53 protein-coding genes and 1 pseudogene (2 of these 54 running past the window's edge) are annotated in these 57,671 nt (G+C 48.8%); 31 read left to right on the top strand and 23 right to left on the bottom strand.

Annotated elements, in window-relative coordinates; genetic code table 11:
* Positions 1 to 408 carry the beginning of a hypothetical protein gene (locus B5M13_RS23005; protein WP_080057901.1) on the bottom strand. The gene continues 1,098 nt to the left of window position 1, outside the view, so the window shows 408 of its 1,506 coding nt (coding positions 1-408); the start codon lies at positions 406 to 408; its stop codon lies off the left edge, out of view.
* Between the two features lie 350 nt (positions 409 to 758).
* On the opposite strand from B5M13_RS23005, the gene B5M13_RS23000 reads away from it, so the two are divergent.
* The 3 genes from B5M13_RS23000 to B5M13_RS22990 all read left to right on the top strand — a co-directional run bounded on the left by B5M13_RS23000 (position 759) and on the right by B5M13_RS22990 (position 4,731).
* Positions 759 to 2,432 (top strand): Ig-like domain-containing domain, encoded by a 1,674-nt coding sequence (locus tag B5M13_RS23000; RefSeq protein ID WP_394334301.1) that lies wholly within the window; start codon positions 759 to 761, stop codon positions 2,430 to 2,432.
* A gap of 149 nt (positions 2,433 to 2,581) precedes the next feature.
* Entirely contained in the window at positions 2,582 to 3,355 is a 774-nt protein-coding gene (locus B5M13_RS22995) for a pentapeptide repeat-containing protein (protein ID WP_080057900.1), read from the top strand.
* Between the two features lie 164 nt (positions 3,356 to 3,519).
* Positions 3,520 to 4,731 carry a DUF748 domain-containing protein gene (locus B5M13_RS22990; protein ID WP_080057899.1) on the top strand — a complete coding sequence of 404 codons (1,212 nt, stop codon included), beginning with the start codon at positions 3,520 to 3,522 and terminating at the stop codon, positions 4,729 to 4,731.
* A 10-nt stretch (positions 4,732 to 4,741) separates the two neighbouring features.
* Here B5M13_RS22990 and B5M13_RS22985 read toward each other — a convergent pair whose 3' ends face one another.
* Positions 4,742 to 5,005 carry a hypothetical protein gene (locus tag B5M13_RS22985; RefSeq protein ID WP_080057898.1) on the bottom strand — a complete coding sequence of 88 codons (264 nt, stop codon included), beginning with the start codon at positions 5,003 to 5,005 and terminating at the stop codon, positions 4,742 to 4,744.
* Between the two features lie 102 nt (positions 5,006 to 5,107).
* On the opposite strand from B5M13_RS22985, the gene B5M13_RS22980 reads away from it, so the two are divergent.
* From B5M13_RS22980 to B5M13_RS22950, 7 genes are all read left to right on the top strand, one after another.
* Positions 5,108 to 5,713, top strand: coding sequence for an RNA polymerase sigma factor (locus B5M13_RS22980; protein ID WP_080057897.1), 606 nt, complete (start codon positions 5,108 to 5,110; stop codon positions 5,711 to 5,713).
* A gap of 59 nt (positions 5,714 to 5,772) precedes the next feature.
* Positions 5,773 to 6,216 (top strand): anti-sigma factor, encoded by a 444-nt coding sequence (locus B5M13_RS22975; protein WP_080057896.1) that lies wholly within the window; start codon positions 5,773 to 5,775, stop codon positions 6,214 to 6,216.
* A 217-nt stretch (positions 6,217 to 6,433) separates the two neighbouring features.
* Positions 6,434 to 7,120, top strand: coding sequence for a porin family protein (locus B5M13_RS22970; protein WP_080057895.1), 687 nt, complete (start codon positions 6,434 to 6,436; stop codon positions 7,118 to 7,120).
* Between the two features lie 125 nt (positions 7,121 to 7,245).
* Complete coding sequence (locus B5M13_RS22965; protein WP_080057894.1) at positions 7,246 to 10,251, top strand: glycoside hydrolase family 3 N-terminal domain-containing protein; 3,006 nt, start codon at positions 7,246 to 7,248, stop codon at positions 10,249 to 10,251.
* Positions 10,248 to 10,709 carry a DinB family protein gene (locus tag B5M13_RS22960; protein WP_080057893.1) on the top strand — a complete coding sequence of 154 codons (462 nt, stop codon included), beginning with the start codon at positions 10,248 to 10,250 and terminating at the stop codon, positions 10,707 to 10,709. Before B5M13_RS22965 ends, B5M13_RS22960 begins: the two co-directional genes overlap by 4 nt.
* A gap of 186 nt (positions 10,710 to 10,895) precedes the next feature.
* Positions 10,896 to 14,777, top strand: coding sequence for a hypothetical protein (locus tag B5M13_RS22955; RefSeq protein WP_080057892.1), 3,882 nt, complete (start codon positions 10,896 to 10,898; stop codon positions 14,775 to 14,777).
* Positions 14,778 to 14,800: 23 nt separating this feature from the next.
* On the top strand, positions 14,801 to 15,340 hold the full coding sequence (locus B5M13_RS22950) for a DUF4468 domain-containing protein (protein ID WP_080057891.1): 540 nt from the start codon (positions 14,801 to 14,803) through the stop codon (positions 15,338 to 15,340).
* Between the two features lie 68 nt (positions 15,341 to 15,408).
* Here B5M13_RS22950 and B5M13_RS22945 read toward each other — a convergent pair whose 3' ends face one another.
* Together B5M13_RS22945 and B5M13_RS22940 are read right to left on the bottom strand one after the other, a co-directional pair.
* A complete protein-coding gene (locus B5M13_RS22945) occupies positions 15,409 to 16,071 on the bottom strand; it encodes an endonuclease III domain-containing protein (protein WP_080057890.1) in 663 nt (220 codons plus the stop codon).
* Positions 16,072 to 16,166: 95 nt separating this feature from the next.
* Positions 16,167 to 17,447 (bottom strand): OmpA family protein, encoded by a 1,281-nt coding sequence (locus tag B5M13_RS22940; protein WP_080057889.1) that lies wholly within the window; start codon positions 17,445 to 17,447, stop codon positions 16,167 to 16,169.
* Positions 17,448 to 17,945: 498 nt separating this feature from the next.
* Here B5M13_RS22940 and B5M13_RS22935 point away from each other — a divergent pair, with 498 nt between their 5' ends.
* The gene (locus B5M13_RS22935) at positions 17,946 to 21,017 is read left to right on the top strand and encodes a SusC/RagA family TonB-linked outer membrane protein (RefSeq protein WP_080057888.1); all 3,072 of its coding nucleotides are present in this window, start codon (positions 17,946 to 17,948) and stop codon (positions 21,015 to 21,017) included.
* Between the two features lie 38 nt (positions 21,018 to 21,055).
* Entirely contained in the window at positions 21,056 to 22,405 is a 1,350-nt protein-coding gene (locus B5M13_RS22930) for a RagB/SusD family nutrient uptake outer membrane protein (RefSeq protein ID WP_170061176.1), read from the top strand.
* A gap of 195 nt (positions 22,406 to 22,600) precedes the next feature.
* Here B5M13_RS22930 and B5M13_RS22925 read toward each other — a convergent pair whose 3' ends face one another.
* Positions 22,601 to 23,980, bottom strand: coding sequence for a TlpA disulfide reductase family protein (locus B5M13_RS22925; protein ID WP_080057886.1), 1,380 nt, complete (start codon positions 23,978 to 23,980; stop codon positions 22,601 to 22,603).
* Positions 23,981 to 24,153: 173 nt separating this feature from the next.
* On the opposite strand from B5M13_RS22925, the gene rsmA reads away from it, so the two are divergent.
* The 6 genes from rsmA to B5M13_RS22895 all read left to right on the top strand — a co-directional run bounded on the left by rsmA (position 24,154) and on the right by B5M13_RS22895 (position 28,657).
* Positions 24,154 to 24,954 (top strand): 16S rRNA (adenine(1518)-N(6)/adenine(1519)-N(6))-dimethyltransferase RsmA, encoded by an 801-nt coding sequence (gene rsmA / locus B5M13_RS22920; protein WP_080057885.1) that lies wholly within the window; start codon positions 24,154 to 24,156, stop codon positions 24,952 to 24,954.
* A gap of 60 nt (positions 24,955 to 25,014) precedes the next feature.
* Complete coding sequence (mgtE, locus tag B5M13_RS22915; protein ID WP_080057884.1) at positions 25,015 to 26,367, top strand: magnesium transporter; 1,353 nt, start codon at positions 25,015 to 25,017, stop codon at positions 26,365 to 26,367.
* A 178-nt stretch (positions 26,368 to 26,545) separates the two neighbouring features.
* Positions 26,546 to 26,824, top strand: a complete 279-nt coding sequence (locus tag B5M13_RS22910) for a DUF4160 domain-containing protein (protein WP_170061175.1) — start codon at positions 26,546 to 26,548, stop codon at positions 26,822 to 26,824.
* A gap of 1 nt (position 26,825) precedes the next feature.
* Entirely contained in the window at positions 26,826 to 27,104 is a 279-nt protein-coding gene (locus B5M13_RS22905) for a DUF2442 domain-containing protein (protein WP_080057882.1), read from the top strand.
* A 9-nt stretch (positions 27,105 to 27,113) separates the two neighbouring features.
* Complete coding sequence (locus tag B5M13_RS22900; RefSeq protein WP_080057881.1) at positions 27,114 to 27,662, top strand: arsinothricin resistance N-acetyltransferase ArsN1 family B; 549 nt, start codon at positions 27,114 to 27,116, stop codon at positions 27,660 to 27,662.
* A gap of 209 nt (positions 27,663 to 27,871) precedes the next feature.
* On the top strand, positions 27,872 to 28,657 hold the full coding sequence (locus B5M13_RS22895) for a DUF2490 domain-containing protein (RefSeq protein ID WP_080057880.1): 786 nt from the start codon (positions 27,872 to 27,874) through the stop codon (positions 28,655 to 28,657).
* 21 nt (positions 28,658 to 28,678) lie between these two features.
* Here the strand turns inward: B5M13_RS22895 and B5M13_RS22890 are convergent, their stop codons facing one another.
* The 4 genes from B5M13_RS22890 to B5M13_RS22875 all read right to left on the bottom strand — a co-directional run bounded on the left by B5M13_RS22890 (position 28,679) and on the right by B5M13_RS22875 (position 34,167).
* On the bottom strand, positions 28,679 to 29,941 hold the full coding sequence (locus B5M13_RS22890) for a sensor histidine kinase (protein ID WP_080057879.1): 1,263 nt from the start codon (positions 29,939 to 29,941) through the stop codon (positions 28,679 to 28,681).
* A complete protein-coding gene (locus B5M13_RS22885) occupies positions 29,938 to 30,615 on the bottom strand; it encodes a response regulator transcription factor (RefSeq protein ID WP_080057878.1) in 678 nt (225 codons plus the stop codon). Before B5M13_RS22885 ends, B5M13_RS22890 begins: the two co-directional genes overlap by 4 nt.
* Before the next feature lie 144 nt (positions 30,616 to 30,759).
* Entirely contained in the window at positions 30,760 to 32,529 is a 1,770-nt protein-coding gene (aspS, locus tag B5M13_RS22880; RefSeq protein WP_080057877.1) for an aspartate--tRNA ligase, read from the bottom strand.
* A gap of 171 nt (positions 32,530 to 32,700) precedes the next feature.
* Positions 32,701 to 34,167, bottom strand: coding sequence for an amidohydrolase (locus tag B5M13_RS22875; RefSeq protein WP_080057876.1), 1,467 nt, complete (start codon positions 34,165 to 34,167; stop codon positions 32,701 to 32,703).
* 126 nt (positions 34,168 to 34,293) lie between these two features.
* Between B5M13_RS22875 and B5M13_RS22870 the strand changes: the two genes are divergently transcribed.
* A complete protein-coding gene (locus tag B5M13_RS22870) occupies positions 34,294 to 35,256 on the top strand; it encodes an HNH endonuclease (protein ID WP_080057875.1) in 963 nt (320 codons plus the stop codon).
* 37 nt (positions 35,257 to 35,293) lie between these two features.
* Here the strand turns inward: B5M13_RS22870 and B5M13_RS22865 are convergent, their stop codons facing one another.
* Complete coding sequence (locus tag B5M13_RS22865) at positions 35,294 to 35,461, bottom strand: DUF2442 domain-containing protein (protein ID WP_080057874.1); 168 nt, start codon at positions 35,459 to 35,461, stop codon at positions 35,294 to 35,296.
* Positions 35,462 to 35,597: 136 nt separating this feature from the next.
* On the opposite strand from B5M13_RS22865, the gene B5M13_RS22860 reads away from it, so the two are divergent.
* From B5M13_RS22860 to B5M13_RS22845, 4 genes are all read left to right on the top strand, one after another.
* The gene (locus tag B5M13_RS22860; protein ID WP_080057873.1) at positions 35,598 to 35,846 is read left to right on the top strand and encodes a hypothetical protein; all 249 of its coding nucleotides are present in this window, start codon (positions 35,598 to 35,600) and stop codon (positions 35,844 to 35,846) included.
* Positions 35,843 to 36,262, top strand: a complete 420-nt coding sequence (locus tag B5M13_RS22855; RefSeq protein ID WP_080057872.1) for a type II toxin-antitoxin system VapC family toxin — start codon at positions 35,843 to 35,845, stop codon at positions 36,260 to 36,262. The genes B5M13_RS22860 and B5M13_RS22855 overlap by 4 nt, the downstream gene beginning before the upstream one ends.
* Positions 36,263 to 36,406: 144 nt before the next feature.
* Positions 36,407 to 36,604 carry a hypothetical protein gene (locus B5M13_RS22850; RefSeq protein WP_080057871.1) on the top strand — a complete coding sequence of 66 codons (198 nt, stop codon included), beginning with the start codon at positions 36,407 to 36,409 and terminating at the stop codon, positions 36,602 to 36,604.
* Positions 36,605 to 36,609: 5 nt separating this feature from the next.
* Positions 36,610 to 37,026, top strand: a complete 417-nt coding sequence (locus B5M13_RS22845) for a type II toxin-antitoxin system VapC family toxin (RefSeq protein WP_080057870.1) — start codon at positions 36,610 to 36,612, stop codon at positions 37,024 to 37,026.
* An 82-nt stretch (positions 37,027 to 37,108) separates the two neighbouring features.
* On the opposite strand, the gene B5M13_RS22840 is transcribed toward B5M13_RS22845, so the two are convergent.
* From B5M13_RS22840 to B5M13_RS22820, 5 genes and pseudogenes are all read right to left on the bottom strand, one after another.
* Positions 37,109 to 37,339 (bottom strand): hypothetical protein, encoded by a 231-nt coding sequence (locus B5M13_RS22840; RefSeq protein ID WP_080057869.1) that lies wholly within the window; start codon positions 37,337 to 37,339, stop codon positions 37,109 to 37,111.
* A gap of 35 nt (positions 37,340 to 37,374) precedes the next feature.
* A pseudogene (locus tag B5M13_RS22835) lies at positions 37,375 to 38,555 on the bottom strand (cysteine desulfurase family protein).
* A gap of 114 nt (positions 38,556 to 38,669) precedes the next feature.
* Entirely contained in the window at positions 38,670 to 39,752 is a 1,083-nt protein-coding gene (locus B5M13_RS22830; protein ID WP_317046939.1) for an ATP-binding protein, read from the bottom strand.
* Positions 39,753 to 40,071: 319 nt separating this feature from the next.
* The gene (locus tag B5M13_RS22825; RefSeq protein ID WP_080057868.1) at positions 40,072 to 40,629 is read right to left on the bottom strand and encodes a DUF4136 domain-containing protein; all 558 of its coding nucleotides are present in this window, start codon (positions 40,627 to 40,629) and stop codon (positions 40,072 to 40,074) included.
* Positions 40,630 to 40,840: 211 nt separating this feature from the next.
* On the bottom strand, positions 40,841 to 41,434 hold the full coding sequence (locus B5M13_RS22820) for a hypothetical protein (protein ID WP_080057867.1): 594 nt from the start codon (positions 41,432 to 41,434) through the stop codon (positions 40,841 to 40,843).
* A gap of 268 nt (positions 41,435 to 41,702) precedes the next feature.
* Here B5M13_RS22820 and B5M13_RS22815 point away from each other — a divergent pair, with 268 nt between their 5' ends.
* Positions 41,703 to 42,635: a polysaccharide deacetylase family protein gene (locus tag B5M13_RS22815; protein ID WP_080057866.1), complete on the top strand. Its 933-nt coding sequence runs from the start codon at positions 41,703 to 41,705 to the stop codon at positions 42,633 to 42,635.
* A 58-nt stretch (positions 42,636 to 42,693) separates the two neighbouring features.
* On the opposite strand, the gene rbsK is transcribed toward B5M13_RS22815, so the two are convergent.
* Positions 42,694 to 43,599, bottom strand: coding sequence for a ribokinase (gene rbsK, locus B5M13_RS22810; RefSeq protein WP_080057865.1), 906 nt, complete (start codon positions 43,597 to 43,599; stop codon positions 42,694 to 42,696).
* A 450-nt stretch (positions 43,600 to 44,049) separates the two neighbouring features.
* Between rbsK and B5M13_RS22805 the strand changes: the two genes are divergently transcribed.
* From B5M13_RS22805 to B5M13_RS22795, 3 genes are read left to right on the top strand one after another with little or no spacing between them, the layout of a single operon-like run.
* Positions 44,050 to 46,290 carry an ATP-binding protein gene (locus B5M13_RS22805; RefSeq protein ID WP_080057864.1) on the top strand — a complete coding sequence of 747 codons (2,241 nt, stop codon included), beginning with the start codon at positions 44,050 to 44,052 and terminating at the stop codon, positions 46,288 to 46,290.
* Positions 46,291 to 46,298: 8 nt separating this feature from the next.
* A complete protein-coding gene (locus B5M13_RS22800) occupies positions 46,299 to 46,730 on the top strand; it encodes a response regulator (protein WP_080057863.1) in 432 nt (143 codons plus the stop codon).
* Positions 46,727 to 47,326, top strand: coding sequence for a biliverdin-producing heme oxygenase (locus B5M13_RS22795; RefSeq protein ID WP_170061174.1), 600 nt, complete (start codon positions 46,727 to 46,729; stop codon positions 47,324 to 47,326). Before B5M13_RS22800 ends, B5M13_RS22795 begins: the two co-directional genes overlap by 4 nt.
* Before the next feature lie 9 nt (positions 47,327 to 47,335).
* On the opposite strand, the gene B5M13_RS22790 is transcribed toward B5M13_RS22795, so the two are convergent.
* The 7 genes from B5M13_RS22790 to B5M13_RS22760 form a co-directional block, all read right to left on the bottom strand.
* Positions 47,336 to 49,375 (bottom strand): PAS domain-containing sensor histidine kinase, encoded by a 2,040-nt coding sequence (locus B5M13_RS22790; protein ID WP_080057862.1) that lies wholly within the window; start codon positions 49,373 to 49,375, stop codon positions 47,336 to 47,338.
* 161 nt (positions 49,376 to 49,536) lie between these two features.
* Complete coding sequence (locus B5M13_RS22785; protein ID WP_080057861.1) at positions 49,537 to 50,091, bottom strand: low affinity iron permease family protein; 555 nt, start codon at positions 50,089 to 50,091, stop codon at positions 49,537 to 49,539.
* A 142-nt stretch (positions 50,092 to 50,233) separates the two neighbouring features.
* A complete protein-coding gene (locus tag B5M13_RS22780; protein WP_080057860.1) occupies positions 50,234 to 51,640 on the bottom strand; it encodes a tetratricopeptide repeat protein in 1,407 nt (468 codons plus the stop codon).
* Positions 51,641 to 51,656: 16 nt separating this feature from the next.
* Entirely contained in the window at positions 51,657 to 52,634 is a 978-nt protein-coding gene (locus B5M13_RS22775; RefSeq protein WP_080057859.1) for a helix-turn-helix transcriptional regulator, read from the bottom strand.
* Between the two features lie 142 nt (positions 52,635 to 52,776).
* The gene (locus tag B5M13_RS22770) at positions 52,777 to 53,124 is read right to left on the bottom strand and encodes a hypothetical protein (RefSeq protein ID WP_080057858.1); all 348 of its coding nucleotides are present in this window, start codon (positions 53,122 to 53,124) and stop codon (positions 52,777 to 52,779) included.
* A gap of 114 nt (positions 53,125 to 53,238) precedes the next feature.
* Positions 53,239 to 54,009 carry a PD-(D/E)XK nuclease-like domain-containing protein gene (locus B5M13_RS22765; RefSeq protein ID WP_080057857.1) on the bottom strand — a complete coding sequence of 257 codons (771 nt, stop codon included), beginning with the start codon at positions 54,007 to 54,009 and terminating at the stop codon, positions 53,239 to 53,241.
* Positions 54,010 to 54,120: 111 nt separating this feature from the next.
* Entirely contained in the window at positions 54,121 to 54,759 is a 639-nt protein-coding gene (locus tag B5M13_RS22760) for a hypothetical protein (protein WP_080057856.1), read from the bottom strand.
* A 270-nt stretch (positions 54,760 to 55,029) separates the two neighbouring features.
* Here B5M13_RS22760 and B5M13_RS22755 point away from each other — a divergent pair, with 270 nt between their 5' ends.
* The 4 genes from B5M13_RS22755 to galU form a co-directional block, all read left to right on the top strand.
* The gene (locus B5M13_RS22755; protein ID WP_080057855.1) at positions 55,030 to 55,398 is read left to right on the top strand and encodes a helix-turn-helix transcriptional regulator; all 369 of its coding nucleotides are present in this window, start codon (positions 55,030 to 55,032) and stop codon (positions 55,396 to 55,398) included.
* A 100-nt stretch (positions 55,399 to 55,498) separates the two neighbouring features.
* Positions 55,499 to 55,975, top strand: a complete 477-nt coding sequence (locus B5M13_RS22750) for a hypothetical protein (RefSeq protein ID WP_080057854.1) — start codon at positions 55,499 to 55,501, stop codon at positions 55,973 to 55,975.
* Between the two features lie 160 nt (positions 55,976 to 56,135).
* On the top strand, positions 56,136 to 57,131 hold the full coding sequence (locus B5M13_RS22745) for a mevalonate kinase family protein (RefSeq protein WP_080057853.1): 996 nt from the start codon (positions 56,136 to 56,138) through the stop codon (positions 57,129 to 57,131).
* Between the two features lie 85 nt (positions 57,132 to 57,216).
* Positions 57,217 to 57,671, top strand: partial view of a UTP--glucose-1-phosphate uridylyltransferase GalU gene (gene galU, locus B5M13_RS22740; protein WP_080057852.1) — the 5' portion only. 412 nt of this gene lie beyond the right edge of the window; the window shows 455 of its 867 coding nt (coding positions 1-455); it begins with the start codon at positions 57,217 to 57,219; the stop codon falls past the right edge of the window.

The raw sequence follows: 57,671 nt of genomic DNA, 5'->3' as shown, positions 1-57,671 counted from the left end.
GCCGCCCGGTGCATCGTAGGGGAACATACTGCCACTAGCCTCCAGATAAAGCTTCAGCCGCAACGGCTTTCCAGCTACCGCATCACCTGATAGGTTCAGGGTAGGGGTTTTACCATCTTTTACCAGTTTACGATAGGTACGATTTCGTTTAATGTAAGCCACCAGTGCCGACTCATTCAACTTTCCATCGGGTGTGATCAGAATACTGGTTTTTTTATCTTTCCCTAATACCTTACTCTCCTGACCGATAAAGACCCGCAGGGCATCAGCCTCTTCAACATCGAGGGTATTATCTTCCAGCGCATCGCTGATCTGGCTATCGAGCTGGTCGGTCGAGCTGGAACAGCCTGCCAATCCACCAAGCAAAGCAACAGCAAATAGCCATGCGCAAAAACGGGTGCAAATCATGAACAGTTGTTTAATAGTTAGCAACGAATAGGGGAGCCGCTATACGCCCAAATTTCACCCACATTCTCGTTCACGGAGCGCGCTACCTTTAAATTTTCTTAAAATTCTATACATCCTAACGAACAGACCATCCATTTTATGTCAATCGGTACGGTTAAACGATGAACGGACGTTTACCTTTGTAGGATAAAATAAAGAGTGAACGAGTGAAAGAGCGAAAGAGCGATTGTCGATTTTCATCCCTTGTGTTGAATCAGGTACTTGTGACCGATTTATACGATAGAATATTTCATTTCCTTGTTTTTACCCTTTTACTGGCTCTTCCATTTTTTCTGCAAAACTGCGCACAGGTGGCCCAACCGCCTGGTGGTAAGAAAGATACATTGGCGCCTAAGCTGGTCAGTAGTATCCCGTCAGCCCGTCAATTGAACTACGATGGTAAGTTTGTGGAACTGGAATTTGATGAGTATGTCAACAGCGAAAATCTGCAACAGAAAATTACGATCACTCCGCAGGATAGCAATACCTACGTGGTAAAATCGCTGCCCAAAGGTATTCGATTAAATTTTAACAAGCCTTTTCTGAAAAATACGACCTATACCATCGACTTTGCCGACGGGATAAAAGATGTTACTGAACGGAACATTGCCAAAAATACGAAAGTGGTATTCAGCACCGGGTCTATGATCGATTCGCTCTACCTGACGGGCAATGTGGTCGATGACGAAAGCCGACTGCCCCTGTTAAGCTTTGTCGTCGGACTGTTTGCGCCTACCGATACGCTACCGATCAATCGGAAACGGCCTCAGTATTTTGCCCGGACCGATAGTAATGGCAACTACCGCATCGAAAACGTGAAGGCAGGGCAGTATAAAGTGTATGGGTTCGACGATAAGGATTTGAACCTGGTCAACAACACACCGGGCGAACGGGTTGCTTTCCGCGATAGCGTGCTAAACCTGAACCGTAACTATACGGATGTGAACCTGGTCGCTTTTCGTGGGTACGGAAAGCCGCGTATCAGCCGACGTGAGCGCACTGATGAAACGCTGGGCCTGGAACTCAGCAGCGGTATTGCCAGCTATAAACTGCGCTATGGTCGCCCCACCTCCACGTCGGCCATAGCAACAACCGCACTATCCACAACGGCGGCTCCCGCGTCCGCTACATCGACAACGGCTACTTCTACTACAGCGTCCGGTTCTTCATCGGGCGATTCGTTGGTGTCGTTTCTGGAAAATCCGAAAATGATTCGGTTGTTTCGACCGGCCAACCGCGCTGCCGACGATACTATTCACGTAACGATTATGGCTGAAGACTCGGTCGGGAATGTAACGGAGTTACGAGAGCGGATTTACTTTTCTCCACTGAAAACCAGAGCTAAAAACCGGACTGGGCTAACTGTGCAGGTGTCTCCGCCGTCTGGCGAGCCAATCGACAATAATCTGGAGTTTACGCTGACCTTTAATAAGCCGATTCTCCGGTACAATACAAACCAGATTATTATTGGTCCCGATAGTACCAAACCGTTTCAACTGACTCCGGCTGATCTGGTGTGGAGTAATAATTTCTCCCGGCTGGTCATTGCCCGAAAAACCAACCTGCGCGACAGTGTGCTGTTTAGGTTGCAGAAGGGGGCGTTTATCAGTGTGCAGGGCGATACATTAGCCCGATACTCAGCCAAATACACCATTGCCGAAGAGGATAGCTACGGGTTGATTGCGGGTCGCGTGAGCCCCGCAACAGTAGGGTCGGCTGGTAATAACTTCATTATCGAGTTGCTCGACGACAAGTACAAGGTTGTCCGATCGGTGTACGGAACGCCTTCCTATAGTTTTGGGCGGCTCAAACCGGGTATGTACCGCGTTCGGCTGATTATCGATTCCAACGGAAACCGTAAGCGCGATATCGGTAATGTGCAGAAAGGCATCCAGCCCGAACGAATTGTGTATGCGCCCGGTACTGAAGAGAATGGCACCATCCGTGTCAAACAGAATTTTGAACTGACTGATATTGACTTTTAAGTGCATTAGTGTTTTAAAGCGTCTTTATCATTTGAGCAATATATCCGGGGCTTTTATCAGAATTGACGACTGTGTCCAGCCGCTTATTGTCGGATGCAACCTTCTTTTGTGTATCTGCATCTTTGGAGAAATAACATCATAACGACGACATGAAAATCCTGATTACATCCCTCCTGCTTGCCCTCGTTGCCTTGTCGCCTGCGCTGGCGCAGACAACCGTTGATGCGAAAGACATTATGGCAAAAATCAATCGGAAAGAAGCGATTTCCTACCAGAATGCCACCATCACTGGCGATCTGGATCTGACCAGTTTAGCCAATCGAAAAGAAGTTCGGGATGGCAACTGGGGAGATTCCCAGCATTACCTGAGCACGGTTGATGTCCCGATGACGTTCAAAAATTGTACGTTCAAAGGTAAATTTCTTGGTTACCGCACCGAAGATCAGGATGGCAAAATTTTCCGAACCAGTAACACTGTTTACAATACCGATTTCCCGGAAGCTGTCACGATTGAAGGCTGCACATTTGAAGACGATGCTACCTTCAAATATTCGACGTTCAGCCAGCGGGCTATTTTCAGTAATAACAAATTTGAGAAGGTCGCTCTATTCAAATACACCAAATTTCGGAATGATGCCGATTTCAGTAGCGCTACCTTCCAGGGCTATGCTGATTTCAAATACACCAAATTCGATGAGGCATCCACGTTCCAGAAAGCCCGTTTCGAGCGGAGTGCCGACTTTAAATACACCAAATTTGACGAAGGTACGAACTTCAGCCAGGCTCGTTTTACGGGCAATGCCGATTTTAAATACACGCGTTTGCCAAGTGGCAGCAACTTCGATGAAACCCGTTTCGATGGGTCAACAGATTTTAAATATACGACTTTGGGTGGCCGGCGTTTCCTGCCTTACGGACGTTAATTGATAAACTGGCAGATTGAACGTAAACGTGGTGGAGCCGGTGTTGTTATGGCCGTTAATCGTCATAACGACATCGGCTCCACCACGTTCACTTTCTGCACCAATTTCCAAACCTGCGCTTTACTTTTTTGTTTATCAAAACGTTACACCAATCACGCAACGTTTTGAAACGCACGACTAAAATCCTCATCGCGCTCGCAGTCCTCCTGATCATTGCCCGATTGCTGTTACCGTACTTTGTACTGCGGTATGTGAATAAAACCCTCGCCGACATGGGCGGCTACACGGGCCATGTCGAGGATATTGATATTCAGCTAATTCGAGGGGCTTATCAGATAGACGATCTTCGCATTCGGAAGATTAACGGGTCGATTAAAGAACCATTCCTTTTTATTCCCAAAACCGACCTGTCTGTCGAATGGAAAGCCTTATTTAAAGGACGGCTGGTAAGCGAGGTAGAATGCTATAAACCCGAAATTAACTTCGCGTTCAGTAAAGACGAGGCCAGTAACCAGACTGGGGCCGAAGTGGATTGGACTGCCTTCCTGAAAAAACTACTTCCGATCAAGATAAACCGATTTGCCGTGATCGACGGAGAGGTTAACCTGACCAGTTTAATTACTCAGCCCCGCGCTGACCTGTCGATCAAACGCTTTCAGGGCGAGGTTCGCAATATTCGGAATGTCGATGACCGGAACAAAAAACTCCCTTCGCCGGTGGTCGCATCGGGCGATGTGCCGGGCTATGGTGGTACGATGAAATTTTCGGCCAATATGAATCTGCTAAAGGTGGTTCCTGATTTCGATTATAACCTGATGTTCGATAATCTTCAACTGGTTAAGCTCAATGAACTCGCCCGTGCCTATGGTAATGTTGACTTTGAACGAGGAACTGTCAGTATTTACAGTGAGATGGCCATGCTCGATAAAAAACTGAATGGCTACATCAAACCCCTGACGAAGGGGATGGAAATTTTCAAGCTTAATGAGCATGAGCATCGGTCAGTAGGTCGCTTTTTTACTGAACTGCTGGCCCAGGTCGGTACGGATGTGCTAAAAAACCAGAAGCACGATCAGGTGGCTACCCGGATTCCACTCAATGGGACGTATGACGACATTAAGACGGCGGTATGGCCTACTCTTTTCGGATTATTACGCAACGCGTACGTGGAAGCTTTCCGGCATGAGTTTGATAACAATATTACGCTTAAAGACGCACTCAAGAGCGTTAAAGAAGATTATAAAGCCAAGCGCGAAGAACGAAAAACCGAACGTAAAGAAGCCAAAGCCGAACGGAAAGCCCAACGGCAGGAAAAGCGCAGGGAGCGAAAGGCCGAGCGTGAGCGCAAAAAGAAAGAGCGTAAACCTGTGGCCTAACCACTATCGATCAGCGCCGGACGGTATCGATTCGGGTAGCTCCTCCACGGCGTAACGAATCGGGCCGAAGCCGGGGTTGTCGTCGGTTACCGGGTCTGGTTGAATCAGGCAATGGTTTTGTTGTATCACGTCGTTTAGGTTGAACAGCCGGGCGATTGGGTATTGGCTGCTGCCTGGCTTTCGAGGCCAAGCGAAGTTCCAACGATATTAGGTTTGTTGAATTTGTAAGGCTTAGCGTACTGAGCAGACAGCCTAAAAAAAGTATTCGTTTCATAGGGATAAAGCGTTTGTGTTCATACTGTAACCATCCTGAACAGCGTTCGGTTATGGAATTCCAGCTACTTGTGCATCTTTAGTCATAAGTAGCCCTACACCTATGTTTCTGAAACTGTTTCGTAAGCCTAAACCTACATCTGAGCGTTCCCGTAGCGATTCGGCTGCTCTTCTTGCGGCTTATCGGGCCACAGGCGATCTGGCTATTCTGGGTGAGCTCTATGAACAGCATATGGAGTTGATCTACGCGGTTTGCTTCAATTACCTGCGCGACGAAGAGGAGGCCAAGGATGCAGTAATGAACCTGTTCGAGCAACTCATAACTGATTTGCGTCGGCATGATGTTCAGCAGTTTGGCCCCTGGCTGCATAGCGTGGCTCGCAACTATTGCCTGATGCAATTGCGAAAAAGTCAGGCCCATCCAACCGTTGCGCTGGTCAATCAGGCCGAATCGGATGCTAATGGTGAATCGACGGATGAGTTTACCAGCGATGATACCGACTTGCCCGAACTGGAAGAAGATCTGACCCGGATGGAAGCCTGTTTGCTGATGCTGCCTTCTGAACAGCAAGTATGCCTGACATTATTTTACCTGGAACGAAAGACGTATACAGAAGTAGCCGAACAGACGGGGTATGATTTGAAACAGGTAAAAAGTTATTTGCAAAATGGCCGACGAAATTTGAAAATTTGTATGAGTCGCCATTAAGTAACGTGGGTGAAAACTCACATCGTTTAGTTAAAGCGGGTGTCCCCCGCGCCACCACAATGAACGACCAATTGACATTCGACGATTTACAGGCGTATCGGTCTGGGCAACTGAGCGGACCAGCACGGCATCGTGTTGAGCGGTTACTGCTCGAAAACCCGTTTTACGCGGATGCGCTGGCCGGGTTGGAAGCCATGCAGCAAACGGCTACGAACGTCGCCAATGGCCCAATGGCCGATCAAATGGTCGATCTTCGTGATGCGCTGCATCGGCGTATACATGAATCGGCCAATCGAAAACGGCTCTGGCCCCTCTGGATTGCTACCACAACAGCCGCCATCCTGTTTATGCTGGCGATGGCGATTTATTTTATTTTCTTCGCGCCGAAACATTATCCGAAGTCTAGACCAGCTGTGCCAGCAACAAAAACGGTTTTAAACAAGCAGCATACTATGGGCGAAACAGGTTTTTACCTCATTAACTATCAACGTGTTGCTTGCTGATAGGGCGCGGGTCTTTATGATTACTCAGTATTCATTATGATAGCAAAGCAGGCTCTGAATGAACCCGATCTTCATCGGTCTTGAGAATCATAAAAATCTGTGTTCAAGGTATACCATGGACTTTTTTATAGGCAAAAAAGATTGAAGTCTCCCGAAAAATTAAAACATTTGCCGAACATCAAGCGTTAACGGGGCATATCAACCCATTGATTTATTTATGTTTCGCGCAAATTCACTACGTTCTATTATTCTCTCATCTTTTCTTGTTATCGGTTGTTTATCAGTAAGTTCGGCTCAGCAGCGGTTCACGGCGGGTCCGCGTGTTGGCTTGAATTTATCTAATTACTGGGGTAGCGCCGATGGGATGAGCTTTACGCCTGGAATCACGGCAGGTGCCTTTCTGATGTATAGCTCGCTAAATCATTTCGGTATTTCGGGCGATGTTTTGTATTCGCAACGGGGTACGAGCTATCAGGGCAACAACATGAAGTTTATTCAGCGTGTCAACTACCTCGAAATTCCGGTGGTAGCCCGCTATTTTCTGACCCTGAATGGAAACTTCAGACCGAACCTCTTTGTCGGCCCATCGTTAGGCATCAAACTCAATGCAAAGCGGATAAAAGGGGATTATCTGCAAGGGACTGGTCCGGTTCTGAACGGCGACAACAGCGACGCGTTCAATAATCTGGACTTAGGAGCAACGGGTGGTATTCAGTTGAACTGGGGCACCGGCAATCGGCAGCACTTCCTGATCGACGCCCGGTATACACTGGGGTTAACCGATGTGCAAGCCTTCCCAAACGTATGGGGGCCACGGAGTTCGCTGCAAAATTCAACCGTTTCCATTACGCTTGGCTATGGTTTTGGTGTAGGGCCTGAGTATCGCAGCCGATACAGAAAATAAGACATTTGACTAGGTACGAACCACGAGGTACGGTTTACGATTTAGATAGTGTGATTCATATTTTAATTGGTCACGCAGGAAAAAAATCGTAAATCGTACCTCGTAATTCGTAATATAGTTAGCTTATGCCCTTCAGACGGCCAATTTTTGTTCTCTTCATCAGCATTTTATTCTCCATGCCGGTAGTGGCGCAAACCACTACCCCCGCTTTTCTTAACCTCAACGATCGTCAAAACTGCTGGGTCGATTCGGTATTTACCAACATGTCGCCCGACGACCGGATTGCTCAGCTTATCATGGTGGCGGGCTATTCGAACCGCAAACCTTCCTATGAAGATTCGCTGGTTCGTCTGGTACAAACGGCCAAGCTTGGTGGCGTCGTCATGTTTCAGGGGGGGCCTGTTCGGCAAGCTCAACTGACCAATCGCTTACAGGCCGTTTCGAAAGTTCCGCTGCTGATGGCAATAGATGCCGAGTGGGGACTTGCCATGCGGCTGGACAGTACGGTCCGCTATCCCTATCAGATGACGCTGGGGGCCATGCAAGGGAACGATAGTCTGATTTATCGCATGGGGGCCAGCCTGGCTCGGCAAGCCCGTCGATTAGGTATGCACGTCAACTTTGCGCCCACCGTCGATGTCAACAATAACCCAAACAATCCAGTTATCAACTTCCGCTCGTTTGGCGAAAACAAGTATGATGTCGCTCGTAAAGCCCTCGCTTATGTGAAGGGTATGCAGGACAACCAGCTGTTAACCAGCATCAAACATTTTCCGGGCCATGGCGATACCGGTACCGATTCTCACTACGATCTGCCGCTCATTGCCAAAAGCCGGACTCAGCTCGATTCGCTGGAATTATATCCGTTTCGCGAACTGATTAAAGCGGGTGCCACTGGAGTGATGGTGGCGCATTTGAGTGTCCCGGCACTGGATACGACCCGCAATCGCCCCTCCACTTTATCGCCTGCCATCGTAACGAACCTGCTCAAGAATGAGCTGGGCTTTCAGGGATTAACGTTTTCGGACGCGATGAACATGAAAGCGCTTACGAAGTATTTCCCATCGGGGCAGGCCGACGAGCTGGGTATCGAAGCTGGCCTGGATGTTCTGGAATTTACGGAAGACGTTCCGGCTGCACTGGCGAAAATCAAACAGGCCGTGGCCGCTGGGCGTATCAGTCAGGCGTCGCTGGATGCCCGTTGCCTGAAAGTACTCCGGGCCAAAGTCTGGGCGGGGCTGGATCGATACAAACCCATTGATCTCACCAATCTGGTCAGCGATCTTAACTCAGTACAGGACGATCTGCTCAACCGGAAACTTACCGAAGCGAGTCTAACTGTTCTAAAAAACGATCGGAATCTGCTGCCCCTGCAACGCCTTGATACCCTGCGTATTGCGTCGGTAGCTGTGGAAAGTGATAAGATCACGGCTTTTCAGCAGATGGCCGCCAATTACACGCAGATCAATCATTTCAATATTACGTCCCGCACACCCGACTCAACGCTGGCTCAGGTGCGCGATTCACTGAAGAATTATAACCTGATTCTGGTTGATGTTCACCTGAATAATATTCGTCCGGCTGCCCGCTATGGTTTGCAGGCTAAAACGGCGGCTTTGGTTAGTGAACTAGTATCAACGGGTAAGGCAGTTGTTACAGTATTCGGTAATCCATATGTATTGGATAAACTCACCTTTCCGATGGATACGGTACAGACTGCCCGGAACATCGAACAGGCGCGGGCAGTGGTGATGCCGTATCAGTTGACTAATTATACAGAAGAACTGTCGGCCCAGTTGATATTCGGTGCTATTGGAGCTTCGGGCAAATTGCCGGTCACTGTCAATCAGCGTTTCCGGTTTGGCGATGGTATACCTGTTCAACCCATCGGCCGAATGAAATACACTATTCCCGAAGAAGTGGGCATCGACAGCCGCTACCTGGCGCAGCAAGTTGACTCACTGGTAAACGTGGGGATAACCCAAAAGGCATTTCCGGGCTGCGTGGTTCAGATGGCCAAAGATGGCAAAGTGATCTTCCGAAAAGCATATGGAAACCACACGTACGATGCATCGCTGGGGGCTGAGCCTAAACCTGTCCAGTTGGATGATCTGTATGATATGGCGTCGGTTACGAAAGTGAGCACATCTACCCCGGCCCTGATGAAGCTGGTGGATGAAGGTAAGTTCAATCTGGACGGTAAAATGGCCGATTATCTGCCCTTTCTGAAAAAGTCGAATAAGGCGGGGCTGGTCTGGCGGGATGTACTAACGCACCAGGCCCGGCTGAAAGCCTGGATTCCGTTCTGGATGGACACTAAAAATCCAGATGGTTCCTGGAAGCCTAAAACCTTTAAGGACGAACGCTCGGGCCGTTATCCGATTGAAGTGACCGACAGCCTGTTTGAATTCAAAAACTACCCGAAAGTTATTTATCAGCAAATTCGGGACTCCCCGCTGAATGAGAAGAAAGAGTACGTTTACTCCGATCTTTCGTTCATTATGTATCCCCTCGTGGTGAAGCACCTTACGGGTGTCAACTTCGAGGAATATGTCAAAACCAACTTCTTCCGGCCACTGGGAGCCACTACGCTGACATTTAATCCCCGGCGGTTCTATTCTCTAAACCGAATTGTACCGACCGAATACGATTCGTTGTTTCGCAAAACGCTCATCTGGGGACGTGTACACGACGAAGGGGCTGCCATGCTCAATGGCCTGTCGGGTCATGCGGGGTTGTTTGGGTCGGCCAACGATCTGATGAAAGTGTATGATATGTATCGTCGGATGGGGTCGTATGGTGGACAGCAATTCATTTCGCAGAAAACGATGGCAGAGTTCACCCGCTATCAGTTTCCTGAACTGGGTAACCGTCGTGGATTAGGCTTCGACAAACCCTCGTTCACCTATTCGGGCAATGCACCCCGTTCGGCAACCAAAGCTAGCTTTGGGCATTCTGGATTTACCGGTACGTTTGTATGGGTCGATCCCGATCCGGCCTACAATCTCACCTACGTATTTTTGTGCAACCGTGTGTACCCTACCCGCAATAACAATACGCTGAGTAACCTGAATACCCGAACGAACATTGTGGAAGCATTGTATCAGGCAACTAAACGAGGCATTCAATGAAAGAGTATCTGATTGAGCTACTCAACTATGAGCTTTGGGCTAACCACCGGGTCATTACGGCCCTCGAAACGGTCAGCAATCCACCGCAGCGAGCCGTAGCTGTTATGGGACACATTTTATCCGCACAACAGGTCTGGATAGGTCGAATTACGAACCAGTCGGTGTTTATATCAATCTGGGAAGATATTCCCGTTAGCTGGATGGCCGAAACCGCCGATCGGCAGCACCGTCAGGTGAAGAGCTACGTCGGTGGGCTTTCCGAAGGGCAACTGGCCGAGTCGATTGCCTATAAGGATTCAAAAGGCAATTCCCACCAAACGCCATTGGTCGAAATTTTAACGCACATGAGTCACCACGCGGCTTACCATCGGGGGCAGGTGGTGCAGCTCATCCGGCCCATGCTGGTCGAAGCCCCTGTGACGGATTACATTATCTGGAGCCGGGAGAATCAGAAATAGCCTTCATTCGGGCTATTTCTGATTCGTTATGTATCTTTGTAAGAGTCTGATAATTAGTTTATTGTTCTCTATTTTCTTCCAGTCGATCAGTAAAATAAAACCCCTTGACTCAGTCACTTGTTAAGTTAAGGAACAGTAGTTGCGTTCTGTCTGCACACGCTTCCTGTCTTATACGCCAAGAAAACCATGAAGGTGACGTCAAAAAGCTGGGTAAAACTAGTTCTTCTGGTACTAATGCTCCCGTTTCTGGCGGCAGGGGCTGTCTATTATGTACTGATTCATAATCTGAATCAAATCATCACCTTTGCCGTCGATAAAGAAACGCAGGGAGGCTATGTATTTCAAACCCATGATCTTAGCCTGTCGCTTCTGCATAAAACAGTTACCATCGATAAGCTGGTGTTTACCCGGAAAGATACCACGAAGGCATCCTCCTACTATTCTATAAAAATTCCAGCCGCCTATTTGTCGGTCGAATCATGGCAGGAGTTGTTGATAAACAAACGATTACTGGTCGATAGCTTTTCGGTAAGCAGGCCCGAGGTTGTTATTCACGACTACCGAACCAATGCACATGGGCATAGCCAAACCCGTTTTCATACATCGAGTATTCTCGAAAATCTTCAAAAAACCTTAGCGCATCTGCACGCTAAGTCGTTTAACGTACAGGGCGGAACGTTCGCCCTGTACAAGCGCAATACGACAGACCCATTTTTGATTAAAGACATTAACCTGACGGTTCGCAACTTTTCGAAGATCGACAACGACGACCGACGGGTGCTGGCCTCCGATCATATTGAATTAGCCCTGGGACGCCAGAAATGGGTACTGTCGGACGGAAAAAATACGCTTAGTTTTCGAGGACTGCACTTCATTAGTTCGACCCAGTTATTCGAGATGGATTCGGTCCATTTTCGAAAACCAGCTACCGATAAAAAAGGGGAGTTGAGCTTACGGGCGGAGAAGTTTTTCTTCAATTCCAGCCATTTGCCAGCTGTTTATCAGAAAGGAGAATTGTGGCTCGATACGCTCATTTGCCTAAGGCCCGTTTTGACGTTGCCCATCGAGAGTCGTAAAGACCAGGTAACCGATACCGTTCGTACGATTCAGTCGAACCTTAAAACCCTGTTTAAAACCGTAACGATTGGGTATACACAAATTAAAGATGGGGAGCTACTGCTTGGAAATAAGGCCAATCCGGTATCGAGAGGAGGGACGCAGAAGGCCAATATGAGTATCTACAACCTGGTGCTGAATCCCCAAAGTGAGCACTCGGTCAGTACCGACAGCATCAATCTGAGTTTACGGAATATCGCTTTTTTTTCGCCCGATAGCCTGTTCAAAATCGGGGTCGAATCGTTTCATATGGTTCGAAACGACGTTATTTTTCGAAACGTGCTCTATGGCACGGCTTCCCGAAAAATAACAGGCAAAGGACTGACATTTAAAGCTCCGCTCCTGCAACTGCATGATGTGAGTCTTGAAGATCTGATGCAGAAACGCATTGTGGCGTCGGCGGCCGAGTTGGTACAGCCGAGCATTGATATCAGTGCGACAAAAAAAGGCGATAATCGGCCGAAACCGTTTGTCGTAGCCACAGCCACGCCCCGAAAAGTCGATTTATTCAAAACTCTCCACGGGCTCGGCGAGCTGCTTCAGGTAAAGCGCTTTCAGATCATCAACGCCAATGCACACTATCATCTGGAAGGCGATGGCCCCATGGAGGTAACGATGCATAACATGAATGCCAATGTGTTGCTGAACGATTTTCTGGTCAGCGATTCCTTGATCGACATAAAACATGCTATACCGACGCTAACCATAGCCGATGCACACCTGACGACCAACAAAGTGGCTGTGGCCTTGAAAAATTACACGCTGAAAGGGCAACAGCGCTACAACCAGGTAGATAGGCTACAGGTAAACCTACCCAATGGCACAGTCATGACAGCCAGCAAAGTCTACTGGGATGCCTGGGGATGGGATGCCCTTCAGCATTCGAAAGATATACAGGTCGAGTTGCTCCGTGTGCATGATTTAGCCATTGATGCCCGATTGACGCATAAAAAGCCAGCCCGGCCCTCCCGAGTCCCTTCGTCCGAACCACCCCCAAAGCCGGTCCCCCTCCTGCATATCGATCAACTGATGGCCGATCATATCGCCCTCAACATCGCTTTATCACCACAAACGCAGGCAGGCTTTCAGGGCACTAATGTTCGTATCGATAGACTATCTACCGAAACCGGGGATATTGGTTGGGAACAGTTCAGCGGTAAACTGGTGGATACGTATGTGAATTTCCCGGGTAGTAAACGCCTGTCGGTAGCACAGATCGATCTGAACAGCCAGCAAACATCTACGCTCACGGATCTACGCTACACTGATAATCGGCCTGGCCAGACTATGCAGGTTTTTGTTCCTCAAATCCAGCTCAAAGGCTTATTGAATTCGACTGATTTTTCGACCGTACGCTTTCATTCGCTGCAAATAAACCAGCCCGAACTCACGGTGGTGAGTAAACAACAGCCTACTGGCTCATCGGCCCCCCCCAAAGCTTTTCCAATTCCGTTTACGTTTACCTTACACGATCTTGATGTGCAGGGAGCGAAAGTGGCCTATACGCTGCAAAAAGATTCCAGTTCCATTCAGGTTCAGTCGGTGGTCGATATAGCCGGGCAGAGTTTCTTCGGTGCCAAAGACGAAGCGCTTACCTTTGCGTCCCTACGTATTGTTCCGTCCAGTACAACGTTCAGTACGCCACGACTCAAGACCATTCTGCCTTCGTCTACGATTCAGCTTAGCAATGGAAGTTTATCCGGTACTCAACTGGGCCGTCCAATGCTGGTGGGGCATTTACAGGCTAGTCTGACAGCCAGCGAGTTACGGCCTGTATTGAATCTTAAGAAAAGTATAGCCCCCGACCCTTTACTCATTGGCCATATTACCGCTCAGATCGATTATCCGGGTTTCAGTTGGATGGCGGGCAAAAAACAATCCTGGCGCACCTGGCTGGATCACACCAGTCTGGCTGCCAACAATGTATCGTTCAGGGGGCAAAAAACAGCTATAGATGCTGCTAAGCTGGCTTGGGAGCCGCAAAATGCTCGACTGCGTGTAAGCCGGTTTCGGATAACGCCAACGATGACTAAAGAGGAGTTTATGGCGCCATCCCGTTTGCAGGCCGATTATATAACCGTAAAAGGTGAAGAGGCCCAATTCAACGGGCTGAACTCGGCGCAGTGGAATCGCGATTCGAGCATAGCGATACATCATGTTGTGGTAAAAAATGTAACGACGGACGTGTCGCGCGATAAACGGTTGCCCGATCCCAGCTTCATTCCCGAAAAGCTAATGCCTACTCGGTTGGTCAGGCAGGTGGGTTTCCCGTTTCGGATCGATTCCATATCGGTGATTAACAGCCAGGTGCTTTATCACGAAACCTCCAAATTAACCAATCGGGTGGGTAGCGTTCCGTTGAGAAATATCAATGGCGTTCTGAAAAATATTACCAACCGTCCGAATCGATTAACGGATAGTTTAGTATTGAATGCCAGTACCAAACTGCTGGGGTTACACATCGACCGACTGCTTTATCGGGAATCCTACGGCGATTCGCTGGCTGGGTTCCGAATGTCGCTCAACACCTCGGGTGTCCATCTGCCCGAACTAACCCGGATTACCAGCCCTATGATCGCGGCCAATCTGGAAGCCGGTTATGCACAGCCCATTAGGGCACGGGTAGCGGGGAATCGTTATGCATCGGTCGGTATGATGCAATTGCATTACAAAGACTTGAAAATCCACCTGCTTAGCCCGGCCGATACTACGAAAAAAACGCTGCTCACGAGGTTTAAAAACTTTGTTGTGGGCCAGGTAATTCGCAAAAAGAATGAAGCGGATTCGCGTATTTTTTATGACCGTGATCCGCAGGTCTTTATTTTTGGGTACTGGATCAAAACCATGCTAAGTGGTGTCATGACCAGTGCGGGTGTCAAGCGGAATAAAAAATACCACGATAGTTACTTAAAGCTGAGTCAGCAACGACCTTTGCCTGCCGAACTGGAGTAGCTCGTCTACATTACCTTTTCACTATGAAGTATTTGCTTATCCTTGCGTTATGTGCATCTATCCAGGCTGTTGCGCAGGTACGATTACCCAACAATGAAGCTGGCCAGGTTCAATATCAGGAGATCATTAAAGTACCCAATCCGAAAACACCGGCCCGGCAACTGATGGAACAATTTCATGAGTGGGCCGATGCCTATTATGCGTCCGACCTCACCGCCGAGCAGCAGTATGATCAGGAGCATAATATTCTGTTTGTCAAGTCGATGTACAAAATCCATGACCAGACTGTCCGCTATACATTGACTCTTGAAGCTAAATATGGTCGTTACCGCGCTACCCTAACCGATCTGATCGCCGAAAGCAACGGATTGAGTGCGCCTATCCGCGCCACGAGCAGTACGGTTGCGGAAATGGAACGTTCGGCTGCTGGCAAAACCACTCCGAAAAAAGTGATTGAGCAGACGGTTCAGCGGCAAACAGAATTGTATCAGGAAATTGACAAAGCTTGCCGGGAAACGCTCGCCAATCTGCGCGAGGCTATGTTGACAGAAATGAAAAAATAATATAGCTCGCTAAGTATCGCAAGGCGTTTCGGACGGCCGAAACGCGTAACAGAAAACCAAGTCAAATTTTACCGATGCCGCTCAACACCAACCTGTTCGCAATAGGCCAGAACCGGGCAGGTAGAGCAGTGGGGTAATGTGCCGGTGCAGATGTGCTTTCCAAACGGCATGAGCAGCCGATTGATATTTATCCATTGCGCCTGAGGCACCTGGACTTCCAGCACCTTCAGTGTTTGTTCAGGCTGCTTGGTACTTACATAACCCCAGCGATTGACTACCCGATGCACATGAATATCGACGCTTATAGCTGCCTGACCCGTGGCGACGCCTAAGGCCAGGTTGGCACATTTTGGCCCTACTCCTTTCAGGGACGTCAGCGTATCAAAATCGGCAGGTAAGGTGCCTTTAAATTCATGGATGATGCGTTCGGCGATGCCATGCAGGGTATATGCTTTCTGGTCGGGATAGGTGGTGCCGTAAAGCAGGCTGGTTAAGGTCGGAATATCCAGCGCCAATAGCTGTTCAGGGGTACGGGCTTTCTCGAAAAGACGCAACGAGACAGGGATTGTGGTTTCGTCGAGCGTTCGGATCGAGACAATACACGAAATCAGTTGCTCAAACAAGGTGTTGTATCCTCGTTCGGCCAGGTCGAACATAGCCGCTTTCGGAAAGGGGCGGATGGCTTCGTCAATCCGGGATAACACAAGGCTGAGGTCGAAATCAGGTTTCATATTCCTTTAACACAGAAGAGACGGAGATGTCACGACGAACAGCCGAAAATCTCTCTTAAATCCGTGGCAGCTCCGTCTCGTTGCGTTTAAAGGCATTACACCTTCACAATGACCAGTTCTACCCGGCGGTTTTCAGGACGCTCTTTCAGGCTTTTGTTAGCGTTGATCGGGCGGGAGGGACCATAGCCAACAGTTTCAATTCGACCGGCGCTGATGCCTTTGCTGACCAGATATTTCTTCACTTCATTGACCCGATTCCGCGACAACTCCACGTTGGCATCGAATTCACCCACAATGTCGGTATGCCCTTCCAGCTTGATCTGCATGGTTGGATTGCCCCGCATCACCTCCGCCAGCCGATCCAGTTCAGGATAGGACTCGGGTTTAAGATCGTATCGCGATGCGTTGAAATAAATGTTTTTTAGCGTGATTTTCGCACCCGCTTCAATCGGAACCAGATTGAAATCGCGCGTCACATCCACGCGATTGGTAGCCAGCGTATCACTTTGACTGAAATAGCCTTTGGCAGAGGCCGTTAACGCATAGACACCTTTTCGGCCAATTGGAATCTGGTATTTACCTGTCGGGTCATCGCTTCGCACCGAATCGGCAGGTTCATCGCCAGCCGCTTCGGCTCCCGAAATAAGCCGATAGGTTATTGTAGCGACTATTGGGTCTTTCGTTTTGGCATCGCGCGTAATTCCGTTAATCGCCACCTCCGTTGGGGTTTCTTTAGGCTGTGTAGGTGTAGCGGGTTCATCCGTTCCAACGCCGGGTTTGGTGCGGGGGGTATAGCGGGGTTGCTGCGTTTTGGGTTGTACAGGTACAGGCGTTGGGGCTTTGGGAGTACGCTGCGAGTACTGATTTTTTCGTAATGGATTTATGATGTGTACTCCCCAGAAGTTGAAGCATATATAACCCTGACTGTCTCTACATTCATATAGATCAAAGGTCGTATATCCAGGATCAATCCGTTCAAAATAAGCTACAAAATCAACCCGTTCACCTGGTTGTACACGCCGACGGGTTTCGGCCGGTATATTCTCTGCCCTGATGAATTTATAAGACTTTTCGCCTTGATTAACGTATAAACGGGCCGTAGGCTGGAAACCAATGTTACTTGTTGATTGGCCCTCCCCATTAGGGGCTGGAATTGGAAATGGCCAGGGACGGTTTGGAAGCGTTAGTGCCTGTCTTTGCGATTCAAACTTCATGTAAATGATTGTATACTGAGCAGTCAGTTCGATACGCTTGATGGTAACATCGCGGTCGTTTACGTCATCTACACGCGGGTTTTCGGTTGTGTATTGTACCTGTGCGCGTAAGCCTGTTACGAGCAGAATCAGGCATAAGGTGGACAGGAGTTTCTTGTTCATTATCATTTGCGTTTACGGGCACATATCACTAACGATTAGATGGCAAAAGCTGTTTCATCGTTTAATCAATTGTTCGAAAGATGAGCCATCGGCCGGACTCTCCGATCAAAAATAGCCCTGTTAAGTGGCTGATAGTATTCAGGTTACCATTTTGATGTCTTCATTTTTTGAGGACTGTTTTGGTAGAATGTACTTAGGTGAAATTGGTTGTTTTTACTTAGATAATAAGTAGTTTCTTGTATTATTTGTAGATAGGTTGAAATAAACTTTGAGTAGTTAAATAGGAATTTTCAAACAATTTATCATGCATATTGAAGTCTAAATAGTTGGGTTAATAGATATTTTATGGATATTTTATTCTTTTAATAACTCATTTATTAATTAATTATTCTATTTTAACAATTGTAGTATACTGTCTGATCATGCTTAACAATTTTTTAATTTAATGATGGCTTTTGTACTTTTGCGCTATTATCACTCATGTTTCATTAACAACTTATGAGAAAACTCGTACAGATTAGCTTCCTGTTGCTGATGACAGCCTGGGGGGCTTATGCCCAAAATCAGGTGGTTTCGGGTAGAGTTACATCGTCCGACGATGGCAGTGGATTGCCAGGTGTATCGGTCAGCGTCAAAGGAAGTACACAGGGAACCCTTACCGACGCAACAGGTACGTACCGGCTCAATGTTGGTACTAATGCTACAATCGTTTTCAGTTTTATTGGTTTTACAACGACTGAAGAATCGGTTAATAATCGATCAACGATCAACGTAGTCCTGAAAACCGACGTTCGGAACTTGAATGAGGTTGTTGTAACAGGATACGGTCAGCAAATTAAACGTGACCTGACGGGCAACATCGCGAAAGTAAAAGCGGCCGATATTCAGGATCAACCCGTTACTACCTTCGATCAGGCGCTTCAGGGTAAAGCCGCCGGTGTGCAGATCAATGCCGGGTCGGGTAAACTGGGCCAGGGGATTCAGGTTCGGGTGCGTGGTCAGTCGTCCGTATCAGCGTCGAACCAACCGCTGTATGTAGTGGATGGCACGCCCGTTACGACGGATAACCTGAGCTTCAACAGTGCGGCTACCAACCCATTGGCCGACATTAATCCGCAGGACATCGAATCGGTCGATATTCTGAAAGATGCATCGGCAGGAGCCATTTATGGGGCGCGTGCTGCCAACGGTGTGGTGCTGATCACGACCAAAAAAGGAAAAGCCGGGCGCACCAACATCACGTTTGGTGCACAATACGGATCGAGCAAGCCTACCCGTAAATTACAGTTCCTGAATACAGAGCAGTACGTGAATTTCTATAATAAAGCGGCTGCTAACTCCGACCGTATCGAAGGGCTTGATCCGGCCGATCCCGATTCCTACAGTTCGTACATGAAGGGCTTCTATGAAACACAGGGCCTGGGAACTTATGGAACACCCCAACAGGTTAGCACCAACTGGGGCGATCTGGCCTATCAGGATGCACCGTATCAGCAGTACGATCTGAATCTGAATGGTGGTAACGAAAAAACGACGTTTTATATGTCGGGACAGATTCTGGATCAGAAAGGTATTTTGCTTGGCAACGCCCTCAAACGGTATTCGGGGCGTCTGAATCTGGATCATCAGGTATCAAGTCGGCTACGGGTGGGTATCAATATGGGCCTGACACGCACATTTAACCAACGGATTTCGGCTGATAACCAGTTCGATAATCCGATGCAGATGGTGGCTTTACCGCCAATGACCCCGTCTATCGATCCCACTACGGGACTGCCTGTAGGGACTCCTCCGGGCGACATCAGCATTCCGACCTATTACAACCCAATGATCAACATTGGTAATGCGTACTTCAATACGACAGTCTATCGCACGTTGACCAATGTGTTTGGCCAACTCCAGATCGCTAAAGGATTGTCATTCCGTACGGAGTTTGGTCTGGATGTGCTCAACCAGCAGGAAGAACTGTATTACAACAGCAAAACCCAGCGTAACTTTGGTGCGCCACAGGGTATTGGTCAGAATCGGTACGTTCGGGTAGAGAACTATACGACCAACAACTTCTTTACGTACAATCTGCTGTTTGGCCGTAGTGTCCTTGACCTGACGGCGGGTATGTCGTACCAGCAATCGCAGCAAAAAACCAATTTCACCGAGGGCCGTGATTTCCCATCGGATGCTTATCGGCAGATTATCAGTGCTGCTCGCAAGACGGATGGGTCATCAACGCAAACCGATTACCGCTTCCTGTCGTACTTTGCGCGGGCCAATTACAAATTTTCGGATCGGTATCTGGTCGGTTTAAGTGCCCGGGTCGATGGGTCTTCCCGCTTTGGTCTGAATAGCCGCTACGGTTTCTTCCCGGCAGCATCGGCAGGCTGGGTACTGTCGGAAGAAGATTTCCTGAAAAACAGTACAACCATCAGCTTCCTGAAACTACGGGCCAGTTACGGTCAGACGGGTAATGCCGAGATTCAGAATTTCCCGCAATTGGGTCTGTTTACGGGCGATGCCAGCTATGGTACCCTACCCGGTCAGCGGCCATCGCAGTTAGCAAACCCCGACCTGAAATGGGAAACCACCAATCAGTTCGACGTGGGTGTTGACTTTGGCATCCTGAACAACCGAATCAACGGCGAAATTGACTACTACAACAAGCAAACGTCGGGTCTGTTGCTGAGCGTAAACGTACCGGGCACCACAGGATTTGCTACCCAGTTCCGCAACGTCGGTAGTCTGGAGAACAAAGGGTTTGAGTTTGTGCTGAACACCGAAAACCTCACGGGGGCTTTCCGTTGGACGACCAACCTCAATGCCGCTACCAACACCAACAAAATCACCAACCTACAGGGCCAGATTATTGAAGGAGGTATTAATGCCATGAGCCGGGCGGTGGAAGGACAGCCACTAGGCGTTTTCTTCACACAGGAGTATGCGGGTGTCGATCCGGCCAATGGTGATGCCCTCTGGTATAAAAACACGAAAAATGCCGACGGGTCAATTGATCGCTCAACGACCAATGTATATGGTCAGGCGCAGCGTGTCGTGGTTGGAAGCCCACTGCCTAAATGGACGGCAGGGATGACCAACACCTTCAGTTATAAAGGTTTTACGCTGAGTGTATTGTTCAACGGTGTATTTGGCAACAAGATCAACTTCTACGGTGTAGGTCGGTATTCGTCGGCTAACGGTCGGTATGAAGACAACCAGACCGTCGATCAGCTAGCGGCCTGGACACCACAGAATACCAACACCAACGTACCGGAAGCCCGGTTGTACTACAACAACGGGGCCCAGTCATCCAGTCGCTTCATTCTGGATGGGTCGTTTGTTCGGTTGCGTTCGGCTACCCTATCATACAACCTGCCGAAAGCGTTGATCAACCGGGTGAAACTGACGAACGTTCGGCTGTTTGTGACGGGGCAGAACCTGCTGACGTTTACGAACTATACCGGCTGGGACCCAGAAGTAAACGCCGACTACATTGTATCGAACATTGCCCAAGGATACGATTTCTATACGGCTCCTCAGGCACGCACCATCACGGGCGGTATCAACATCGGTTTCTAATAGCTCCGTTAAAACGGCTTTTCTAAATGCATTTTTCTATGAATTCATCCATAAAACATTGGGTATACGCCGGAACCGTCGGTATGTTGCTGACGGCCTGCGGCAACCGCCTGAACGTTGTGCCAACGCAAAGTATCGAGCAAAGTCAGGCGTTAAATACCGAACAGGACGTACAGATTACGCTGACCGGCGCTTACGACGGTCTGAGTGACGTGAACGTGTATGGCGGGGAAATCCAGTATGCTGGTGACCTGCTGGGCGACAACCGGGATGTCGTATTTGGCGGAACGTATGCAGCCATCGACGAAATCTGGCGCAAGGCTGTCACAACGTCCAACACCTACACCCGCGATTTCTGGCTCGATGGGTACAATGCCATCAACCGGGCCAACAATGTGTTGTCGGCGCTAGATAAAGTAGGGCAGGGCAATCGGGCCAATACAGAAGGACAGGCCCTGTTTATCCGGGGAGCTTTGTATTTTGAACTGGTAAAAGCCTTTGCTAAAGACTGGAGCGATGGTGCACCTGCATCAAATCCGGGGGTTCCTCTCGTGCTGACTGCTACCAACAGTGTAACGGAAGCAGATTACCGTGCCCGCAATACCGTTGCCGAAGTGTATGCTCAGGTGCTGGCCGACCTTACCAAGGCGGAGAGCGATCTGCCCGCTACCCAGTCGGGAGGTAACGGTTTTGCCACGAAGGGAGCTGCGGCTGCTATGCTGGCTCGTGTTTACCTGCAACAGCGGAATTATACCGCAGCGCGTGATGCCGCTAACCGGGTCATCACATCGGGGCAATATAGCCTTGCGCCCAACTTTGCCGATGTATTCAACGATGCCACCAATGGCTCGGAAATGATCTTCAAGATTATCGTGACCGACCAGGACGGGGCCAATGATATGAATACGTTCTACGCTTCGGCGCTCAATCAGGGACGTGGCGATGTGCGGGTGCAAACCAAATTCCGTCAGTTGTACAGTGCGGGCGATGTGCGGGGCACGTTCTTCAATACAGCAGGGCAGAACACCTTCACCAGCAAATACAACGACCAATACGGTGATGTGCCTGTGGTTCGTCTGGCTGAAATGTACCTGATTCGTGCCGAAACGAATCTTCGTCTGAACACCGCTGTTGGCGCTACGCCATTGGCCGATGTTAATCTGGTTCGAGCCCGGTCTAAAGCCACTCCGCTCACGTCGGTCGATCTGGCGGCTATCCTACTGGAACGGCGTCTGGAACTGGCGTTTGAAGGGCAGCAACTTGCCGATGTGAAACGTACGGCCGGTACGGTGGGTACAACCGCTTACAATGCTAATAACCTCGTGCTGCCAATTCCTCAGCGGGAAATCGATACCAACAAAAACCTGGTTCAAAATCCCGGTTACTAAGCTTTAACGGCTAAGCAATAAGAAAACGAGCGAACCTCCAGACGGCGGTTCGCTCGTTTTCTTATCAGGGAATTGATCCAGACTGTGAGGAAGCTAAAATCGGACTAAATACAGTATACTAAATCATAGAGGGCATAAAAATCAGTCGGTTCGCTCATGCGGTTCTATTATTTTATACGGAAACCCCAGGGCCGATTAATTCTGTGATAGAATCGTTACCCGTTCAGCCCAGTTTGTTCCGGGCGGAATTTTCATCCGGTTTCCTTGGGGAGTGATTAAGACCTTGGTAGGGTATTCGCCGACCCGGAATTGTTTGATAAAGGTTTCATCGGCCATTACAACGGGAAACGTATACCCATGTTTTTTCATGAACTCCCTGACCCGCACTTCGGTGTCGTGTGAGGCAGCGGTAAAAACCACAATATTGCCAGGACCATTCTTTTGTAAATCGGTATAAAAAGTCTGGAAGCGGGGCAGCTCTTCTACGCAGGGCTGGCACCAGGTTCCCCAGAAATCAATCAATATCCACTTTCCGCGAAGCGTTTTATAGTCGAATACGCTAGTGCTGAGGTCTGTCATTCGAAACGTCTCAGAAGGCTTCAACTTTTCATTGAGCTTTTTTGTCCAGTAGGTCTGGAAGGGTATGGTTGAAAAATGGGTTTTCTGATAGTAGTTTTTAAGCAGGGGCAGATTGCCGGGGTCAGCCAGCGTCAGTTCCGTTAGTACATCTACCGCCTTGGTGGTGTCGCCTTTTGCCATCAGGAATTGGGCATACCCTTCATGAAAATCTTCCTTGCCATCCAGCAGAAACGCGGCTTCATAGAAATAGGCCGACTTGGCCATCCGGTCGGTATCGTCGGGGCTGAACTGAGAGGCCGCTTTCAAATACGACTCGGCCAGCGTCGGATTTTGCTGACTTAACGCTTCATTGGCTTTCACAAAATTCGCATAAGCCATCAGATACCGGAAGTAGGCTCGCCCGGCCCGTTGTCTTCGATCATCGGTTTGTTGATAGTAAAACCCATTCACTGCGTGCTCAAGCCGACGACGAGTGTGTTCAAACAAGGTGTCGGCCAGTTCAGCATAGGCAGGGTGTGGCTTTAAGGCGTTATAAATCAATAACGCATACCGATCCAGCCGATTCCCGATTTCTTCTTCAGTACGCTCCTGAGCAACCATAAATCCCTTCAGTAATTGGTGAAGTTTCAGACTATTGTTCAGATTGGATTGGATGTCCTGCCATTGGTGTAGTGGGTACGTACTGCGCTGAAGGGCCAGGTTACCCGAATATAGTTTTTGAAGCAATTGCCGGGCAAAAACGCTATCGGACGGCGAATGGGTTGACGGAATGAAGTTTTGGGCGAAATTGTCGTGAACCAGAAAGTTTAACAGTTCTGGACTTTCGAGAGCGAGTTGTTGCGCATAGTAACTGGCCGAGTCGAGTTTTTTCTGACCGTATGCATCCTGAAACTGGTTGAAATGAGTAGCTGCCTGCATGGGTAACGTCTGCGCCTGCGAGAACAGACCACAAATCAGCAGTAGAAACGTAGCAAGGATAGGGTAGGGTTTATACATACGTGGTTGGCTATAAGTTATGAACGACTGCTTTGTGCGTTGATGTATTCAGTAGAATGCATATTTATACGATGCACTAGCAGCCAATAATCCATAATTTGCCGGATGCCCCGTACCTTTGCACTTAGAGGCAGATGCATCGAAACCCGAGCCGCCCGAAAATTGCCCGTATAATGTCTGTAAAGCCCAAAAAAGAACTCGGTCAGCATTTTTTAAAGGACCTTAGTATTGCGCAGCGTATCGCCGAGCTACTGACCGGACATGGCAACTATCAGGAAGTGCTTGAGATAGGGCCGGGAATGGGGGTGTTAACGCAATTTTTACTGAACGATAATCGGTTTCAGACGTATGTTATTGAGATTGACCGGGAATCGGTCGATTATCTGAAACAGCATTTTCCAGCACTGGAAGGTCGGATTCTGCCGTCCGATTTTCTGACTATCCGCCCCGACTTATTACCTACTAAACAACCCGATAGTACGGAGCCTTTTGCTGTGATAGGCAACTTCCCGTACAATATTTCGACCCAGATTCTCTTTAAAGTGCTGGACATGCGCGATCGGGTGCCTGAGGTGGTGGGTATGTTTCAGCGGGAGGTAGCGCAGCGCGTAGCGTCGGGGCCAGGCAACAAAGATTACGGTATCCTGAGTGTGCTGCTGCAAGCCTGGTACGACATCAAATACGAATTTACGGTTGATCCAGACGTGTTTAATCCGCCCCCCAAAGTGTATTCCGGTGTGATTTCGCTTCGACGTAATGATAAAACGGAGTTGGGTTGTGATGAAAAGAAATTTGTACAGGTGGTCAAACACGGATTCAATCAGCGTCGGAAAACGCTCCGAAATGCCTTAAAGCCGCTGGGTCTGACCGAAGCTGCCCTTGCCAGTCCCTACCTCGAAAAACGCGCCGAACAGCTCAGCGTGGCACAGTTTGTGGAATTGACAGTATTAATGAGCGAAAGAGCGAAAGAGTGAAAGACAGGCTTTCCTAGTAAAATCACTCTTTCGCTCTTTCACTCTTTCGCTTTTTAAGTCGTGACGTTCGAACTCACCAAAGAATACCTGGAACGAATCCAGTCGGCCATTGATGCGGGCGACGACGCGCTGTTGCGCGCGGAGATGGAAGAGCTGTTTCCAGCCGATATTTCGGGTATTCTGGATGAGTTGGAATCCGAATCAGCGCATTATCTGCTGAGTTTGCTGGATAAATCGGTAGGGGCTGAAATTCTGGCTAATCTTGACCCGGCCGAACGTACCAATCTGTTAAAGCTCTTTACCTCCGAAGAACTGGCTCCGTTTATCAACCAGATGGATTCGGACGATGCCGTTGACTTGCTCAATGAGCAGCCTATTCAGGTGCGCGAGGAAGTCATGGGATTGCTGGAAGACCGCGAGCAGGCGCGGTTCATTCTGGACCTGCTGCATTACGAAGATGGTGTAGCGGGTAGCCTGATGCAGAAAGAGTTGATCAAGATCAACGTCAATCTGACGGTGAATGCCTGCATCGAGGAAATTCGGAAACAGGCCGAAGATGTCGAAAACGTGTACGCGGTGTATGTGGTCGATGACGTAGGCAAACTACTTGGGCTGGTATCGTTGAAGAAAATCGTGCTGGCCCGTAAGAATGCCAAAATTGCCGATATCTACGACGAGGATGTTGTCTTTGTGGAAACCTACCGACCCGTTGCGGAAGTGGCCGAGGTGATGCAAAAGTATGACCTGGATGCTGTTCCGGTCGTCAATGTGCAGCAACGCCTGCTGGGCCGGATTACTATTGATGACGTCGTCGATGTAATTACCGAGCAGGCCGAAGAAGACATTCAGGTGATTTCGGGGTTATCGGGCGAAGTAGAGGAAGATGACAATGTCTGGCAGCGGTCGAAAGTACAATTGCCCTGGCTGGTGGCGGGTGCTGTAGGAAGTTTGTTGGCGGCTACCGTGATTAATGGGTTTCAAAGCGAACTGGGCAAAGTAGCTGCGCTGGCGGCCTTTATTCCGATCATTGGATCGACGGGCGGGAATGTGGGCATTCAAACCTCGTCACTCATTCTGCAAAGCCTCACTGATTCTACGGGGCTGAGTATGACGATGGCCAAACGGCTTCTTCGCACATTACTGGTCGCTATTATCAATGGCTTAGTCGTCGGCCTGATTGCAGGGACGTATACGTTTATTATTGGCGAGCCCCGGCTGTTTTTTGTGGTGGCTATTTCGTTGCTGGCTGTAGTTTTACTAGCCTCGTTTATGGGTACCGTTACCCCCTTGGTACTCAATCGGATCGGGGTGAACCCGGCGGTAGCCTCCGGCCCATTTATTACCACAGCCAACGACCTCATTGGCATAGGGGTCTATTTCCTGATTGCGCAGGGGCTATTGGCTGAGGTATAGAATAGAAGCGTTAATTTAATCAGGATAGACGAATACATTCTACATCGTTCCGTAGTAGTCAAAACTCTTTTGGTAATAACGAGAGTTTCTTTTAGAGATTGTAGTTGATTTTATTGAAATGGTTTACTATTTAGTAGGGTTTTTATAAATTAGCTTTTCGATAATTCAAGTTAACGGCGTGCCTAAGCTACTGATCTACCGGGCTGTCTGGATATTTACTATATTCGGAACAGATATTTTTGAGAATCGTAAACATGTTCATGTAGGCCGCAAGGGGACCGAGCAACTTTGTAAAGTATGGCTGGAGCCTGATGTTGAGATGGCGAAATCGGGTGAGTTGTCATTCAGTGAACAGCGGGAAGTTTTGCAGATCACAGTGTTATATAGAGAAGAATTGATTCAGCAATGGGAACAATTCCTATCTGGGCAGAAAGTGGAAATTATAAAAATCAATTGATATGGTAAGCGTGAAACCTCCGGTTGAAGGATATTGGGATGTTGTACCTAAGGTACAATCGATCAGTTTTCCGACCAATAACCAGTTACGGGTTGAACTGGAAGATGGGCGTGCTATCATTATGCCCCTTGACCGTTTCCCAAGTATCCAAAAACTAACTCCAGAACAACGGCTATATTGGTATAAATATGGTAATGGCTTTTCGTTTGACGATGCTGACGAAGTTATTCATATTGAACAGATTCTGGGGAATTTTAACCTGTATCGGCATGAAGCCTAATGCAAGCTCATGACGATACGCTTTGCGACTCCAACTGATGCGCCAGCCATTCTGGCGATCTATGCGCCGTACATTACCGATACGACCATTACGTTTGAATACGATGTTCCATCAGTCGATACCTTTACGGAACGTATCCGATCCATTCAGCAACAACTTCCGTATTTGGTAGCCGAGGTCGATGGCCGTGTGCTGGGGTATGCCTATGCCGCAAAACACAGGGATCGACCGGCCTATCAATGGTCGGTCGAGACGTCAGTGTATGTGCATCCCGACGGGCATCGAAAAGGGATTGCCCGCCAGCTTTATACCAACTTGTTCGCCTACCTGCGTCAGCAGGGCTATTATAATGCTTATGCGGGCATAACCTTACCAAATCCGAAGAGTGAAGCCTTTCACCAGTCAATGGGTTTTGAGCCGGTTGGGGTTTACCGGCATATTGGTTATAAAATGGGGGCCTGGCATAGTGTGGCCTGGTTTCAACTCGTTCTGCAACCTCACCAATTGAATCCGCCTGCGCCTATAGCCATACGTTTGATCGATCGCAGATTGTTCTGATTCATATGATTTGCACAGATCTTGATGAATCAGAACCGGAGCGTCGGGCCAGTATCATAACAATCTATGGTCTATTGATTATAACCTGATGGTATCCAGTTCAATATTAAACAATTGTTAACATTGATATTGTCGATTTAATATGACCCTAACGTTATCTACTTTTGTGCGTAATTCTACTTAGAGAAGCACTGTAGCAGATTTTAATTGTGAATCGCATAAAACGTATTAGTGTACTGACGATGACTCTGGTTTGGGGGTTTATTGGACGTACACAGGCACAAACGTCGCTTACACCCTCTACCCCGACAGGAACCTGGCTGATTGGTACATTGGTGCTACCGGGCGGTGAAAAAAAATGGGGTGGCTTTGCCGAAATACAGGCACGGGGCAACAGTATTTTTCAGCAGTTCTTCTACAACGAATTGAAAGGTGGTGTCAGTTATGATGTCGATAAAAACTTTTCATTGATGGTAGCCGGAGGGCGGTATGCTACCTACGACTACCAGGATTTATCGGCGGGGCCACTCAACACCGAGAAACGGTTGTGGGAGCAGTTGACCGTCAACCAATATTTATCGCGACTCAAATTTGAACACCGATACCGGATTGAGCAGCGGTGGTTTACCTATCGGGATGGCAGTACACCCTTTCGGAATCGAATACGCTACCGATTCAACACGTTCATCCCACTAAACAAGCACACCATTACGGATAAAACCATATTCCTGTCGATTTACGACGAGATTTTCCTCAATCCGGTTGGGCCTGTCTTTGAGCGGAATCGCTTTTATGTGGGCGCTGGCTATCAATTCGACTCACAGTGGATTTTGCAGGTTGGTGCTGTCAATCAGACAAATTATAATCCGGCAACGTTTGAAAGTGGCGTGTTTTCTCCCCAGACCGCTACGGGTAAAAACAATCTTGTCATTGGCTTGATCTATCGTTTGAAACGTCGTGGTGATTCGGAGAAACTGCCGACACAGCCCGATTAGTGATGGACTAGGATCGGAAGGTTATGCGCGGCTGATGCAAATCTCATGTACACCGTTTGCTGCCTGATAGGCAATCCGCAGTCCGTAGCTATCGCAGATTTGCCGGACAATAGCCAGGCCTAAACCAACCGAATCAGGGCCGGAGCTTTCCTTCTTAAATCGTTCAAAAAGTCGTTCGGGCTCCGTAGTCAGGGACCCTCCGCTGTTGCGCAGATATAGCTGATCGGCGGTAGAAGTTAGCTCGATGCGGCCTTGCGGTTGGTTATGTTTGATGGCGTTGTTGACCAGATTCGTTACCAGACTATCGGCCAGGGCTGCTGGTAAGCTAACCTCGAACGGAACGACCGGCCCTACCTGAATCGAAAGGTGTTTAAACGAAAGCACATCGTCCATATCGGCTAGTTTCTGAGTCAGCAGGTTGGCCAAATCAATCCGCTGGCTATCATTAAACTGGCGATTTTCGATTTTGGCCAGCAGCAACAACCCCTGATTTAGCCGGGAAATACGACGTGAAGCCTGATAGATGGTTTCAATCCAGTGCGTTTGCGTTTCGGAAAGCGACTCGGTTTGAATCAATTGTTCTACTTTGGCATTGATCAGCGCCAGCGGGGTTTGGATTTCGTGCGAAGCGTTTTCGGTAAACTCTTTGAGGCTCCGGTAATCCTGTTGCATCTTGGCCGCCATTTTCTGAAGAACGTCATTCAGTTCATTGAATTCCGTGATCGTGGTTGGGCTGAGGTCCAGGGACGAATTGGTGCTAAGATCAAATTGCTTGATGCGGGACAGTGTATCGTAAAAGGGATGCCAGAGTTGACCCGATAGCCGTCGCTGAAACCAGAACATGCCCAACAGCAGTAAGCCTAGAAAAACCACCATCGTTGCCGTAATTACTTCAATGAGCCGATAGGTCTGAATCAACGACTTCCGAATCGAAACCCGGTGCATAACCCCGTGAATCGGTTCGTAAAAGGTCAACTGGCGAAACGGAGTCAGTTCATTATCATACCGATTGAGAATCAGGGTATCCCTGAATGATTCCTTTACGGGTTGACGCTTGCTGACGGGTACTACCTCGATCTTGTTCTCAACGAAATACGGACTGCTCGACCAACTGTTATGTATACGGACGTATGTTTCAAAATCCCTTCGTTCGACCCGCAACCTACTTTCTACTTCGTCGTAAATCAGCAATCGGACAATCTGGTAAAAGGCCAGCGCCGTCAGCAGGTAGATGACCAGCGAAAAGGCTAAATAGATCCGGTTGGTTTTGGCGAGCAGTTTCAAGGCTGACTGAATTTATAGCCAATCCCATAAATTGACTGAATGTAATCGGCAGCACCTTTTTCGAGCAGTTTCCGACGCAGATTTTTGATGTGCGAATACACCATATCGAACGAATCGGCCGAGTCGATGTTGTCGCCCCACAGGTGTTCGGCAATAGAGGCTTTGGTCAGAGCTACATCGACGTTGGACAGAAAGTATAGCAATAAGTCGTACTCTTTTCGGGAAAGCGTTGTGAGCTGCCCGTTGACAAACACTTTGCGCGTTTGTGGCACGACTACCAGTTCCTGAAACCGGATTTCGGTATAGCCACCAAACTGGCGCCGACGCATCAACGATTTTACCCGTGCGTTGAGTTCTGATAAGTGAAAGGGCTTGGTCAGGTAATCGTCGGAGCCGATTTCGAGGCCTTTCAGCTTGTCTTCGAGCGCATTACGAGCTGATATGATAATAACGCCCGTTGTGGCCATAAGCCGTTTCAGCATTTCAATCAGTTGGAAGCCATTGCCATCGGGCAGGGTAAGGTCTACGATTACACAGTCGTAGGTGTACAGGTGGATCTTCTCTTCGGCATCCCGGAATGTGGTTACTGTCTCGCAGATATAGCCATCTTTTACCATATAATCGGTAATGCTCTCGGCCAGGCCCTGTTCATCTTCAATTACCAGTACTTTCATCCCGTTATCGACTCATTGATCCTACGAAAGTAGGATGCAATGTTGGAAAGATTCTGGATTTGAGGGATTGTTTAAATACAGAGACACCGAGGGCATAGCGAACAGAATCCCTAGGCCCTCGGTGTCTTGAGGCTAAGCCGGACGTTATTTGGCTACGGTAGCAATTTTCAGTTCATCCATCTGCGCCTGCGAGATCGTCGATGGCGAGTCGATCATCACATCGCGACCCGAATTGTTTTTCGGGAACGCGATAAAGTCGCGGATGGTGTTTTCGCCCCCGAAAATAGAACACAGTCGGTCGAAGCCGAACGCGATACCGCCGTGGGGTGGCGCACCGTATTCAAACGCATCCATCAGGAAACCAAACTGAGCTTTCGCTTCTTCGTCCGAAAAGCCGAGAATGCTGAACATACGGGCCTGCAATTCGCGGTTGAAGATTCGGATGGAGCCGCCACCGACTTCGGTGCCGTTGATAACCATATCGTAGGCGTTGGCCCGAACAGCGCCCAAATCGGTTTCCAGTAGCGGAATATCTTCCGGTTTGGGCGATGTGAACGGGTGGTGCATGGCAAACCAGCGTTGTTCTTCCTCACCATATTCGAGCAATGGGAAGTCGAGCACCCATAGGCTACTGAATACATTCGGATCGCGTAGACCAAGCCGTGTGCCCATTTCCAGACGAAGTTCGTTCAGTTGCTTCCGGGCTTTGGCTGTATCGCCCGAAATAATCAGCATCAGGTCGCCGGGTTTCGCACCGAAATGAGCCGCCCAGCCTTTCAGATCCTCTTCCGAATAGAACTTATCGACCGACGATTTCAGCGTACCATCTTCGTTATACCGGACATAAATCAGCCCTTTGGCACCAATCTGCGGGCGTTTGATCCACTCGGTCAGTTCGTCGAGTTGTTTGCGGGTATAATGAGCACAGCCTGGGGCGTTGATCCCGACTACCAGTTCGGCCGAATCGAATACGCCAAAGCCCTTGCCCGACGTCATATCGACCGTATCGAACGTGCCTTTCAGCTCAACGAACTGCATGCTAAAGCGGGTGTCAGGTTTGTCGGACCCGTAGAACCGCATGGCATCGGCATAGGTCATGCGAGGGACTTGGTCCAGCTCAATCCCTTTCACGGTTTTGAACAGGTGTCGAATCAGTCCCTCAAACATAGTCAGGATGTCTTCCTGCTCCACAAACGACATTTCACAGTCGATCTGTGTGAATTCGGGCTGGCGGTCGGCGCGTAAATCTTCATCGCGGAAGCATTTCACAATCTGGTAGTAACGGTCGAAGCCAGATACCATCAGCAACTGCTTGAAAGTTTGCGGAGATTGTGGGAGGGCATAAAATTCGCCCGGATTCATACGGCTGGGCACCACAAAGTCGCGGGCACCTTCGGGCGTTGATTTAATCAGAACGGGGGTTTCAACTTCAATGAAGTTCTGCCCATCCATGTACAACCGGGTTTGCTGGGCCATTCGATGCCGTAATTCCAGATTCCGCCGAACGGGATTCCGGCGCAAATCGAGGTACCGATATTTCATGCGAAGGTCATCGCCCCCATCGGTATCGTCTTCGATCAGGAACGGAGGTAGTTTGGCCGGATTCAGCACTTCCAGCGACGTTACCTTAATTTCAATATCGCCCGTAGGCAGGTTTGGGTTTTTCGATTTCCGTTCGATAACGGTTCCAGTAGCTTTCAGGACAAATTCGCGACCCAGCGAACGAGCCGTGGCAAAAAGTTCGGGCGCTGTCTGTCCATCTTCCAGCAGGAGTTGGGTAATCCCATAGCGGTCGCGGAGGTCGATCCATAATACGCCCCCTTTATCCCGAATGGTTTGCACCCAGCCACTGAGTGTTGCGGTTTTGTTGGTGTCGGTAAGGCGGAGTTCTCCGCACGTGTGCGTTCGAAGCATTTTTAAAGAGCGAAAGAGTGAAAGAGTGAAAGAGCGAAAAGCTGCCGTAAAGTATTTCGCTCTTTCACTCTTTCACTCTTTAGAATTCTGGCGCAAAGGTAGGGACTTTATGGGAACTCAGTATTCACTCATTCACTTTTTCGCTCCGCCCCGGCGGCCCGGTTTCACTCTTTACTTTCTATAGTCCAGTGCCGGTTTGCGGTCGCCCAACAGAGCTTCGTATTTGAAATCGGCTCCGCGTTTCTGCTTCCACTCGGTAGTTGCTTTCTCGATTAGAGCAGGATTTTTGTACAGATCGAGGGCTGTCAGGGCCAGCGTTTTAGCGGCTACCAGCATCCCTTTCTGCCCAATGCTCATACCACTAGCGGCTGTCGATTGCCAGCTATGCGCCGATGAACCCGGTACCCAGGTTGCCGTTGAGAGGCCAACTGTCGGTACAGTCCAGCTTACATCACCTACATCGGTCGAGCCGCCACTGACCGGATTGTCGGAGGCATCACGGAAATCTTTGATAGTAGCCGCTTCTTCTATTGGGACCTTCTTGTCGAAGGTTTCGCTGATCTTTTTAGCGAACTCGGTTTCTTCCGGTGTGTATTTGACCCCGCCTACGGTTGTCAGATTCTGGTGCATCACCTCGGCCAGGGTTACGTTAGGCAGCAGGTTGAAAACGCCCCCCAGAATTTCCCAGTCGACTTTGGTGCCCGTTCCTTTAGCAGCCCCCTCTGCCGCATTTTCGATCCGTTTCCAGACACTTTGCAGCACATCGCGGTCTTTGTGGCGTGCATAATAATAGACTTCGGCAAAGGCCGGAACCACGTTCGGCGCTTCGCCCCCTTTCGTAATTACGTAATGAATACGGGTATCAGAAGGAATGTGTTCCCGCATCAGATTGACCATATAATCCATGGCTTCGACACCATCCAGCGCCGACCGACCGCGTTCGGGAGCCGCAGCCGCGTGGGCCGCAATACCCCGAAACCGGAATTTGGCGTTTTTATTCGCCAGCGATGTACCGGCATCGGCTGAATTTGAGGAGCCCGGATGCCAGTGGAGTACCACATCGACATCGTTGAACAGACCTTCGCGAACCATGTATACTTTGCCAGAGCCACCTTCTTCGGCCGGACAGCCGTAAATTTTGATGGTGCCCGAATGCCCCGACTTTTTGAGCCAGTCTTTGATTTCGGTGGCAGCCGCTACCGAGGCTGTTCCGAACAGGTTATGTCCGCAGCCATGACCACCTTTCTGTCCGGAAATGGGTGTAAACTCCGGTTTGGCTTCGGTTGCCAGACCAGGCAGGGCATCGTACTCACCCAAAATTCCGATAACGGGTTTGCCCGAACCGTAGGTGGCGACAAAGGCCGTTGGAATACCCGCTACGCCCGTTTTTACGTCGAAGCCTTCCTTGCGTAGTTGTTCTTCCAGTAGGGCCGAACTTTTCTCTTCCATATAGCCCAGCTCGGCGAAATTCCAGATTTGTTTTGATATGTCTGAATATTCCGGGAATCGTTTGTCCAGATCGGCCAGGATGGTTTGTTTATCAGGGTCTACAGCAACGGTGGGTGTTTTCTTCGCTTTGGGTTGGGCTACGGCCAGTAACGGCACCAACAAAGCCGCTAAGAGGAACTGTGTTTTCATAGATTAAGCCGTCGTCGCGGTTAAATTTGGAAAAATAGGTTGTAAGCCGATAAAAATACGGCAAAAAGACGGTTTGGGCAATCTTATTAGAAGGGTGCTACATTTGCCTGTCAAATTCCAGTTTTTATGTCGATTCCTTTTGATGAAATCTTGTTAAAGGCCTACAAGCGGAAGTTTACAAAGCTTAGGCAAGGAGGAACACAGTATGGCAAAGCCCCGCACAAGCCAGTTTTTCTGATTAGTTTGCTCGAACTGATTGACAAACATATTATCTCGGATAACCGGATAACGATCACTCCTGAATTGGTTGCTACGTTTAAGGAAAACTTCGCATTACTGGTCAAGACAGCCCATAAAGATGACTTTACCCAGCCCTTTTTCTATCTTCAGCACGATGGTTTCTGGTTTCTAAATGCCCGGCTAGGTTATCAGCTCGATCAGTATATTCGAAGCGTTCAAACACTGAATGATAGGCTTGACTACGGCTATTTCGATAATAGCCTGTTCGACTTATTAATGAATGACGCTGCCCGGTCCGATCTGAAACGGACATTGCTCGATCATTATTTCAGCGATACAAAGGCTGAATTTTGGCCGGTAAAAAATGCCGGACGTAGTTATTTACAGGATATGGAAACGTATTTACTGAATGAAAAAGAAGTAGTTTATGAAAAACTACAGATTAAAGAAGACGAGGAGATTCGCTTTGTTCGGGGAGGGTTGTTCAAGAAACTTGTGCCCAAAGTTTATGATTTCACCTGCGCTATTTCGGGAATGAAGGTGATTGGTGTTGATGGATCGTCGTTGGTAGAAGCCTGTCACATTGTACCCATCAGCATTTCAGGCGATGATAAAGTCACCAATGGGATTTCGCTCTGTCCCAACTTGCATACTGCCTTTGATCGTGGTATGATAGGAGTAGATGAACAGTTACAGGTAGTGGTTTCGCCTTTACTTGCTGATAATCCAATGAGCCCTTATAATCTGACGCAGTTTCACGGAAAACCCTTACAGCTTCCGTTTGGCAAGGTGCATTACCCAAAGATAGAACATTTCCGATGGCACATGCAGGAGCGATTTAGACGGTAATTTTTAGAATATACTCCATTGAGAGTCGGAAATAGATTTAGATTTTAGGCAGTACAATGTTGCAAAGAAGATCATTATGTTGGGGGTGAGAATGGTTTTGTAAGAATGGGCCAACGTCAACGAGTTGGGTTGTGCCATCCGTGAAATATACCTTCAGGCGATAACCGTCTATATATTCAGCTTCTGTCACGGCAAGTGTTCTCATCGTCTTTTCGTGATTTTACGAATTGTGGGCTTCTTTTTCAGTACGAAATCGATAGCAATAGTATATCATCATTCGTTGTAAGTGGTCTAAACACCCACAGATTTCGTTATCTTGCTGATAATAAAACAAAACACGTATGGAAGTGACGTTTGTAGTAAAGTCTGAGGAAGACAAGCGCGACTTTGCCGAACGACTGACACAGTTTTTTGAAAAAAAGACTATTCGGGTGAAAGTTGAAGAGGTGAGTGATTCGGCTGCGGACCAACAACACTTACTTCGTCGGATGGAAGCGCTACGTTTGATAACTGAACAGGTTCCGGTAATGCTATCACCAGATACCGACATTAATGACCTTATTGACGACATCAACGACAATCCGCTGTGATCTATTTTGACACCGACGTTCTCATTCACTATTTCGTTGCCTACGACCTAACTAAACATCAGCAGGCGCAAAGGTTAGTTAGTCAAGCCTTGAACGACAGTGTATTTTATGTCTCGTTATTGTCAGTACAGGAAACGACTTATGTAATGGCTAAGTTAAAACAGACCAACCAATCAATTCAGGAGGCTGTTGACATTATGCTGGCAACTTTTCCTGTAAACTATGATATGTCCATGTTCAGGCGAGCATCCAATTTGGCCTTTGATCTTGGCTTTTTGAACATCAATGACTGTTTGCATACCGCTATAGCAGAAGCGCAAAACTGCACAGAATTGATAACCTATAACCGGAAGGACTTCTCCCGCATTCAGTCGTTAACCAGCCTCAAAATTACTATTCTAGCTAGTAGAGAGTAACTGGTTCCCGACCGGATGCTTACCGAGGGGCTGTGACCTAAACACCCGCAAATTCCGTTATCTTGCCAGTAGCTAACTGAATACGCCTATGGAAGCAACGTTTGTCGTGAATCCGAAAGAAATTAATGCTCACTGCTTGAACGGATGTTAGGCTTTTTTGTGGACAAGAAAGGGCCCGTAACAGTACATCTGACTGAAACGCAATCGGCAGGTTTTGACTTTCAGCAGTGGTTTCAGGGAATGGAAGCGATTCGGGCACGTACCGAGCTTGTGCCGGTTCCTGCTGGCATTGATGATCTCAATGAACTAATTGATGGTATTAACGATATGGATTTTGAGTAGTTGTGATGTATTTCGACACAGACGTTCTTGTCCATTATTTTGTTAACTACGATCCGGCAAAACATCAACAGGCACGGCAAGTAGTGCAACAGGCTGTTCTGGACAGAACGTTTTGTATATCGTTACTGTGTGTTCAGGAAACCAGCTTTGCTATGACTAAGCTTCAACAACCCTTAGTCGATATTAACGCTGCAGTAAGTCAGTTACTACTTACAAATCCAACCGGCTACGATTTGGCTAATTTTCGGCGAGCATCTGAAATTGCCCAGCATATTGGATTTAAGAATATCAATGACTGCCTGCATACCTCCATCGCTGAAGCCTACAATTGTACAGAATTGATAACCTACAACAGGAAAGAATTTGATCGAATTCGCACGTTGACCAATTTGAAAATTACTTTTCTAAAAATAGATGAGTGATTCTAACTTATAGGCTCAATGACTGACTTTACCGTACTCTTCCCTGAACCGTTGGGCCCAGCAAACATCCGCATTCGTTTGATCATGCTTTTGGTATGCGGAAGTGCTTCTGTGTAACGACTTTCGGCTTGTCAACAGTCTTTATATACGTACGCGTGCCGTCGGGCTTCACTTCTAGAATCTGGCCATTCTCCGCCACAAGCACACTATCGCCCGAGGCCAGCGATTGCCAATAGGCCTGCCGTGTCGCAATAGCGGCCAGTTCAGGAATCTGCTGTTCTAAATAATCGACTGCTTTATCAGATAGTGCCATAGCTTTCTCGTGTAAAATTAAGTGGTATTATCAAATTATACCAACGCTCGCAACTCGTCTACAACGCCCTTTACTCCATTAATTGCCGCCGTTATTTCGGCATCAGTGGTAAATCGTCCAAGGCTAAATCGCAGGCAGGAAAACGCTTCGGTTTCGTCCAGACCCATGGCCAGCAGCACATGAGATGGGTCGATTGAAGCAGCCGTACAAGCCGACCCGTTCGAAACGGCCATGCCTTCCAGTCCCATAATCAGCGCATCGGAATCGCAGTTTTCGAAATAGATATTGGTGACGTTATACAGCCTGTGTGTCTGATTGCCATTTACGCGGGTGCCGGGAATTGTCAATAAAGCCTTTTCGAGTCGATCCCGTAGAGACGCAAGCCTTTGCGTCTCATGACCGGACGGTTTTGGCTGACGCATGGGAGACGCGAAGGGTCGCGTGACGCAGCCGCTCCCATGCCTACAATGCCTGGAACGTTCAGCGTGCCACTGCGTAAACCGCGTTCGTGTCCACCACCGTGCAAAAGAGCTTCCAGTTTTACTTTGTTTGGACGGCGCTGGCGAATAAACAAGCCACCAACACCTTTGGGTCCATAAAATTTATGGGCGGAAAAAGCCAGCAGATCAATACCAAGCGCATCGACGTCAATCGGTAATTTGCCAACGGCCTGCGTGGCATCAGTCATGAATAAGGCACCGACTTCGTGGGCTAGCTGAGCGATCTCCTTAATGGGCTGAATAACGCCCGTTTCATTGTTAACCAGCATCACCGACACTAGTATTGTATCGGGTCGAATAGCCGCTTTTACTACATCCAAATCCAATAAGCCGTCAGGTTGAACGGGTAAGTATGTCACCTCAACTGGATCACCGGACCGGCCGTGTTTTTCCAGATAGACGCATACATCCAGCACGGCTTTATGTTCCGTTTGCACCGTTACGATGTGTCTGCCACGATTCAGGTAGTTTTCAGCCACGCCTTTGATCGCCAGATTGATGGCTTCTGTAGCGCCCGATGTAAAGACCAGTTCATGCGTTTCGCAACCCAGCAAATCAGCTACCTGCTGACGCGCCGTTTTAACCGCTTCGTGTGCCGAGAGGCCAAATGGGTGCGTACTAGCCGCATTGGCGAAGTTGTCCGTCAGGAACGGCATCATCGCATCCAGCACCTGTGGGTCGAGCCGGGTTGTCGCATTGTTGTCGAGGTAGATCATACAGTAAAAATAACGTTGTCAGCGATAGGTTGCTATAGGCTTGGTTAGATCAGGCATATATTCTCTGCGATCCTATTGAGTTGTTGCTGATGTGTTATTGGCATACATTCTTAGTCAGTCAGTTATAAAACTCCCCAGCACTTCGTACGGAGCCAGATGCTGCCAGAGGGTTGCTAAACTGCAAACCTGGACGTGCTCATCCAGTCGAAAATCCTGAGCTGAAGGGGTAACTACCAATACTGGGATTCCTCCCAAATCACGGCTGGCATTATAATTTCCGCGACTTAATACAGGGGCATTGGTGTATTTTATTTCAATCCCCACGATCGGTTGCCCAGCACGTACCAGTACTAAATCCAGTTCAGCCCCTTCTGCCGTGCGGTAGTAATAAGTTTGTGTGTCGTGAGCCAAATTGGCAATTACCTGTTGCACAATATAGCCCTCCCATGAACTGCCCAAATGCAGACTTCCACTAAGCGCTTCGGTCGTTTGAATAGCAGCCAGTGCATGAAACATGCCACTATCCCGTATGTACAGCTTCGGGGCTTTAACCAACCGTTTGCCGATATTGACGAAATAAGGGGGCAATCGCCGAATCAGAAAAGCCTGTTCCAGAAAGTCGAGATAATGCTGAACGGTGGGGACGCTAAGGCCCAGTGAACGGGCTAATTCGGAGTTGTTTACTTGATTGGCATGAACACTGACCAGCATCGACAACAACGTACGAACCCGCGTTGGTGAAGCTCCCAGCCCTAATCCGGGAAGGTCGCGTTCTACATAGGTTTGAATAAAATCGTTCATGCGCCGATTGGCCGAACGGTCGGTGGGAGCCTGTAGCATGTCGGGATACCCTCCGCGTAGCCAGTGTTGCTGATACGATAGCTTATCCTGCACCTCCGGCGAGGTAAGCGGTTGAAGCTCCAGATAGGCGATTCGTCCTGCCAGTGACTCCGAACTTTGCTGAAGCAATTGGGGCGATGCGGAGCCTAAAAGCACAAACCGACCGGGCACCCGATGTCGATCAATAAGCGAACGAAGTACAGGAAAAAGCTGTGGCATTCGCTGGACTTCGTCAATAATCACCAAGGCGTCCTGTCGATCTGTTAAATATAACTCAGGATCGCGGAGCCGATTAAAATCCTCCAGCGATTCTAAGTCTAAATAGACCGTTTGGCGGTCGAACTGAGCCGCCAGCATTTTTGCCAGGTAGTTTTTCCGACCTGTCGGGGCCCAACGAGTGCTACGGCTGGTCGATCGTCAACCAGTTCAACAAATTCTTTAGCTATAAGTCGCGTAAACATACCCTGCAAATTTAAACTATTACTTTAAATTTGCAGGGTAATAAGTTAAACGTAAGCCATGATCTTAGTTTATACAACTATTGTGCTAATGCCTCAAAAAAGGATGTTGTAGAAAAAGCAGAAAGGCGAAAAGGCAGTGATGGGATTAAAGACTTGACTAAACAAAAAAGCGCGTCACTCTCCCGAATGACGCGCTTTTTTTGTCGATAACGGGTTTAATAACTGTCGGCGCGGTAGTTGAATCGATTGAAAATCAAGTTGACAGCTTCGCGAATTTTGCCCTGTTGCCGATCAAAGCCGTTGCTGGTTGTCAGGCCTGAAGCCAACCCCGACCAGATTACCTGATCCGTTTTATTGTCGACCAGATTAACTAAAATTGTACCGGGCTGAACCTGAATATCCTGCTCATCGCCCAGGCTTTGTACCTCACTGGCAGAGAAATAGTCGGAACCCTGGTTGGTGTAGCCTTTAATGGTAGTGGGCTTGTCGAACACCCGGAAATTCACCAGTAGGTCGGGGTTCTGCCGCATAAACTTGTAGCCGCGTCCATCCATTGCAAAGCCAACGGCATCCCGAATCTGTTTTTTCAGGACAAGGTCGTTCAGGAAATACAGGCCGGGGTCAAGTTTGTTATCGACCTGCGAGGCCCAGGCATAGGATTTATAGCGGCTGAAGTCGGTATTAGGCCGCATTTCGGTGTTGACAGTAACTGTTTGGGCCTGCGTCAGGCTGGCTACCAGCGCAAACGCAGCAAGGAAAAAGAACCGTTTCATAGTCGTTGAGTTTTGATTCAGGGTGTTTACTAACCATATCAATAACTCATCGACTGGTCAAGGCGGTTATTAAAAGTGAGTTAAACCTCCATTGTATCCTTCTGGTGAGGCTTTCCGCTAGCTGTGGTTAGTCGCTTCGAAACGGCTCGTTAGCCAGTTGGTTTATTCAACGCATTCAGGGTAGCTATCTTTTAGGGGCCAGGTTCCGATCTTATGGCAACCACTTTAATCCGGCTGTTCGAAATTCGATCTGTCTGGTCCCCTGCCCGGCAAAATCGACATCGACGAGCATGATACGGGCCGTTTTTAGCCGTTTAATCAAGACTTTTTCGGCATCGAAGAAAATAACATTGGCACTGCCATTCTCAGCGGCCGAAAACGTATAGGTGACTGGTGCACTGCCATCAAACCGAACGCGTGCCTTCCCTTCCTGAAAGCTTCGGTTAAACTGCCCTTTCGACACCTGGATATATACATGCGTATCGGTATCCCGTTTCCGAATGGTCAGCGTGGCAACAGACCCGCCAGTATACGGGAAGTCGAATTCGAGTAGCCTGGGCGATGTGATCGAGGCTTTGTAGACCGTACGACCTTCGTTATCAACACGCTTTGAATACTGCCACGTACTAGTTCCAACCCGGCTGTCCGGCTTGTTCACTGCGGTATGGGTAGTATTGGCTGGCTGCGTAGCGGTTGTGTCGGCCTTGGTTTGGTTCTGGTCGGTCACAGCTACCTGACTGGTTTTTTCCTTTGTTGAGCATCCCCAAACGAGGGTCAGCGATAACATATAAAGCAAAAATCTCATAAGGTATCAACGAGTAAATCACATGACCGTTCTGGCCGACAGTAAAAAACTAAGCTCCAGCGATACAAACGTAGCCAGTCCGATGTTTTAACATTGCGAATATGGCAGACAAATGTATAGGCTTAATAAGGTATCTGGCTGATTTGCAGTATAGGCTTTTGGTTTGAGGTACGAATTTTGCGGAAGCAGCTAATAAAATTCGGTTAGTCCCTAACTTTAATTCCGTCTCCCAAATACTTTTTTCTATTTTAGGGCATATTTACGTACTATGTTCATTCGTCAAAATCTATCGCTTGCAGCGGCCATCTGCCTGTCTGTCTTATTTACTCACAGTTTAACGGGATGTCAATCCAAGGGCAAGGCTTCCAGCGAAGCGACTACCGATACCACCAACGCGACTGTCGCCGATAAGCCATCGGACGTGAAGGCCGAAGCGACTGCGCCAGCCCCCGATCCGTCCAGTATTCCGGCCGATAAAATTGCTAATGCAGCCGCTATTCTGGCGCGGCCGCAGGTGCCTGTGCTCTGTTACCATCAGATTCGCGACTGGCGGGGTGGTGATTCGCAAAGCGCCAAGGATTATATTATCCCGGTGGCCGCATTTAAAGAGCAGATGCAGATGTTGGCCGACAGCGGGTATCATACCATTTTGCCCGATCAATTATATGCTTATCTGACTACGGGCGCCCCGTTGCCATCTAAACCCGTTATGCTGACTTTTGATGATGGTGACCTCGATCAGTACGAAACAGCCGTCCCTATCCTGGAAAAACACGGCTTCAAAGGCACGTTTTTTATTATGACGGTGGCGATTGGTCGGCGGGGAAAACAGCCGTACATGGATAAAGCACAGATTAAAGATCTGGCCGATCGGGGTCATACCATCGGAGCACATACCTGGGATCACCATAATGTGAAAAAATACCAGGGCGACGACTGGAAAATTCAGATCGAAGAACCGAAAGCCAAGCTGGAAAGCATCACGGGCAAGCCGGTGAAATACTTCGCCTATCCGTTTGGGCTCTGGAATAAGCAGGCACTTCCCGAAATCCAGAAGCGGGGCTATGCCGCTGCGTTTACCCTGGCCGATGGGCGGGATGAGCAGATGCCGCTCTATACGATCCGGCGCATCATTGCGGGTGGGCAGTGGAAAGCCAAAACATTTTACCGGAACATGATTCAAAGTTTCGACGGTAAATAGTACCAACCCTCTCCCCCAGTTCCTCTACCAAAATGGGAGGGAAACCGGGGAGAGGGATTTATTCGTTAACTTCGTTTCGACGGGGCATGGACGCCTGAGCACCCATACGTGTGACGGAAATGGAAGCGGCTTTGCAGGCGAAGGCGATTGCATCGGGTAAAGGCTGTCCTTCGGCCAGCGCAACAGCCAGGGCGCCATTGAAGCAATCGCCAGCGGCCGTAGTATCGACAGCTTTTACGGGGGGCGTAGCGATAAGCTGACTCTGCGTGCCGGTCGATAGATAGGCTCCTTTGGACCCCAGGGTAATAATGACGTTCGATACGCCCATTGCATGCAATTTCTGAGCAGCCTGTCCGGCGCCTGACAGGTCATCAACCCGAATGCCGGTCAGAAGTTCGGCTTCGGTTTCGTTCGGAGTTATTAGAAATAAATTTGGAAACAGTTCATCGGGCAAGGGCTGGGCAGGAGCTGGGTTTAAAATAACCCGTAAGCCACGCGTAGCCGCTTCGCCTATAATATGAACCACCGTATCCAGCGGGATTTCGAGCTGTACCAGCACTAGTGCATCCGTTTCGGCTGACGCCAGGGCCGGATTGGTTTCGGCGGGGCGGAGCTGGGCATTCGCTCCGGGAGCTACCGTAATACAGTTTTCGCCCGCAGCATCGACGTTAATTAACGCCACGCCCGACGGATGATCAGGGTCACTTTGAATATAAGTCGTATTGATCCCTTCCTGACGAAATCCGGCAACAGCCTGCTCGCCAAAGATATCGGTCCCAACTTTGGCTACAAAGGTTACGTTCCCTGTCAAACGGGCAGCCGCCACGGCCTGATTGGCCCCTTTCCCGCCAGGATTCATGAAAAAAGTACCGCCTAGTACGGTTTCGCCGGGGGCTGGTAGTTTGGTCGTTTGAACAACCATGTCCGTGTTTGAGCTACCAACTACTAAAATCTGACCTGGCATGTAGTAAGGATTTAGGTAAGAAAACTATTACGTGAACCGACGGCTCTGGTAAACTTCTTCCGCACGTCTGAATTTTTCGTCAAATAAATGCATTTGTTCGTAAGCACGAGAAGATTCACGCAACATTCGCAAAACATCTGGTTAACCCTATGGTTTTTATAAGGCGCACTTGCTGGTGGTTGAGGAGTTCTGCGCTACATTATCCATAGTTTTCTTCCTAGTAATCTATCGTATACGTTGTTCGGTATACATCAGTAGTAATAAAAAGCCCTGTTGGTTTATAGAGTTTCAATGTATTGCCATATTGTATGCGTATATTGCGCTTTACCGATACGGTTTGACTGTAACGGCAGACGTTTCATTGACGTTATTCTGGCCAATATGAGCAGTCCCGACTTATGATCTGGTCAGAGCATACGTTTTAACCCACTTTACTCAACTAGTTGATTGATGAGTGCATTTACTGTTGACCTAACTAACTGCGAACGCGAACCAATCCACATACTCGGACACGTACAGTCGCATGGTTACTTGCTGGCCATTCTGCCTGACACTTATTCTGTTGTTCATGCCAGTGATAACATCGTCGATCTGTTAGGCATGCCAGCTACCGATCTGCTGGGGAAGTCGATCGATACACTATTTTCGGGCACCGAACTACCAGCCAGTACAGTCATTGAGTTGCTGAATGTCGGTCGGCGAAACCATTCGTGGGAAACGATCAACCCACAGCCGGTAACGCTGAACGACAGAACCTGGAATCTGATCATCCATGAATACCAGGGGTTGATTATTCTGGAGTGGGAATCGGCGGGCGATGAACGGAATACAGCCATCAATCAGCAGTTGATTGCGCAGTCGCTGACCGAAGTGCAGGCCAGCCGTACATTGCCCGACTTGTTGCAGAATACAGCCCAGCGTATCAAGACCATTATCGGGTACGACCGGGTCATGGTGTATCAGTTTAGCCCCGACTGGCATGGTCATGTGGTAGCCGAGGCTAAAGACGATCACCTTGAACCGTATTTAGGGCTCCACTATCCGGCATCCGACATTCCACGTCAGGCCAGAGAGTTGTATAAAATCAACCTGGTTCGATTAATTGCCGATGTAGGAAGTACACCCTCCCGAATATTATCGATTCCCGACTGGCCGGTTGACCAACCGCTCGATCTGACGCACTCGGTGCTGCGAGCTGTATCGCCCATTCATATTGAGTATCTCAAAAATATGGGCGTTCAGGCGTCTATGAGCATCTCGCTTCTTTATCGGGGCGAATTGTGGGGCCTGATTTCATGCCATAACACAACGCCCCGTTTTGTCGATTATCCGGCCCGGCAGGCGGCAAAATTTGTGAGTCAGTTGCTATCGTCGGCCCTGGAGTTTCGGCGGAGTGAGGAGGATAAAACCAATCTGCTGCAATACACTCAGAATGCGCAACGACTTCATGAGCAACTGCTGCTGACCGACGATGTAGCCCGGGCACTAACCAAGTTTCCGGTTACCGCGCTCGATGTGACCAATGCGACGGGAGTAGCGCTGTTGTTCAACGACAAAATTTACCAGCTTGGCCAAACTCCCAGCGAAGCGCAGCTTTGGGAGCTTGGGCAGTGGCTGACGACAACAAACGCCGAAACATTTCTGGAAACCAACCATCTGACCAGTTTATATCCACCCGCTGAGGCATTTCGGGAAGTGGGAGCGGGTATGCTGGCCATTGCCCTGTCGCGGGAACTCAAAGAATATGTGCTCTGGTTCAAACCCGAACGGATTCGGGAAGTGACGTGGGCCGGGAACCCCGATAAGCCCGTAACGGTTGGTGGCGATGGGCAGCTTCGGCTAAGCCCCCGCAAGAGCTTTGAAGCCTGGACGGAGATTGTACGAAACACGTCGAATCACTGGACTGAAACGGAAATTGGTACAGTGGTGAAGCTACGGGAAGATATTTTGCAAGTATTAACGAAGCAGGCCAACGCCATCCGAATGCTGAATCAGCGGCTTCAGGTAGCTTACGAAGAGCTGGATGCGTTCAGCTATACGGTCTCACATGATCTGCGAACTCCTTTGTCATCCATTCGATGTTATTCCGAAATTTTGCTGGAAGAGCATGGGAAAGATTTTGACGAAGATGCGCAGGCGCTTTTCCAGAAAATCATTGATTCCACCGAGCGCATGCGCAGCCTGATCCGGCATATTCTTTATTACTCGCGGATGGGGCGTACGGATCTGGATACGCAGTCGATCGATATGCGCCAGTTGCTGGAAGGCATTCGGGAAGAGCTACTGGTAACCGCTAAAGGCCGTTCGTTGCAAATTGAGATTGGTAATACACCGCCTATCAACGCCGACTCGACTATGGCGCTTCAGCTATTTACTAACCTGATTGGCAATGCGGTGAAATATACGCAGCATAAAACCGACGCTGTAGTTCGAATAAACGGCCAACAAACTGACGACGAAGTTGTTTACACCATAGAAGACAATGGTATAGGGTTTGATATGAAACAGGCCGGTAAGATGTTCGATTTGTTTAAACGCCTGGAAAACGCGCGAAATTACGAAGGATCGGGCGTCGGTTTGGCAATCGTAAAACGAATCATCAATCGACATCAGGGGAAAATCTGGTTCCGAAGCGAACCCGATCGAGGAGCCACCTTTTCTATTTCATTTCCTGCTGTACCCTTAGTGTAAGTTGTTGTATGGCAGATGTTTTATATATAGAAGACGATCCGAATGATGCGGATATATTTGGTCGATTGATGCAGAAGCTGGATCGACACATTACCTACATGGTCTTGTCCAGTGGCACCGAGGCTATCAATTATTTGCTGGGAAAAGGTTCGTATCAGACATTCAGGCCCCAATTGCCTAAGCTGGTTCTGATGGACCTGAATCTGGATGGTATCAGTGGGTTTGACATTATTGAGCAGACTCGTGCCGTTGACCGCACCCGTTTTCTGCCTATCGTTGCCTTCAGCACGTCGGATAGTCCCAGAGACATTCGATCGGCTTATGAGGCAGGGGTAAACGCCTACGTAGTAAAGCCGGGAAGTTATCCGGCCACTCGAACGCTTATTGACCAATTGTGTGATTTCTGGCTGGATAAAAATACCCGAATCGATTATACATGATGACGTTGCTGGAACGACTGCGGTACGAAACTCAACCCCTGCATCGCCAAACGGAGACGCTATTTTACACCGACGACTTACAGAATGGCTCGCTTTCGACCGATCAATACACCCATTTACTGTATACCCATCTGCATTTTCACCAGGGGTTAGAAGCGGCTATTGATCGATACCCCGATTTTTTTCAGGACTATAACCCCGATACGCGTCGAAAAACAGCCTGGCTTCTTAGTGATCTTGACTACTTGAATGTCCCCATTCTCCCTGCCAAATCGGACTTGTTTCGCGAATGGTCGCCAGCTTCCTTATTGGGTGCAGCTTATGTAGGGGAAGGGTCTATGCTGGGAGGCACTGTGATCTGGAAATGGCTACAGAACAATATGGCCATTGAGCCCTTGCTTACACATGCCCGGTTTTTTCAGGGTTATGGCCCGGCTACGGGCGCCAGCTGGAAACAATTTGGCGCTTTTCTGACTTCAGCCGGTGCAAACCATGCCGACGATGTAGTGGCGGGGGCCAAGCAGGCATTCATCAACTACCAGACCCTTTTTCGCTCGCTCTCAGGCGTCCGTTTGCCCAGCCATTGCCGTGCTTGAATCAGGTACTTATAGGGACGCCAGCATCGGTAGAAAAACCTTGAACGTTGAGCCCTGATAAGGCTGGCTGCTTACATCAATCGCTCCACCGTGGCTTTCGGCAACCCGTTGACAAATAGCCAGCCCTATACCGGTTCCGGTATAAGACCCGGCGTCGTGCAGCCGTTGGAAAGGGGTAAAAATTCGGTCTTTATAGCGCTCATCGAAGCCGATTCCATTATCGATTATCCTAATCAGCCAGAATGAACTGGCTGATTGATCCTGTAACCGGGCGGGGAGTTCGTCGGCGGTTGCTGCCCGCGCCGATACCTGAATAATGGGTTTGCGTTCGACTGGGACAAATTTCAGGGCATTGGCAATCAGGTTCTGGAACAGTTGCCGTAAGCGGGATGAACTGCCCAGCACAGTTGGTAAACCATCGACAGTTACGGTAGCCTGTTTTTCGGTGATGCTCATTTCCAGATCGCTGACAACGTCTTCGAGCACGTCGGTAAGCTGAACCGTAGCAAATGGCTCCCGCTGGGTACTCAGCTTTGAATACGTAAGCAAATCTTTGATGAGCAGCTGCATCCGTTGTGCTGATCGCTGAATCCGGTAAATCATGTCCGATTCCCCATCGGACAGGTTATCGGCAAACTGCGTTTTGAGCAGATCACTGAACGACTGAATACGCCGGAGCGGTTCCTGTAAATCGTGCGACGCAATATGGGCAAACTGCTGAAGATTCTCGTTCGACCGTTTGAGTTCTGCATTCGCCGTTTTGAGTTCGAGGGCTTGCTGTTGGGCAGCCAGTTCCGTCTTTTTCCGTTCGGTAATGTTATTGTAGGTCACCACCAGCCCATCTTCCCCCTGTTTAACCGCCGATACTTCGAACCAGCCTTCCAGTCCAAACTCATCCCGATAATATTGAGTACTCTGCTCCGCCCGGCCCGTTTCAACAACCCGGACATACAGGTCGAAAAAACCGTTCTCTTTATTCCCCGGAAAGACCGTCAGCAGTCTACGACCAATGATCTGTTCAGGCTCCATAAAGTTACTGCGTATAACAGCCTGATTAGCAGTGTCCATCATGAAGTCGACAATCTGGCGGGTATCGTCCCGAATGGCCGTCATGGCGATGATGCTATTCAGAGAGGCATCCAGAATGGTGCGTAAATGATGGGTTTGCCGTTCCAGATTCTGCGTTTGTTCAACTACAAGTTGGTGCAGGACTGCTTCGTTGCGTTTGCTGTCGGTAATGTCGATCACGGTACCGATAAAGCCCTGAACAATCCCTTCTTTACTGAAAATAGCCTGCCCATTGGCCCTGATCCAGCGAAGCTGCCCATCTTCGATACCAACAGTTCGGTATTCAATGTCATAACGTCCTGAACTACCGGGCCGTAGGGCTTCCTGTACGGCCTGGTCGGTACGCTCCCGATCATCGGGGTGTAGCCCCTGCAAGAAAACACCATAATCGACATGCGCCGATGGCGAAAGCCCGAACAGTTCTTTGCAGCGATCCGACCAGATCAGGGTTTGGGTGATGGGATTAAAATCCCAGGTTCCGAGTTGGGCGGAATCTATAGCGAGCCGAAGTCGATCTTCGGCTAATTGAGAGCGTAGCTCAGCTTTTTTGCGCTCGGTCAGGTCGATCAGTATGCCCGAAAATGTAAGCGGCTTATGTTGATTATTGTACGTGGCCTGACCACGAGCCAATACCCATTTGTTCTCCTGATTTGCACTTAAAACGCGATATTCGGCTTCGTACGTCCGACCCAGTCGAATCGACTCGTCAATTTGTTGTAAAACTCGGTCACGATCGTCGGGGTGAATGTTATTGGTAAAGGTACTCAATGGAAGCCCATCTCTTGACGCCTGTGTATCGGCTACATCGAACATCCGCAGCAGGTTAGGATCGCCATACAGTTTATCATTGCTTATGTCCCAGAACCAGGTAGCAATGAGTCCAATGCTCAATGCCGTCTGGAACTGGCCGTACGATCGTCGCAATAAAGACTCTTCATCTGACAATAGGGGTGAAAATTGAGCAGCGATCGGCTGATTCATACGTTGAAATAAGCTGAAAATAGGGTAAGTGTGGAGCGCTATGATACATAAACCAACTTCATGACGGACTGTTCAGGTAACGCTTACCTGAATAGACTCGACCAAATGCGTTTGGTCAATCTGGTCCGAAAAAATGTTGGATTAACAATTAGACTGCAACGCTATTGGGGTTGGGAAGGGGGCGGTGTTTTGGTGCTTTTCCTTTTTGAACTTTCCGACGGCGGAGCGACGGTGTCCCGATTTTTAAGCCGACTGGATTTCCGCTGGTGAAAATCCTCTACCTTTTCCTGATGAATTTCTTCGGCTTCTTCAATTGAGTGCGATATAGAGAGGCTGGTTTCTGATTTGGCCCGTTCGGCTAATTCGCCAAAAAAGCGGTGTAGGGCCCGAATTTCTTCTTCCGACAAATCCTCTACATTCAACAGTCGATTGCTGGCTTTACGGTTCACGGCGATCAGTTCATTGAGTTTGACCTGCATAGCCAGTGAGTCTTTATTCTGGGATTTCTGAATTAGAAAAACCATCAGAAAGGTAATGATTGTGGTGCCAGTATTGATAACCAGTTGCCAGGTGTCGGAATAGCCGAAAATAGGTCCGGTAATAATCCAGATAATGATGGTGAGTAGGGCTAGTAGGAAAGCCATGGATGAACCCGTAGCCTGTGTAGCTTTGGAAGCAAACCGTTCGAACGGTCCAGCGTTTGCATTGGTGAACATAAGACGAGGGAATTAAAACACGGAAGTTCCGTCTAAATCCCGGATTCACTGTGCTGAGGGGGATTAAAATTATGCATCAGCCTGGAAAATCTGCTGACGAGCTGACTTACTTACCAGACGGATGCCTAAAACTGGCTACTCTTTACGGATTCATCTTTCTTAATTCGCTCTCGTACTCGTCGGTAGGCCAGCCTGCTTTTTGCGCGTCGACGATGGCCTGTTTCTGATAAGTAAGGGCTTCCTGGTTACGGCCAAGTTTATGGAGCAGTTGGGCGTAGGTATGCAGCGATTCGTGTGACCGATAAAGAACCAGCGATCGTTCGATCCAGGGAATTGCTATCTGCCAGCTGGCCGTCGAACTGCCTTGCTGGCGATAGGTGTCGGCTAGCTCACAGAGTGAATGGGCCACTTTCCACGACATCATCTGGTCGTTCATCGGCTTGCCCGCCAGGGTGCTGGCTAATCGGTTCTTTATTGAATCGGGCATAAACCGCATCATATTTTGGAGTCGTATCGAAGCAAGCGAATCGGCCGTATGTAGTTCGGTGACTGACTGAGCCATAAGGGATTGAGCCTCGGATTCTGCAATTGACTGGTAGCGGGTAAAGTTTCTGGTTTGCTTAAAAAACCTCAATCGGTAGCTTGTAGCGGCTTCCTGTTTTATCGACTCTGTTCGCTGCATAAACGGGTTAGCCGAAGTAGTGTTGCGTTCACTGTTGGCAATTATTTTTTCCAGCAGTGTTTCATCAGTGGTCGAAACAGCCTGTTTATAATCATTGTCGAGCGTACGAAGAATGGCTTTCAATACGGTTGTCGCCAGGTTTCGTTTGACAGGGTCAGCCGAGAGAACTGGTGGGCGGTTCCTGATTAAAAAATCGAAAGCCTGAGAATCCGTCGTCTGGAGGTTATTGGCAATAAAGGCTATGGTTTCGGGAGCGGTTCGGGCGGAGTCAGACAGGGTTGTCAGATACACATCCAGCACGTCGCTCGTAGGCCGGCCAAGCGACTGACGCATCACCAGGTATTTCTTGAGAAATTCGGGATCGCGTCGACCGTTGGCAAAATCCTTATCCCCTTTGACAAGCGTTGCTTTCAACGCAGGAATGCGCAGCACATGCTCTACCTGATCGAGCATCCCATTGATGCCACCATAACCTACCGCCCGATGAATCAACGCGCCATCTGGAGTGATGTACAGGGCTGTCGGATAGCTGGCAACCGCATATAGTTTGGCAACGTCGATACCCTCGCCTTTTTCGGCATCCAACTGGTAGTTAATGAAGTGGACATTGAAGGTAGACCCGATTTTAGGATTTGGAAACGCTTCTTTGGCCATGCGTTTGCAGGGTGGGCACCAGGTTGTATACACATCGACGAACACCGGTTTGTTTTGTCGTTTCGCTTCGGCCAGTACTTGCTGCCAGGAGCCTTTAAAGAATCGAATACCGCCTGATGGTTCGTCGGAAATAAGTGGCCTGCCTTGACTGGTTATGGAAAGAGTTAAGACCAAAAACTGGCAGAGAATTAATCGGTAACGGGTTGTTCGCATAAAAACTAGGTGTGGTTTATGGCTCGGCGTCAACTTGACTCGGTAAATAACCAAATTTCCGTTTGAAAGCCGACGAAAAATGGTGCGTTTCACTGTAGCCGAGTCGGCTGGCTACCTCATTGACCGTACAGTCTGTATCCCGAAGTAGCTGCCGGGCATACGCCATCCGAAGATCGGTCAGGTACCTAAAGACTGTGGTGCTCAACACCTCCCGAAAGCCTTTTTTTAGTTTAAAATCGTTCAGTCCTACCGAACGACAAAGTTGCCGAAGTGTGTACGGCCCAAGCGGATCGGTGTCGAGCAATGTTTTTACAGCCATAATCTTCTCTACATCGCGGGGAGATAATGAGGAGATTCCGTTTCGCTGGCTGGCATCTGCCTGGTCAATTTGTTGGCGAAACAAGTCGAGTACGGTTAACTCGAGGTATAATCGTTTGAGAGGAATGGGCCGGTTAGGCGCTATCAACTCTGACAATTGAATCTGCAAAGCAGGCGTAATGACCAGGTTCCGGTTCGACAGTATCGTCGCTTTCCGCTGACTGATGTGGTTAAGCAGTTTGGCGCAGGAAGGAGAGTTGTCGTCGATCAGTCGGCTTACGAAGGTTTCCGTTAATTGAATACCCACATATTGATGGCTACCGATGGACATACGGCTGCGCATATTGGCATAAGGGCGGTAGGTCAGATTGTGCTGAAAGGGAGCCAAACGCACGGGAGCGGAGGAGTCATGATCGGTATGTCCCTGCAATTGAAAAGTCATGTCGATCGAGCCAAAGTCTTCGGTGGTCGAAATGGTGTCGGTTTGCCGGGTCCGAAAATCACCATAGTGAATGCGAACGCCCTGAAAGCAGATCTCGTTCAGAACGCCCTCCGAAACCTCATCAGCTACGTTGATGTGGCTCTCTGCATAACCCGTATGGTGATGAAATTCAGGTGGATACTTACGACTAAATTCGTCGAAATAGCAGCCGTAATTCCGCGAAATAATTTCCATGTAACGAAACTACACCGAAACGTCGGCCTGAACAAATTGAAAAAATATCAATGCCTGAAACGAGTTTAGCCGAAGCTTTTCAGAAAATAAAAAGACCGGCCTGTACAGAAGGTCGGTCTTTACGTTGGAAATGACTGGTTCATTAATCCATCCACATTACTTTTTCGTAGGCGATTTCGTAGTCCATTTCCTGAAGCGGAATCAGTCCCGCAAAATGGCCGGTTTCGTCGGTCTTGATGGCATTCCAGCAGCCCGACGCATCCCGCAATAAAAGTCGGTACCCATAAAGCGGATGTAACGTGTTACTGTCGGTACGATGGTCCCAGCCAGTTTGTAATTCAATGGCAAAGCCAATACGCTCCATCACTTCATCCATCTGAGTGGTCAGGCTGTCGGTACCATCCAGTTCCTCAATCCAGAGGACCAGACCATCGGTACCCCAGTCGAAGTGGAGTGGAGTAGGTGTCAGGTTGATTATTGAAGCGTTCATAACGTTTTATTGGTTTTCGGTTCTGCGGTATTCTGTCTACGGTTTGTGGTGGCTAACGCAGGAATGATTCACGCTTCAGCCGCCCTAATCGTAAACAGAATACCATACACCATTTTAGGCACTCATACTCCAGGCGGATGTTATCAGGGGTAAAGTCTGCTGCTCTTCCCGCCATTTGCGAAGCCAGAAACGGTATTTTTTTCGGCCATAGTCCAGAAAACCGGGTATGGAACTCGCATCGACGGCAAACAGCCGGTGAGGGCGTTGTTTCATGATGCCAATGAACACAAATCGAAACTGACGCGTACTGGCCCACTCCCGATTGTCGGCGTGGCGAAGGCTGTCGATGTAAAAGGCAGCCTGCCGATCGTAATCGTAGGTGTAGCAGGATTCCAGAAACTGAGCCTGCGACCGGGCCGACGTTGTTTTAAGGTCGATGATCAGTGCATTGCGTCGTTTGGGACTAGTATATACCATGTCGAGTCGCGCTTTGCAGGCTATACCTGTTGCGGGGTCTGTCGATAAAATAATGCGTTCACGCTCTGAAAGCCGTAAATACCGTCGGCAAAACGTATCCTGCCGGATGGTCTTCATGAGCGTTTGTAGCTGTTTGCTTTGTGCCGGAGCCAGTTCGTCGGTGGGTAATTGACTGGCTGGATCAATTAAATCGGGCAGGAGCTGGGCAATCACCGTACCGACGGATTCAGGTTCAAGCAAGTGCTGATGAAAGGCCCGTCCAAACACTTTCGTTTTCTCCGAAATAAACCGGGCCGATGGCGTAGACCAATAACCCAGATGTTCTTCTTTCAGGCGTGTCAGGTCGGAGTTCGACACGCGCATGATCGAGCGATAATGATCACCAGCGCCAACAGATTGACTAAGCATACTAGATGGATCTAAATTGAGTATGTGGACTAGCTGAAAGGTGGTATAGTGGATTGAGCGACAGCTTATAGCCTACTATGCTCATTCGCACTACACCACCTTTTTGGGAACCTAACCAATTGGCAATAACTCGTGCTCGTCGATTGGGTTCAGAAATGGGTTGTAATAGTTCATCGCCGTTTTGATATTGGCAATATCGGTCAGCGTTTCCTGGCGGAATATTTTGACATCCTGGGCAAATTGCTTCAGTTCAGCCGTTTTTTCGGGATCGCCGTTCTTATAAGAGAACGTGGCAATGTAATACACACCCTTCGGCTGCGACTTGGTGTATTCCTTCTTTTCGGCAACCGCCGTAACCACTACATCGGCCAGCGTAAGATCGTCGTAATAGAGCGGTTCAATCAGACGGAAGATATTATCGACGGAATAGCCATGAAAAAGGACCGCTGAGACACAATTGTTTTCATCGATGAAAAAGATCTCGGCCCAGTTCTTGGTTCCCATGTTCAGGATGTTGTCGGTGAAGATCCGCCAGGCAATAGGTTGAAAGGTAAGGGTACGGCCCAACTTCTCGGTTCCGTTGATGTTGAACACACCTTCTTTGGCATCGAACCGGTACTGACGGGGGTGTCCTTCCAAATATTTGTACTTATTTACCACTTCACCAGTCAATTCGTGAATTTTTTGATACGGTTTAAGGGGGGTACCGCTTTGAATTGTCGAAAGTTGGTTTTTGTTTTGTGTGTTCATTAGTATTTGTTGTTTACTGTTCAAGCAGGGGACCCGTGTTGCGGTCCCTTTTGCCTTTTCTGGGGGTTCCATTTAAGACTTAAATATACATAGTTTTGTGTAATTAACAAAGGCATTTTTTCGCGTTTTTGTGATTATTTTACAGAGTAATATGTAGCATCGGTAGCATCGAGCGTGAGGAGTGAGTAATGGGAGAGAAAAGCTCGCAGTCTCAACTCCTGGTGATCACTCCTCGCCCAAGTACTAATTTTTTAAGATTTTTATTTTTTTATGACCATCCACCTACGCTTGCAGCAACTTATTGATACACTAGATATTAGCGTGCTCGAATTTTCTCGTAAACTGGGTGAGAATCGGGGCGAAAAAGTATACCACATCCTGCATGGTCGATTGAAGCCCCGGTTCGATACGCTCGAAAAAATTCTGATTGCTTTTCCGCAGGTGAACGGCGACTGGCTTCTGCGGGGTGAAGGGCTGATGTTTAAGACACTTAGCTCACCGTCGGCAGCCATCACAACCGAAGAACGACTACGTAATGTTGAGTTCCTGCTTTTTCAGCTCAATGAGCGCGTGGCCCTGCTTCAACAAACAAATGATGAGCTACTGGCCGAGCTAAGAGCGCATAGGGCAGAGGGGTAAGTACTTGGGGCAAAGGGTGAAGGAAATGAGTTGCTTCTGCTTTAGGCTTGCTAAACAACCTTCCTCCATTTCGGGTTATAGCTAAAAAACACGTAACGTTATGGCAACTACATCACCATTCGACCCCGAAAAAGTAGATCCTGATTATTATTCAAAAGATCCCAACCAGCATGGTACGTCCGACTTTGGCCGTGAATCAGAGGGGGTAGGAACGAACGCCTACAAAGATTCGACCTCGGGCATGGATATGGACAGCGAAAACATGCATCTGACGCACGATACCCGCGAAGCGAACCTCGGCGTCGGACGCGCTGGCGAACCGCATAACGAAAGCCTTGGCGGTACGCAGGAATGGGACGTCGATGCCGACGCTATTTCGGACGTACCCAAAGGGCATATGATGAGCGATGAAGCGGCCAGCAAATTGAGCGAGGTGGCTGAAAATCCTTCTGATGATGCGCTCCTGCACCGGGCCGATGCGACCTATCTGGAAGAGGGCGACAACCCGAATGAGGGTTATGATCCCCATCACATTGGATACGATGATAAAAACAAAACGGATGTGAGTAAATCATAATCGTTTTACTACAATGCCTAGTTACCGAGTGGCCAGTTAATAAACTGGTCACTTTTTTTAGTAGGTTTCGGTACATACAGGACGGTTTTTACTAGGAATCTTTCGTAAACTTGTCGGTCAATTGTTTGATTAAAATGGCGGCCCGTAGCCGCTTCCTGTCTTGCTGATCGAAACCCGTGCTTATGCCCGGGCGGGATTGCTCGGTAACCCGTCCGATGGATTCTTTGGTAAAACCATTGCTATTTCTGTTCGTAACTTCGGAGCGTCTGTAACGCTTTATCCGTCGCCCGAACTTCATATTGAACCGCAGCCACAGGATACGAACGTTTTTCGGAGCCTTCACCATCTGCGCGATTCGGTCAGTATGCTGGGTTATCATGGCGGGGTTCCCCTCCTGAAAGCGGCTATCAAGAAGTTCGCGGAATACTGCGAAAAAGAGAATATCCGGCTTCCTAATCAGAACTTTTCGATCCGCTATAACACTTCTATCCCCCGGCAGGTGGGTTTATCTGGGTCCAGCGCCATTATCGTTGCGACGTTCCGGGCGCTGATGCAGTTTTACAACGTCGAAATTCCTCTGCCTGTGTTACCTAACCTGGTGCTGGCTACCGAAACCGACGAGTTGGGCATAACAGCGGGTTTACAGGATCGGGTTATTCAGTGTTACGAAGGCTGTGTTTATATGAACTTCGACAAAGCCATTATGGAGCAGCAGGGACATGGTGCCTACGAACCGCTTGATTCCCGGCTGCTCCCCAGGTTATATATTGCCTACAATACCGATCTGGGTAAACAGTCGGGACAGGTGCATAACGATGTCAAATCGCGCTGGCTTAAAGGTGAACCTATTGTGGTCGAAACCATGAGCGCCATTGCTGATGTAGCCCGCCAGGGCCGTGAAGCGATGCTACAGCGTGATGCTGAGGCACTGAATGCATTGGTCAACCGTAATTTTGATTTGCGGGCTCAGATTTATAACATCAGCGATCGGAACCGCAGCCTGATCGAAACGGCCCGCTCCTGTGGGGCATCGGCTTCGTTTACGGGTTCGGGTGGTTCCATTATCGGCCTCTACCGCGACGACGCCATGCTGAACCGCTTATTTGTATCCCTGAAGAAAATCAACGCCCGCGTGATTAAGCCATATGTAGTATAAATTGGCGAAAGAGCGAAAGAATGAAAGAGCGAAGGATTCTCGCGTCGGCCACTCTTTCGCTCTTTCGCTCTTTCGCTCTTTAAAAATGATAAAGAAAGCCGTTATTCCTGCTGCCGGATTTGGGACCCGGTTTTTACCAGCGACCAAGGCACAGCCTAAAGAAATGTTGCCTATCATTGACCGACCAACCATTCAGTATGTGGTGCAGGAGGCCGTTGATTCGGGTATTGAAGACATCCTGATTATTACAGGCAAAGGCAAACGTGCCATTGAAGACCATTTTGATCGCAACCATGAGCTGGAAGCGCGTTTGGAAGAAAAAGAGGACCAGTTGCTACTCGATGAAATGCGCCGTCTGTCCGACATGGCTACTCTGCATTATGTACGGCAACGGGAACTGAATGGTCTGGGCGATGCAATACGCTATGCTAAACATCACGTTGGTAATGAGCCGTTTGCTGTGTTGCTGGGCGATACTATCATGGATTCGGTAATTCCGGTAACGCAGCAATTAATCGATACCTACGCGCAGTATGGCGG

Origin of the sequence: Spirosoma aerolatum (assembly GCF_002056795.1) — a bacterium.
Classification (GTDB): domain Bacteria; phylum Bacteroidota; class Bacteroidia; order Cytophagales; family Spirosomataceae; genus Spirosoma; species Spirosoma aerolatum.
This window is presented reverse-complemented; position numbering and strand designations above follow the sequence as displayed.

Bases quoted from the DNA above. Each gene is read 5' to 3' on its own strand.
- B5M13_RS22900 (WP_080057881.1), top strand. From the start codon at position 27,114: ATGACGATACGCTTTGCGACTCCAACTGATGCGCCAGCCATTCTGGCG.
- B5M13_RS22775 (WP_080057859.1), bottom strand. From the start codon at position 52,634: ATGGAAATTATTTCGCGGAATTACGGCTGCTATTTCGACGAATTTAGT.
- B5M13_RS22825 (WP_080057868.1), bottom strand. From the start codon at position 40,629: ATGAAACGGTTCTTTTTCCTTGCTGCGTTTGCGCTGGTAGCCAGCCTG.
- B5M13_RS22985 (WP_080057898.1), bottom strand. From the start codon at position 5,005: ATGAAACGAATACTTTTTTTAGGCTGTCTGCTCAGTACGCTAAGCCTT.
- B5M13_RS22885 (WP_080057878.1), bottom strand. From the start codon at position 30,615: ATGAAAGTACTGGTAATTGAAGATGAACAGGGCCTGGCCGAGAGCATT.
- B5M13_RS22750 (WP_080057854.1), top strand. From the start codon at position 55,499: ATGGCAACTACATCACCATTCGACCCCGAAAAAGTAGATCCTGATTAT.
- B5M13_RS22790 (WP_080057862.1), bottom strand. From the start codon at position 49,375: ATGAATCAGCCGATCGCTGCTCAATTTTCACCCCTATTGTCAGATGAA.
- B5M13_RS22940 (WP_080057889.1), bottom strand. From the start codon at position 17,447: ATGAACAAGAAACTCCTGTCCACCTTATGCCTGATTCTGCTCGTAACA.
- B5M13_RS22840 (WP_080057869.1), bottom strand. From the start codon at position 37,339: ATGGCACTATCTGATAAAGCAGTCGATTATTTAGAACAGCAGATTCCT.
- B5M13_RS22795 (WP_170061174.1), top strand. From the start codon at position 46,727: ATGATGACGTTGCTGGAACGACTGCGGTACGAAACTCAACCCCTGCAT.
- B5M13_RS22955 (WP_080057892.1), top strand. From the start codon at position 10,896: ATGAAGGTGACGTCAAAAAGCTGGGTAAAACTAGTTCTTCTGGTACTA.
- B5M13_RS22770 (WP_080057858.1), bottom strand. From the start codon at position 53,124: ATGAACGCTTCAATAATCAACCTGACACCTACTCCACTCCACTTCGAC.
- B5M13_RS22945 (WP_080057890.1), bottom strand. From the start codon at position 16,071: ATGAAACCTGATTTCGACCTCAGCCTTGTGTTATCCCGGATTGACGAA.
- B5M13_RS22925 (WP_080057886.1), bottom strand. From the start codon at position 23,980: ATGTATAAACCCTACCCTATCCTTGCTACGTTTCTACTGCTGATTTGT.
- B5M13_RS22975 (WP_080057896.1), top strand. From the start codon at position 5,773: ATGAACGACCAATTGACATTCGACGATTTACAGGCGTATCGGTCTGGG.
- B5M13_RS22950 (WP_080057891.1), top strand. From the start codon at position 14,801: ATGAAGTATTTGCTTATCCTTGCGTTATGTGCATCTATCCAGGCTGTT.
- B5M13_RS22980 (WP_080057897.1), top strand. From the start codon at position 5,108: ATGTTTCTGAAACTGTTTCGTAAGCCTAAACCTACATCTGAGCGTTCC.
- B5M13_RS22850 (WP_080057871.1), top strand. From the start codon at position 36,407: ATGTTAGGCTTTTTTGTGGACAAGAAAGGGCCCGTAACAGTACATCTG.
- B5M13_RS22930 (WP_170061176.1), top strand. From the start codon at position 21,056: ATGAATTCATCCATAAAACATTGGGTATACGCCGGAACCGTCGGTATG.
- B5M13_RS22820 (WP_080057867.1), bottom strand. From the start codon at position 41,434: ATGAGATTTTTGCTTTATATGTTATCGCTGACCCTCGTTTGGGGATGC.
- B5M13_RS22755 (WP_080057855.1), top strand. From the start codon at position 55,030: ATGACCATCCACCTACGCTTGCAGCAACTTATTGATACACTAGATATT.
- B5M13_RS22780 (WP_080057860.1), bottom strand. From the start codon at position 51,640: ATGCGAACAACCCGTTACCGATTAATTCTCTGCCAGTTTTTGGTCTTA.
- B5M13_RS22805 (WP_080057864.1), top strand. From the start codon at position 44,050: ATGAGTGCATTTACTGTTGACCTAACTAACTGCGAACGCGAACCAATC.
- rsmA (WP_080057885.1), top strand. From the start codon at position 24,154: ATGTCTGTAAAGCCCAAAAAAGAACTCGGTCAGCATTTTTTAAAGGAC.
- B5M13_RS22830 (WP_317046939.1), bottom strand. From the start codon at position 39,752: ATGCTGGCGGCTCAGTTCGACCGCCAAACGGTCTATTTAGACTTAGAA.
- B5M13_RS22965 (WP_080057894.1), top strand. From the start codon at position 7,246: ATGCCCTTCAGACGGCCAATTTTTGTTCTCTTCATCAGCATTTTATTC.
- B5M13_RS22970 (WP_080057895.1), top strand. From the start codon at position 6,434: ATGTTTCGCGCAAATTCACTACGTTCTATTATTCTCTCATCTTTTCTT.
- B5M13_RS22875 (WP_080057876.1), bottom strand. From the start codon at position 34,167: ATGAAAACACAGTTCCTCTTAGCGGCTTTGTTGGTGCCGTTACTGGCC.
- B5M13_RS22935 (WP_080057888.1), top strand. From the start codon at position 17,946: ATGAGAAAACTCGTACAGATTAGCTTCCTGTTGCTGATGACAGCCTGG.
- B5M13_RS22905 (WP_080057882.1), top strand. From the start codon at position 26,826: ATGGTAAGCGTGAAACCTCCGGTTGAAGGATATTGGGATGTTGTACCT.
- B5M13_RS22765 (WP_080057857.1), bottom strand. From the start codon at position 54,009: ATGCTTAGTCAATCTGTTGGCGCTGGTGATCATTATCGCTCGATCATG.
- B5M13_RS22785 (WP_080057861.1), bottom strand. From the start codon at position 50,091: ATGTTCACCAATGCAAACGCTGGACCGTTCGAACGGTTTGCTTCCAAA.
- rbsK (WP_080057865.1), bottom strand. From the start codon at position 43,599: ATGCCAGGTCAGATTTTAGTAGTTGGTAGCTCAAACACGGACATGGTT.
- B5M13_RS22760 (WP_080057856.1), bottom strand. From the start codon at position 54,759: ATGAACACACAAAACAAAAACCAACTTTCGACAATTCAAAGCGGTACC.
- B5M13_RS22845 (WP_080057870.1), top strand. From the start codon at position 36,610: ATGTATTTCGACACAGACGTTCTTGTCCATTATTTTGTTAACTACGAT.
- aspS (WP_080057877.1), bottom strand. From the start codon at position 32,529: ATGCTTCGAACGCACACGTGCGGAGAACTCCGCCTTACCGACACCAAC.
- B5M13_RS22865 (WP_080057874.1), bottom strand. From the start codon at position 35,461: ATGAGAACACTTGCCGTGACAGAAGCTGAATATATAGACGGTTATCGC.
- B5M13_RS22995 (WP_080057900.1), top strand. From the start codon at position 2,582: ATGAAAATCCTGATTACATCCCTCCTGCTTGCCCTCGTTGCCTTGTCG.
- B5M13_RS22860 (WP_080057873.1), top strand. From the start codon at position 35,598: ATGGAAGTGACGTTTGTAGTAAAGTCTGAGGAAGACAAGCGCGACTTT.
- B5M13_RS22815 (WP_080057866.1), top strand. From the start codon at position 41,703: ATGTTCATTCGTCAAAATCTATCGCTTGCAGCGGCCATCTGCCTGTCT.
- B5M13_RS22870 (WP_080057875.1), top strand. From the start codon at position 34,294: ATGTCGATTCCTTTTGATGAAATCTTGTTAAAGGCCTACAAGCGGAAG.
- B5M13_RS22960 (WP_080057893.1), top strand. From the start codon at position 10,248: ATGAAAGAGTATCTGATTGAGCTACTCAACTATGAGCTTTGGGCTAAC.
- B5M13_RS22800 (WP_080057863.1), top strand. From the start codon at position 46,299: ATGGCAGATGTTTTATATATAGAAGACGATCCGAATGATGCGGATATA.